At 62.2% G+C, this 57,671-nt stretch carries 38 protein-coding genes; 8 read left to right on the top strand and 30 right to left on the bottom strand.

The features are described from left to right. Positions 1-80: 80 nt before the first annotated feature. From MTBSS4_RS08675 to MTBSS4_RS08655, 5 genes are all read right to left on the bottom strand, one after another. Positions 81-2,693: a bacteriohemerythrin gene (locus MTBSS4_RS08675; protein ID WP_173983004.1), complete on the bottom strand. Its 2,613-nt coding sequence runs from the start codon at positions 2,691-2,693 to the stop codon at positions 81-83. Between the two features lie 67 nt (positions 2,694-2,760). After that, positions 2,761-6,075, bottom strand: a complete 3,315-nt coding sequence (locus MTBSS4_RS08670) for an EAL domain-containing protein (RefSeq protein ID WP_173983003.1) — start codon at positions 6,073-6,075, stop codon at positions 2,761-2,763. Beyond that, positions 6,072-7,325, bottom strand: a complete 1,254-nt coding sequence (locus MTBSS4_RS08665; RefSeq protein ID WP_173983002.1) for a diguanylate cyclase — start codon at positions 7,323-7,325, stop codon at positions 6,072-6,074. The genes MTBSS4_RS08670 and MTBSS4_RS08665 overlap by 4 nt, the downstream gene beginning before the upstream one ends. Positions 7,326-7,372: 47 nt before the next feature. Further along, positions 7,373-9,514 carry a methyl-accepting chemotaxis protein gene (locus MTBSS4_RS08660; protein WP_173983001.1) on the bottom strand — a complete coding sequence of 714 codons (2,142 nt, stop codon included), beginning with the start codon at positions 9,512-9,514 and terminating at the stop codon, positions 7,373-7,375. Between the two features lie 158 nt (positions 9,515-9,672). Continuing rightward, complete coding sequence (locus tag MTBSS4_RS08655; RefSeq protein WP_173983000.1) at positions 9,673-10,125, bottom strand: hypothetical protein; 453 nt, start codon at positions 10,123-10,125, stop codon at positions 9,673-9,675. Positions 10,126-10,881: 756 nt separating this feature from the next. Here MTBSS4_RS08655 and MTBSS4_RS08650 point away from each other — a divergent pair. Continuing rightward, positions 10,882-11,958: a replication initiation protein gene (locus MTBSS4_RS08650; RefSeq protein ID WP_173982999.1), complete on the top strand. Its 1,077-nt coding sequence runs from the start codon at positions 10,882-10,884 to the stop codon at positions 11,956-11,958. A gap of 36 nt (positions 11,959-11,994) precedes the next feature. Here the strand turns inward: MTBSS4_RS08650 and MTBSS4_RS08645 are convergent, their stop codons facing one another. The 15 genes from MTBSS4_RS08645 to MTBSS4_RS08575 all read right to left on the bottom strand — a co-directional run bounded on the left by MTBSS4_RS08645 (position 11,995) and on the right by MTBSS4_RS08575 (position 43,174). Further along, positions 11,995-12,480, bottom strand: a complete 486-nt coding sequence (locus tag MTBSS4_RS08645; RefSeq protein WP_173982998.1) for a hypothetical protein — start codon at positions 12,478-12,480, stop codon at positions 11,995-11,997. After that, entirely contained in the window at positions 12,477-13,565 is a 1,089-nt protein-coding gene (locus tag MTBSS4_RS08640; protein ID WP_173982997.1) for an ArdC family protein, read from the bottom strand. The genes MTBSS4_RS08645 and MTBSS4_RS08640 overlap by 4 nt, the downstream gene beginning before the upstream one ends. Before the next feature lie 13 nt (positions 13,566-13,578). Then, positions 13,579-15,045: a relaxase/mobilization nuclease domain-containing protein gene (locus tag MTBSS4_RS08635; RefSeq protein WP_173982996.1), complete on the bottom strand. Its 1,467-nt coding sequence runs from the start codon at positions 15,043-15,045 to the stop codon at positions 13,579-13,581. Next, entirely contained in the window at positions 15,026-15,445 is a 420-nt protein-coding gene (mobC, locus tag MTBSS4_RS08630) for a plasmid mobilization relaxosome protein MobC (RefSeq protein ID WP_173982995.1), read from the bottom strand. Before mobC ends, MTBSS4_RS08635 begins: the two co-directional genes overlap by 20 nt. Before the next feature lie 5 nt (positions 15,446-15,450). Further along, positions 15,451-15,702, bottom strand: a complete 252-nt coding sequence (locus MTBSS4_RS08625) for a hypothetical protein (RefSeq protein ID WP_173982994.1) — start codon at positions 15,700-15,702, stop codon at positions 15,451-15,453. A 599-nt stretch (positions 15,703-16,301) separates the two neighbouring features. Beyond that, positions 16,302-17,672 carry an HlyD family type I secretion periplasmic adaptor subunit gene (locus MTBSS4_RS08620; RefSeq protein WP_173982993.1) on the bottom strand — a complete coding sequence of 457 codons (1,371 nt, stop codon included), beginning with the start codon at positions 17,670-17,672 and terminating at the stop codon, positions 16,302-16,304. Further along, a complete protein-coding gene (locus tag MTBSS4_RS08615) occupies positions 17,665-19,350 on the bottom strand; it encodes an ATP-binding cassette domain-containing protein (RefSeq protein ID WP_173982992.1) in 1,686 nt (561 codons plus the stop codon). Before MTBSS4_RS08615 ends, MTBSS4_RS08620 begins: the two co-directional genes overlap by 8 nt. 9 nt (positions 19,351-19,359) lie before the next feature. Continuing rightward, complete coding sequence (locus tag MTBSS4_RS08610; RefSeq protein ID WP_173982991.1) at positions 19,360-34,782, bottom strand: Calx-beta domain-containing protein; 15,423 nt, start codon at positions 34,780-34,782, stop codon at positions 19,360-19,362. 53 nt (positions 34,783-34,835) lie between these two features. Continuing rightward, positions 34,836-36,257 carry a TolC family protein gene (locus MTBSS4_RS08605; RefSeq protein ID WP_173982990.1) on the bottom strand — a complete coding sequence of 474 codons (1,422 nt, stop codon included), beginning with the start codon at positions 36,255-36,257 and terminating at the stop codon, positions 34,836-34,838. Positions 36,258-36,501: 244 nt separating this feature from the next. After that, a complete protein-coding gene (locus MTBSS4_RS08600) occupies positions 36,502-37,479 on the bottom strand; it encodes an AraC family transcriptional regulator (RefSeq protein WP_173982989.1) in 978 nt (325 codons plus the stop codon). A gap of 198 nt (positions 37,480-37,677) precedes the next feature. Continuing rightward, positions 37,678-38,346 (bottom strand): hypothetical protein, encoded by a 669-nt coding sequence (locus tag MTBSS4_RS08595; protein ID WP_173982988.1) that lies wholly within the window; start codon positions 38,344-38,346, stop codon positions 37,678-37,680. Beyond that, positions 38,347-39,846, bottom strand: coding sequence for a hypothetical protein (locus MTBSS4_RS08590; protein ID WP_173982987.1), 1,500 nt, complete (start codon positions 39,844-39,846; stop codon positions 38,347-38,349). Positions 39,847-39,859: 13 nt separating this feature from the next. Further along, the gene (locus MTBSS4_RS08585; protein ID WP_173982986.1) at positions 39,860-41,548 is read right to left on the bottom strand and encodes a DNA cytosine methyltransferase; all 1,689 of its coding nucleotides are present in this window, start codon (positions 41,546-41,548) and stop codon (positions 39,860-39,862) included. Then, on the bottom strand, positions 41,548-42,867 hold the full coding sequence (locus tag MTBSS4_RS08580; protein WP_173982985.1) for a DUF3987 domain-containing protein: 1,320 nt from the start codon (positions 42,865-42,867) through the stop codon (positions 41,548-41,550). The genes MTBSS4_RS08585 and MTBSS4_RS08580 overlap by 1 nt, the downstream gene beginning before the upstream one ends. A 151-nt stretch (positions 42,868-43,018) precedes the next feature. Beyond that, the gene (locus tag MTBSS4_RS08575; RefSeq protein ID WP_173982984.1) at positions 43,019-43,174 is read right to left on the bottom strand and encodes a hypothetical protein; all 156 of its coding nucleotides are present in this window, start codon (positions 43,172-43,174) and stop codon (positions 43,019-43,021) included. A gap of 162 nt (positions 43,175-43,336) precedes the next feature. On the opposite strand from MTBSS4_RS08575, the gene MTBSS4_RS08570 reads away from it, so the two are divergent. After that, the gene (locus MTBSS4_RS08570; RefSeq protein WP_173982983.1) at positions 43,337-44,038 is read left to right on the top strand and encodes a hypothetical protein; all 702 of its coding nucleotides are present in this window, start codon (positions 43,337-43,339) and stop codon (positions 44,036-44,038) included. Positions 44,039-44,110: 72 nt separating this feature from the next. On the opposite strand, the gene MTBSS4_RS08565 is transcribed toward MTBSS4_RS08570, so the two are convergent. The 10 genes from MTBSS4_RS08565 to MTBSS4_RS08510 all read right to left on the bottom strand — a co-directional run bounded on the left by MTBSS4_RS08565 (position 44,111) and on the right by MTBSS4_RS08510 (position 52,308). Beyond that, positions 44,111-44,449: an AlpA family transcriptional regulator gene (locus MTBSS4_RS08565; protein WP_217425523.1), complete on the bottom strand. Its 339-nt coding sequence runs from the start codon at positions 44,447-44,449 to the stop codon at positions 44,111-44,113. A 631-nt stretch (positions 44,450-45,080) separates the two neighbouring features. Beyond that, entirely contained in the window at positions 45,081-45,425 is a 345-nt protein-coding gene (locus MTBSS4_RS08560) for a DUF2190 family protein (RefSeq protein ID WP_173982982.1), read from the bottom strand. Positions 45,426-45,429: 4 nt separating this feature from the next. After that, positions 45,430-45,636 (bottom strand): phage head-tail joining protein, encoded by a 207-nt coding sequence (locus MTBSS4_RS08555; RefSeq protein WP_173982981.1) that lies wholly within the window; start codon positions 45,634-45,636, stop codon positions 45,430-45,432. After that, on the bottom strand, positions 45,636-47,435 hold the full coding sequence (locus tag MTBSS4_RS08550; RefSeq protein WP_173982980.1) for a prohead protease/major capsid protein fusion protein: 1,800 nt from the start codon (positions 47,433-47,435) through the stop codon (positions 45,636-45,638). The genes MTBSS4_RS08555 and MTBSS4_RS08550 overlap by 1 nt, the downstream gene beginning before the upstream one ends. Further along, the gene (locus MTBSS4_RS22770) at positions 47,428-48,477 is read right to left on the bottom strand and encodes a terminase gpA endonuclease subunit (RefSeq protein ID WP_368667769.1); all 1,050 of its coding nucleotides are present in this window, start codon (positions 48,475-48,477) and stop codon (positions 47,428-47,430) included. Before MTBSS4_RS22770 ends, MTBSS4_RS08550 begins: the two co-directional genes overlap by 8 nt. Continuing rightward, entirely contained in the window at positions 48,474-48,965 is a 492-nt protein-coding gene (locus tag MTBSS4_RS08530) for a hypothetical protein (protein ID WP_173982979.1), read from the bottom strand. The genes MTBSS4_RS22770 and MTBSS4_RS08530 overlap by 4 nt, the downstream gene beginning before the upstream one ends. Further along, complete coding sequence (locus MTBSS4_RS08525) at positions 48,962-49,273, bottom strand: hypothetical protein (protein WP_173982978.1); 312 nt, start codon at positions 49,271-49,273, stop codon at positions 48,962-48,964. The genes MTBSS4_RS08530 and MTBSS4_RS08525 overlap by 4 nt, the downstream gene beginning before the upstream one ends. Next, positions 49,270-49,473: an AlpA family transcriptional regulator gene (locus MTBSS4_RS08520; RefSeq protein ID WP_173982977.1), complete on the bottom strand. Its 204-nt coding sequence runs from the start codon at positions 49,471-49,473 to the stop codon at positions 49,270-49,272. Before MTBSS4_RS08520 ends, MTBSS4_RS08525 begins: the two co-directional genes overlap by 4 nt. A gap of 212 nt (positions 49,474-49,685) precedes the next feature. Further along, positions 49,686-51,461 (bottom strand): 7-cyano-7-deazaguanine synthase, encoded by a 1,776-nt coding sequence (locus MTBSS4_RS08515; RefSeq protein WP_173982976.1) that lies wholly within the window; start codon positions 51,459-51,461, stop codon positions 49,686-49,688. 49 nt (positions 51,462-51,510) lie between these two features. Then, the gene (locus MTBSS4_RS08510) at positions 51,511-52,308 is read right to left on the bottom strand and encodes a hypothetical protein (protein ID WP_173982975.1); all 798 of its coding nucleotides are present in this window, start codon (positions 52,306-52,308) and stop codon (positions 51,511-51,513) included. A 190-nt stretch (positions 52,309-52,498) separates the two neighbouring features. Between MTBSS4_RS08510 and MTBSS4_RS08505 the strand changes: the two genes are divergently transcribed. From MTBSS4_RS08505 to MTBSS4_RS08480, 6 genes are all read left to right on the top strand, one after another. After that, entirely contained in the window at positions 52,499-53,725 is a 1,227-nt protein-coding gene (locus tag MTBSS4_RS08505) for an XRE family transcriptional regulator (RefSeq protein WP_173983026.1), read from the top strand. 14 nt (positions 53,726-53,739) lie between these two features. Further along, positions 53,740-54,261, top strand: coding sequence for a hypothetical protein (locus MTBSS4_RS08500; RefSeq protein WP_173982974.1), 522 nt, complete (start codon positions 53,740-53,742; stop codon positions 54,259-54,261). Between the two features lie 82 nt (positions 54,262-54,343). Further along, on the top strand, positions 54,344-54,571 hold the full coding sequence (locus tag MTBSS4_RS08495; RefSeq protein ID WP_173982973.1) for a DUF6429 family protein: 228 nt from the start codon (positions 54,344-54,346) through the stop codon (positions 54,569-54,571). A 30-nt stretch (positions 54,572-54,601) separates the two neighbouring features. After that, positions 54,602-55,132, top strand: a complete 531-nt coding sequence (locus MTBSS4_RS08490) for a hypothetical protein (RefSeq protein ID WP_173982972.1) — start codon at positions 54,602-54,604, stop codon at positions 55,130-55,132. Between the two features lie 369 nt (positions 55,133-55,501). Beyond that, positions 55,502-56,659, top strand: coding sequence for a site-specific integrase (locus MTBSS4_RS08485; protein ID WP_173982971.1), 1,158 nt, complete (start codon positions 55,502-55,504; stop codon positions 56,657-56,659). 93 nt (positions 56,660-56,752) lie between these two features. Next, positions 56,753-57,499 carry a hypothetical protein gene (locus MTBSS4_RS08480; protein WP_173982970.1) on the top strand — a complete coding sequence of 249 codons (747 nt, stop codon included), beginning with the start codon at positions 56,753-56,755 and terminating at the stop codon, positions 57,497-57,499. Positions 57,500-57,671 lie beyond the last annotated feature (172 nt).

The raw sequence follows: 57,671 nt of genomic DNA, 5'->3' as shown, positions 1-57,671 counted from the left end.
TCGGCAGCATGGGGAAGGCTTAAAAGTCGGGCGATGATCCTATGCAATCAAGGTCAAGGATAGGCGCGCGCGTAAAAAACTCAGAAGACCCCTCTTTCATTAAGGAAAATCGCATATTTCCGATCCTCGACGAGGATGTGATTGACGATCCACCCATGCAGGAATTCAAGCAGTTCCGGCGCATCCACACCTTCTGCTCCCATCACCCTGTCCGCCATGTCCCGCACCTGATCGATCAGAGCCTTGTGACGCCCCTGATGTTCGCCGTGATGCACATAGCCGTAATGGGCGAGCAACTCCTCTTCCTCCTGGAAATGGTACTGGGTGTAGTCGAGAAGAAACTCAAGCGATTGGATCACCTCCGCGCGACCCTGTCCGCTTTCGATGGAATCGAGAAGAGCATTGGCGGTGGCGAATAGGCGTTTGTGCTGCGTATCGATGCGTTGGATGTTGACGCTGTATTCAGGGCGCCACGCCAGCAGGGTCCTGTCCTCGGCACCCATGGCGGCGACAAGATTGCTGCGGCGTTGAAAACTTTCGAAAAGTTTCCAACGGACGTTGGGGATGCTGCCCAGCAGGCGAGCCGGAACCATGTGAACGCGGCAGGGGGCGGTCGCCGTCAAGGTTGCGATTCCAGGAGTGTCGAATACGGCGTACTCCTCGCCGAAGAAATCGCCCGGCCCCAATTCCTCGATCACCGAGGTTCCGACCATGCGCGAGAATTTCCCGTTCTCGATCAGGCCGATCATGCGCTCGCGGGTGTCCAGCAGCGCGCCCTCGGGATGCTCCCGCACTGTCATGGTGCCTGCGATGGCATTGAGGGTGCCGGTTGATACCACCGCCGCCAATAATGGTTGCCGGGACAGGAACTCCCTTCGTTCCATCAGGGCGGAGATGGTGCCGAACAATTCATGGCGGCGGACGAAGGTCGCATAGAGTTCACACGGGATTTCCAGCACCTGCACGAAGCTCATCGCCCGAACAGTCTCGGCCGACGGCAGTCCGTGCAGTCCGGTCATCTCACCCAGAAGGGCACCGGCGGACAGCACCGCGCGAAAGTCGGAATCTTCAGCCAGCACCTCGACCTGTCCCGTCAGAAGAAGATGGATGTTATCGGGGATTTCCCCCACCTTCTGAAGGATAGTTTCCGGATTGAATGTCCGAACCGGACCGTTCAGCAGCGCACCGAGGTCGTCTCCATCGACGCCGGGGAAGTAGTCGTGCAGGAAGTGGTAGGCCGCACGCCCGAGGAAATCGCGGTGGCTGCCGATCAGCACATCGGCGCTTCCGAACGAGGCGCCCGATCCGATCCGCCGCTGTTCGGGATTCAACGGCAGCGCAGTATGGGCCAAAATAATCTTCCGCGACGTATCGGCTGCGAAATCCAACGCGTTGCCATGGATCATTCCGCCGCCGATATCCACCTTCTTGACGTCCGCGGGGGCGAGATAGGCCTCGGCCACCTCGTCGAACATGACTTGGCTGAGACCGGGCTTTTCGGAATCGTCTGTGACCATGCCTTTCAGGATGCCCAGTCCGACGATGTCGGCGAAATGGGCGTAGGTCCGATAGCCGTCCGCGGCCATCGCCCGAAACTCGAAGATCGTCGTTTCCACCGGGTGGGGAGAAAAGATGGGCTTCACGTCCAGGCCGCCGACCCCGTTCCATGCCCCCATTTCAAGATCCACCACGTCGAAGAAGTCCTCGAAGTCGGTCTCCTCGATGGACAGCAGGGCCGACAGCTTCTTGGCCACCGTCGCCCGGACCATGGGGACGGCCAGGAACTTGATCTTCCGGTCGGCCTGCATGAGGGTGGTCAGACCGGCGAAATGGTCGTCGTGGGCGTGGGTCTGGAAGACGCCTTCCACCTCGTTGATGCCGATGCCCAGAGCACCGAGGGTGTGTCCAAGATTGGGGCCTGCGTCGATCAGGTAGATGCGGCCCTGGAAGACCAGCACGGATCCCATGCTGGGGCGGCGGATATCCCAGCCGTCGCCTTCCCCGGAATGAACCACGGCGAAATAATCGCGGCGGAACTGGAACGCGCCCAAAGGAAACGGGCATTCGTATTCGATGCCGTGCGGCAGATTCAGATCGACGGTCACCGTCTCGCCGTCATGTGAAATCTCGAAGATGTTGATGCCCGTCCGTCGCAGGGTGACGCCGCGGATCTCGACCGGGTCGTCATCCAGCGCCAGCCCTTCGATCAGCGCACTGGGATGCTGAATTCGTCCGAAGGCGAACCGAAGCTTCAACCGCATCATCCATTCGGCGTCATCGGACGTGATCCCGGCTTCGGTCAGTTCCTCGCGTGAGATGAGGCCGTAATTGCCGCGATAGATGTACTGCATCTGCGCCTGAACCTGATCCCGACGGCCGACCAGGATGGGGCGCATCCCGGTATTGCCGGGATGGTTGGGCAACAACATCCCCTGGCGATAGAACATCTGAAGGACAGGGAACTCTGCCAGATTCGAAAAAGCTCCGTTCTGGACCATCACGTCGGACAGCAGGATTGCGTTGGGACCGGTTTCGCAGCGGACCCCGCCAATTTCGGTGGGGCGGATCAGGCCGCGGCGCATCATGTGCTTGACCGCGTCCGCCGGACAGCCGCACAGAAGCCGCAGGTCAGCTTGGGGGACTTCCACCCAATAGACACCTTGGGTGATCTCGATGCGAACGATACCGGCCATTTGCCAATCCCCACTGTTGTCGGTTTCAGAAAACACCCCTCGGCCACGGCGGGCGGCGGGGAAGAAATTAGCGCGTCTCCATCGCGATGGCTTCAAACAAGGAACGGCACGCAATCGGCGACGAGACGAGGGCTTGGAACAACGACATCACGCCATCAGGGGGATCCGCGAAAGATGTAGCGTCAAGACTCCTGACACCCATCGTCCAGCCTGCGAACAAGCGCCTGACCAGCCTTCCTTCGCTCACCAGCGTCACATCCCTATGCCGAGGGTCCTTGCGGATCATGGCGTATAGGCGCCGGATGTCTGCCTCGCCTCCTTCCAAATACTGCACGAAGGTGCCGTCGAAATGGATGAGGTGGCCGGTAATCCCGTTCAATTGGTTAAAAGCCCGCGCTTCGGTGACGATGGAATCGATGAGGGACGGTGTCACGTCCATGGCTGGGCGGCTGGCATAGACAAGAAAGTGAAGATTGGTTTTGTCTAGTTCCTTGGCGCGACGGGAATTTGCCGCCACAGCCAGCAATTCGTCAGAAGGCATGGGGCGATGGAACAGAAAACCCTGGATGCAGTCGCAGCCGAGGGCGCGCAAGGCGTTCCTTTGGTCTTGCGTTTCCACGCCTTCGGCGACAAGGCTGAGCTTCAGGGATTTCGACATTCGGCACAGCGCCGAGACAATGGTACCGCTATCAGGATCGGTGTCGATGCCTTGAATGAATTCCTTGTCGATCTTGAGGACATCGACGTTCAGTCGCAGCAATTGCGACAGCGACGAATAGCCGGTGCCGAAATCGTCGACAGCAATGCGCATCCCCAGCGCAGCCATCTTGTCGATGATTTCGCGGTTGGCGTTGGTATCGGCCATAAGGGAGGTTTCGGTGATCTCCAGCAGCAGGCGGCGGGGATCTGCCCCGGTTTCCTCGATGATCGAGGTGAAACGCTCCACAAGCTTCGGGTCCGCCATCTGGCGCGTCGACATGTTGAACGAGACATAAGGCGCGTCGTCGCCCGCCTGTGCGTGCCATCGGCGCTCGGTGCGGCAAGCTTCCTCGAAGGTCCAATAGCCGATGTCGATAATGGAGCCGTTCATTTCGGCGACAGGGATGAAAACGGCCGGAGAAATCTCGCCGTCGGTCGAACGCCACCTCAGCAGCAACTCGGCGCCAACCACCACCGACGACCGCGTGTCCACGATGGGTTGGAACACGGTATGGAACTCGCCCTTTTCGAGGGCTGAACGCAAACCGATCGAAATGGACAAACGACGTTGGGCTTCGTCCTGGAGGCCTTCATTGAAGAAGCGCCATCCCGCACGTCCCGATTCCTTGACGGAATACATCGCGGTGTCGGCCGCGCGGATCAGGTCGTCGGCGGCGTGGGTCGATCCGTGTCCGGCAGCAATGCCGATGCTGGCGGTGACGAACATCTTGTCCGCCCCATAGAGGACCGGTTTCTTGGCGGCAGCGAGTAGTCTTTCCGCCAAGGACGACAGCATGGACGGTGAGTCCACATGTTCGCACAGGATCACAAATTCGTCGCCGGCCAGTCGGCCGACAGTGTCGCCCGGGCGCACCACATGGATGAAGCGCTGGGAAATTTCCTTGAGCAATTGGTCTCCGGCTTCGTGGCCGAATTTGTCGTTGACCGCCTTGAACCCGTCCAAGTCAATGAACAGCAGCGCAATGTTGTCGCCGCGCGTCTTCGAGCGATGCAGGGCCTTTTCGAGGCGCTCGTGGATCAGTGCACGATTGGGAAGGCCTGTAAGGGCGTCGTGTGTGGCACGGCGGGTCAGTTCCGCCTCTGCTTCCTTCACCGCCGTGAGGTCGCGCATGGTGGTGACCAACACCCAGGTTCCGTCGCTGTGGAACTTGGCGATGGACGCTTCCAGGGGGAAGAAGGTTCCGTCCTTGCGGTAGCCGGTGATTTCTCCCCGTTGGCCCATTCGCCGCTCGGTTTCGTCGCTTGCAAGGAAACGGGCCAGATGTTCTTGATGAATGCTGCGGATGTGCGGGGGAACCAAAAGATTGACCGACAAGCCGATCAACTCGTCCTCGGCATACCCAAACAACTCGCATACGGCGCGATTGGCGTCCGTGATGAAACCGTTTTGGTCGGTTGCCAGGATCGCCATATCGGCAAACGCCAGGATCTGCTTCGCCGTTCCAATTTTTCGGTAGGCGTCTGCCGCCTCGGACGCCAAGCGAGCCGCCACTTGAGGGTTGGAAGGCGATTCGGTGAAGTGCGGTCTTCCGGGAGGTGACCGATACCGTTCGGGAATCGCCGGCGGGATCGGGCCGAATGCCTTGACGACCTCGAAGGTGCCGTCTTCCCGGCAACGGGTCAGATAGGAATTGACCGTTGCATGGTGGGTCAAATGATCCATCGAAACCAAGCCTTGCGGGCTGGAAACGTGCATCGTCTCCAGTGCTTGCGCAAGCGCCTCAGGCTCCAGGCCGCCAGCCACGCGCACGGCTTCGGCGAAAGCCTTGACGCAAACATAGGTGCCTTCGCCGAAATTGGTCAGCACGCCGTTTCCGCTGGGCCACAATCCCGAGACATCCGGCAATTCGTGCAAACGCGAAAGGTAGGTCCGCGATTCCGGGGTTTCGACGGACATGAAGTAGGTGTTGCTGGAATAGAGTCCCTCTCGGGCTTTGGGGGACAGGCGACCGGCGATGATTTCGTCGAAATGTCCCATCACCACCGCCATGCGCTCTTTGATGCCCATTTCAGCGAAGCGTGACAGAAGGGTGATCTGGTCTGCCCCAGCGAAGTAAGGGACGAAGACGTCGGCACCGGATCGTGCCACCCGCTCCAGCAAGACGTCGATCTCCTCGGCGCGGACCCCGAGGGGCAGGTATTCTTCGCCGACGATCTCGCCGTTCAGGGCTGCCAGCGAACGTTTACAAGCATCGATCGAACCTCGCGGCCATTCATAATTGTTGCCGGCGAAGAACATCTTCAGCCCGTAACGCTCGGCCATGAACGGGATCATCTTGTCGATCTGCTGGTTGGGCAGGGCGGCAAAGTGAAAGAACCAGCGCGACGAAATGCTGCCTTCGTAGAAAGAGAAGTTGAGGTAGGGAATGCCCATGGGATCGGCCACCTTGGCCGCTACGTCGATGCGCGCATTCGACAGCAGGTTGCCGATGATGGCGCTGCATTTGTGCAGCTCGACAAGTCGCCGTGCAGCCGGGACCGCCGTCTGCGGCAGGCTGCCGTCGTCTTCGATGACCAACTCCAACGGTCGTCCCAGGACGCCGCCGTTTTCATTGATCTCCGCGCAAGCGATCGTCGCCGCCCAGACAATCTCTTGTCCGTACATGTCGACCAAGCCGGACAGCGGGGGCATCAGCCCCAGGCGTACAGGGGCGTTCGTCATGCGACCTCGACACGGTTTCGACCGTTCTGCTTGGCCCGATAAAGCATTTCGTCGGCGGTCTTCAGCATGGTCTCCAGCGACGTGCCGACGCCGTGACAGACTCCGAAACTTGCAGTGACCGGAATTCGACGCCCCGCATGCACGATCTCCTCGGATTCCAGGGCGGCCCGCAATTTGTCGAAGAAGGGATGCACGGCGCCGTCATCCATGTTGACGGCCAGAATGGCGAACTCTTCGCCGCCGAAGCGTGCGACCACGTCGGTCTGGCGGCACAGACTGCGCAAAAGGGCGGCGACGCGCTTCAAAACCGCGTCGCCGCCGTCATGTCCATAAGTGTCGTTGACCTTCTTGAAGAAGTCGACGTCGATCATGGCCGCGGTCAAGGCGACTTGGTCCCGTTTGGCGCTGGCGAACAAAGTTTCTCCCGCCTCGAAGAAGAACCGCCGATTATGGATGCCCGTCAGAGCGTCCTTGGTCGCCATCTCGGTCAGCCGCTCCACCATATCCAGCACGCGGACGTTCTGCATGACGCGGCAAAAGAACTCCTCGCGCAGGAACGGCTTGTTGATGAAGTCGTTGGCGCCGAACTTGATGAACTTGGCCGACAGCGCGTTGCCGCCGCCCGAGGACACGCCGATGATGGCCAAGCGGTCCTGATCATGCGTCGCCCGCATGCGCTTGACCATCTCCACCCCATCCATGCCGGGCATGTTGTAATCGGTGATGACCAGACGAATGTCCGGCGTCTCGGCAAGGACGCCCAAACCCGCCTCGCCGTTTTCAGCCTCGAACACCTGAAACTGGTAGCTTCTCAGCAGATCGGCGGTATAGCGCCGTGCCGTCCGGGAATCGTCCACCACCAGAACCTTGGTGTTTCGATTGCGGTACAGCCTTCCTACCAAATCGACCAGATAGTTGAGGCTGGAGGGCGTCTCCTTGACCACGTAGTCGATCACATGTTCGGCCAGAAGACGCTCGCGCAGATCTTCCGAAAAGACCCCGGTGAACACGATGCAGGGAATGCCCTGATCCTGAAGCCAGTTCACCGCCTCACCGTTGGGGGCGTCGGGCAAGACCAAATCCACCAGGGCGAGACCGAACCGCGAACCGCCATCCGAGACGGCGTTCATCGTCTCGGCCAAAGAAAAGGCTGAAACGACTTCGGCCCCTACGCGTTCCCGAACCGCCTTGCTGACGATGGAATTGAAGAATTTCGAATCCTCGACCACCAGAATACGGGAATCATCCATCGTCAGCGCTCCTGAATGCATGCTTGTGACCTGTTCCGCTTGGCCGATCAGGCGGCTCGGATTTCGGTCAGGAAGCTCTTCACCTCGCCTGCCAATTGCTTCGACACATCCTGCAAGCTTTGTGCTGCGCTGGTAACCTGATCCGACATCAGCTTTGTCTCTTCGGCCGCGCTTGCCACCACAGCGACGTTCTCCGCCGCTGCATGGGTTCCTTCGGCCGCCTGACCGACGGAACGGGCGATTTCCTGTGTGGCGGCTCCCTGTTCCTCAACCGCCGCCGAAATGGCCGAGGACAATTCGTTGATGTTCTCGATGGTGTCGGTGATCGCCTTGATGGCGTCCACCGCTGTCCGGGTTTCAGTTTGAATGGCTGCCACTTGCGAGCCGATTTCCTCGGTGGCTTTGGCGGTTTGGTTGGCCAGCGACTTCACTTCGTTGGCGACAACGGCGAAGCCCTTACCCGCTTCCCCGGCACGGGCTGCCTCGATGGTGGCGTTCAGCGCCAACAGGTTGGTCTGGCTGGCGATGGTATTGATCAGGGCCACCACTTCACCGATGCGACCGGCGGCTTCGGCCAAGCTCCGCATGACTTGGTCTGTCTTAGCCGCTTGGTCGACCGCTTCGGTCGATATGACGGCGGCATGGCTAACCTGACGTGAGATCTCATCTACTGACGACGACAATTCGTGGGTGGCGGCCGATACCGCTTGGACGTTCGAGGTGACTTGGGTGGTCATGGCGGTGACATTGCCGGCCTGCACCATGGTCTGGTCGGCGTTGCCCGATAGGGTTTGCGAATTGCCCAACAAGCTGTCCGACGAGATTTGGATCAGATCGACCACGCTGTTGATGCGGCTTTCCAAAGACGCGGCGATGCGTTCCATGTCGGCTTTACGTTGAGTTTGGGCTTGAGCCTCCATCTCCGCCTTCTGGATTTGCGAGTAGCCCAGGATGGCCTTCATGGCGCGCATCGATCCGTTGATCGCCTTGAACTCAAGCAAAGGTTCGTGCTCCACCCCGGCGTTGTAATTGCCCAGCGCCACGTCGCCCATGATGCTTTCCATTCGGCTCAGCGGTGCGGCGATGGATTTCAGCAGCGCCCCGCCGGCGAAGACGGACAAAGCGATGGCGGCCAGCAGCACCAAGGCCGAGGTGGTCGTGCTGACGGTGAACTCGCCGACTGCGGAATCATATTCCTGCTTGGCCATGTCCATTTGCAATTGCATCAGCGCCTTCATGGTTTTGGCGACAACTTCGTACTTGGGTTCGACCACATTGCGAATATGGGCGGTCAAAGTTGCACGGTCACCGGCTTCGGCGATCGTCAGGCCCGCGAACAGGCCGTTGACCACGAAATCCTTACGTTTGGCGACGTAGTCTTCGGCCAAGGTCATTTCGTCGGGAGCCAGATCGGTCGCCATATAGGCTTCCCATATCTTGTCGATCTTGGTCTTGGTGGCGGCGACTTCCGCCTTACGTTTGGCCACATCCGGATCGCCCGAGGCGATGTAGAGCAACTGCTCGATGTTGTGGCGCATCAATTCCGAGATTTCCGCCAATTGCCCGGCGGGCACGACACGATCTTCATACACGGTCTTCAGGTGATTGTTGGATCCGCTCAAACCGGAAAGGCTGACCCCGGCGATGGCGCAAGCCGCCAGAACCAGAACGATGAAGGCGGCGCTCAGGCGGCCCTTGATGCTGTTGCGGATTGCGGTCAATTTGGCTCCGGCCGACGTGCCGACCACTTCGCCGTTTTTGATGGCGACGTCCTTGATCTCGCCTTCGCGCAGACCGGCATACAACTGCTCGGCGGCGGCGACCTGTTCGCGGCTGGGCTTGGAGCGGATGGAAACATAACCGGCGATCTGGCCGTTTTCCATGTAGGGGGTGACGTTGGCCCGCACCCAGTAATGGTCACCGTTCTTGCAACGGTTCTTCACGAACCCTTCCCACGGCTTTCCGCTCTTGATGGTGGCCCACAAATCGGCAAAGGCCTCCTTGGGCATTTGCGGGTGGCGGACCAGGTTATGCGGCTGTCCGAGCAACTCGTCGCGGGTGTAGCCGCTGATGTCGATGAATGCCTGGTTGACAAAAGTGATGCGCCCGCCCGTATCGGTGCGGGAGACCAGCATTTCGCCGTCTTTCATCAAAACTTCTTTATTCGTGATCGGACCGTTGTCGCGCATTGATACACCCTTACTAGAAAGCCTAATGCCTTGTGCATATCTTCGAGACAGGCATTTATGAGTATTAAGTATGGGGCATATATTGGCAACACCCGTTGCCCCTGTGTTTGAAGGGAATGGAGGCCTCAAGGGCAGAAGCCCCAGGATATCCGGCGCGGTCAGCGTCGCTCCGTCGCGAGATCGGCGACGGGAATGTCGTCGACATCAAGTTCGGCTCCGCGCAGGAATAGTCGTTTGAGAGGTGGGGGATGTTGCGGAACGTCAAAAAACACCGCTTCAACCATCGTCAGCTCCGAGAATAGAGTGGCGGGCTGGAACCAAGGATCAAATGGTTGGCAGCTGCCAAAACGCCAAAATCGACAAAACCATCTCGTCGGGGGAGAAGGAGAAAGGGCCTTGCCGTAAATGCCGAAAATGGTCGGTGTCGGATCAAGGCTTCTCGGCAGGCGCCAGCTCCGCCATAACCAATCGACGCAGGTCAGGACAAGCATGGCCCTGTCCCGCTCCCTGCCGACCGGAACCATATCCCTGCGTCGGAGGGCGACGTCCACGGCCGACGAAGCATATTCGCGGACCAGGGCACGGGCCTCCGCCTCGACGTCGCCGGTCACGGGTATTCTCCTCGACAAGAACTTTCTGCCTGACGATTCCAGCTTCAAGGGCCGCGTCGAGGACGACGTCGGAGAACCCGTCCTTCACCTCGTCCGGCAGATCGATCCGCGGCCTGCCGTCGCGGTCGATCGGAAGCCGGACAGAGACGCCGTCGGCCTCTTTCTGGACCCGCACCGAATTGACCACCACGGGGACCCCGTGAAAGTCCAACTCCACGTCGGCAAGTCCCAGCAACCTGCCGGAGGATCGGGCCATGACTGAAAGGACGGTGTAACGGACGGGACAGACATGCCCGAATGGTGACACAGGCTGGCGATGGTCGAAAGACAGGTCGTGTCAAAACGCCAAAATTGCCGCAACCGCCGTGAGCGGCCCCCGATGCAGGTTCGGGTGAAAGGGCCATGCCGGAAATACCGGAATGGTCGCGCCCGGCCAAACCCGTGGGCCTTGGCCCTGCCGCCTCCGCCCGCCCAACCTTCCTTCCCCACTTTTCCTTCTCGGCCCCTGTTCATGCGGTCCGCGTGTTCCTTTGTTCTATTGTTCCCCCCGATCCTAAAACTTTCAGCCTTAGGGCAACATGGCTCCGTCAACAAATGGGCTGTCGCATGATGGCCTCTTTAACATAAAGAGAATGTTCTTTTTGTAACCAAAATGGCTGTTATGATTGGGGGTGTTCGATCCTAAAACCTCTCGGAGCGTGAATGGCAGGAAAAGGCAGGCCGCAAAAGACAGGGCGAAGCAATGGATTCCAGCAAGTGCCGAAGGACGCCAGTGTGCCTTTGCCTGCGTCCCTGTCCGATCTCCGGTGCGTTGGTATCGATGCCGCCGTGTGGAGGCATGCCTCCGACGGCAAACCCGTTCCCGAGGAGGATGACCTCGACACGACGGCGATGAGAGTCTTGGTGGCCTTGGTCTGGCACGCCTACGACGGGATCACCGAAGCAGCGGCTCGGCATCGGATTTCGGCTGCCGCGCTCAAGGCATATGCCGTGGCCGGTTCTGGGCATGACAGCTATGACGGACTGCGGCAGGCGCTTCGACTCTTGGCCTCGACGGAGTTAGGCGGCAAGGACCCGGCGAGGCTACTCGACATTCACTTGCCTGCGGGGTTCCTGCTGACTTCGGGGATGGTGGAATACAGTTTCACCGACAGGGGAAGGGCGCTTTTCGGCCTGAAGGAAGACGGCGGGCGATTCGTCCGGGCAGAATTGGCGGTGATCAAGGCGCTGAAATCGCCTTTCGCGATCCGTCTCTATCTCTTGCTGGCCCGTTACCCAGACAGGCGTGACAGTACCTTGACCGCGACCCCATCCGAGTTGTGGGATTTGCTGGGCTTCCCCGCAGGATCGGTCTACCGGCGGCAATATGCCGCCCTCAAGTCTCGGATCATCGGGCCTTGCCTGGAGACCATCGCAAAACATGCATCCATGACGGCGGAAATGATCGAGCATGTCGCCGGTACGGGCCGCAAAGTGCAGGCATTGGAATTCAGGATGGGGCGGCGTGAACGCGAGAAGCCGAAGGCGGAGAAGCCCGCGCCGAAGTCCAAACCCACGGGCTTGCCCGGCATCCTCGCGGACGTGGACACCTTCGTGGCCGCCATGCCGGAATACATCCGCCACAGGGAAGCCTCGGTGCGGCGGAATTTCGACGCCTTCATCGCAGAGGTGAAGGCAGGGAGGATCAAAGTCGACTTCTCCAGCGATGCCCACGTCATCAGCGATCTGAGCGATTTCATCGTCGATGTCGAGAGCGATGCGCTGTGCCAGGCGGAACAGGCTAGGATGAGCCAATGGGTGGACTTCGACGCCAGCGACCTCGACACGGACTGATTTCCGGCAATTTCGGCATTTCCGGCAAGGGGCTATCTATGGTCTCTTCGCCGAGAGGGTACCGTCGGCCTCGTCGGCAGGACCTCCATCGCGGTCGGCCAGCGTGCCGCCGGATGAGTTTCCCCCCGATCTCCCCGCTTCGGCCACGGGGACGGATGCCTTGGGCGGCGCCCTTTCGGCTTCGATGAGCATTCGGCCCCACGACCGCCAAGCGGGAAGGCACCGGATGATCGCGGGCAAGGGAAGAGGTTCGGTCCCCTCGGGCTGATGGCCGCGCTTTCGCTTGCTCCTGACGCGATCCCTCTCCTCAGCCCAGGCACCGGCCTTGGTCACCGACCGCAGAAATGCGGTCAGTTCAGGGTCCGCCAGGATCACCCGCTTGTCCCGCGGATGGCACCAGCCTGCCGCCTTTGCCCCACCTTCTCTCAGCAACCGTCGGACCCCTTTGGCGATCTCCATATCGCGGCGCGCGGACTGCCATTCGGCCACCGCCTCGGAGAGGGTGCCGGTCGGGTTGGTCATATCCTCGGCCCCGAATAACGGTATGCAGGCTCGCCCTCGTCGGCGACCACCACGGCGATCTCGCCGTCCTCATCGATGGCGCGGCGGACATGCTCGGGCAGGCCCTCGTAAGCGCTGGCATCCGGCTGATTTTTCGATTTTGTCGATTTGTGCGAGTCCGTCGAAGCGGCGGGCATGTCCGCCAGGTCGCGGGCGCGACGGTACTCGGGATGCAGATCCAGGATCGCGTCGGCGGCGCGCTGGGCCTGACCGGCCGCCGTGAAGATGGCCTTCTTGTCGTCCCGTAGCAGGTCCAGCCACGAATCGATGTAGCTGGCGTGCTGCTCCAGTTCCGAGCCGACGCCGAGTTCGGCGCCGAGGAAGGCGGAGGCCATCTCGGCGATCAGTTCCTCGGCGGCATAGGCGCGGGAGCCGAAACGCCCCGAGAGATTCCGGTTCAGGCGGCTCGGATGTCCAGAGGCGTGGGCCAGCTCGTGCAAGGCAGTGGTTGCCCAGCCCTCGGGTGACCGGAAAGCCTGAGCCACCGGCATCTGGATGTGATCAGTGCTCGGGCTGTAGAATGCTCGGTCGCCGCCGACTTTGATGGGCACGCCCGATGCATCGAGGATGGCTCGCACCGCCTCGGGCTCACGCCAAGGGGCCTCTTCCAACGTGGGAGCTTGGTAGGCAGGAATACCATCGACCTGCGAGGCGTGGAATACGGTGTAGGCCCTGATCACCGGCACTGTCTTGGTTTCCAACTGACCGTCGCCATCTGGCTCGCCATCCACCTCGACCTTCTTAAAGAAGTAAACTGGCGAGCCTTTCTCACCACCTCGGACTTGCCAACCGCGAGCTTTGGCCTGCTCGTAGGACACCCAGCGGGGATCGCCGGTCTCGAATGCACGGGGACTGGAGCCCAGCATCAGCACGTTGATGCCGCGGTAATGCCTGCCCGTGGCGGCGTTGATCGGCCCGAACGAACTTGCCTTGCTCGGGTCCCATGGGCGACGCCAAGGCACCGTGCCCTGTTCCAGCATTTGGACTATCCGGTTAGTGACATCCTGATAATGATCCCTTGGTGTGAAGCCTTTCCTGTCGCTCATGGTGCATCTCCTGTCAGTCGTTCGGGCCGAAATCCGCTGGCGCCTCGTCGAGGCCGAGGTCGGCAAGGTCGCGGGCGGTCATCGGCTGGTCATTGGCCTTCGGGCGAGCAGGCTTCCCAACCTGACCGCGGCGGTCTTGCCCATTGTCGCGGGCACGGTTCCCGTTTCGGGGAGGCGGCGGACGGCGGGGCGGTGCGTTGGGGTCTGGAAGACCAAGCGTCTTGCGAACGTGCTCGGGCATCGGGTCCTTCGGAGCCGACGGCGTGCCGCCGCCTTTGCCGACTTCGCAATCGAGCGAAATCTGGTCGGGGCGAAAGAGGTTGTGTTTCATGGCGATCGTTCTCGCTCTATACTGGTATTCCTCGCTTCCAAAGAAGCGGATACCCGTCCAGCCGCGATCCCGACCGGCTTGTATGATCGCAAGGATCTGCTTGTCGGTGGGCATGCCCGCCCCATCGATCACCAGCCGGTCGCCGTAATCTGTGATCCAGCCGCCGTCGAGCCAGATCCAAACAGCGTCCCACCTCTTTTCTGGCTGGTGGCCGATTTCGCGCCAATACCGTTCGATCGATTCCCAATCCGGCGGGCCGCTGTCGCCCCATGTGGGCGCGATGCCCGGCAGATCCTTCTTGCTCTTCATCCTCTTTCTCCCAGTCAGATTGTGGATACGCTTTGTTCTCGCCTTGACTTCATCGACGGTGGGCAGTTGCCGGACATCGACGTCGGCCAGCTTCCGCTGTACCTCCACGGCCTTAATCCCCAGCCGCCTGCCAATGCTGTGCGGCGTCCCCGCTTCGTCCACGACCACAATTCCGCGGCGTGCCGATGCAAGGCACAAGGACCGCTTCCGCAGTTTGACGCCGAATTCGTGGCCGTCACGGCTCGCGCTCCACGCGTCCTGAATACGGGCGGCCACGGAGGCGACGCTCACGCCCGTGCGGACACTCGCTTGCCAGTCGGAATGCGTCGCCACCGCCACCGGCCTCGGGGTGGTTTCAGGTCGCGTATGGGCGCCGACGACCCGGCGGAGGTTCCACCGATCCTCCAATGCTCGGGCACACTGCTCATGCTTTCGGTAGTTGTGGGAATCGGACGCCACTTTGAGCGTCGCCGGATCGACGCGGGACCACACGATGTGGACGTGCTCGCGTCCAGCTTTAACGTGGCGAATGACGACGCGCTGGTGGCCCGCCATCCCGAGGCGCTTGCCGAGTTCATCGACTGCCTCGCGCCACATGTCGGGCGACATGGTCCCGACCTCGGCGCGGTCCAAGTTGATCGAAGCGTGATACAGCGGCTTGCGGCAGCGGGTTCCGAGGCTGATCGCCCTCATTTCCTTCAGCGCCGCATGCAGGTCCATCGACACCGTGCCGTCGATCTCCAGCACCTCAGCGACCTCATTCTCGGCTGCGAGGAGGTGGTCGGCGAGGCGGCGGACATCGCGCCAATCGTGGCCCCTGCTACTCCCCTTGATGATCATTACGATCCCCATGCAGGGCCTGTTCGAGGGCTGCCTTCATGGCCTCAAGGTCGGCGGCGATGGCCTCCAGCTTTTCGAGTTCCGGCAGGCGGTGGTAGCGGTTATAGGCCCTTGCCAGTTGATTGACGTTGCTGCCGATTTTGCCGAGTTCACCCATGAGCTTGGCCAGCAGGCCGATATCGGCTTTTGGCATCCGGCGAGGGGGCAGTCGGCGTGGTTGGATTGGTTCCGGCACCTTGGCGTGCGCCCACTTGCATACAATTGCCCGTGCGAGATCGCCGCGTGTCCGTCGCCGCGTCAGCCTGCGTGCCGCCTCCTCCAGCTTGGCGAATTCGTCGTCCGACAGCCGGAACGCGACCACATGAAGCCTTTTTGTCGATTTTGGCATTTTGTCCGGCATCGTTCTCATGCTCCCAACGAAACCAAGTAGGGAAGGTGGGGATCGGCCATCTCGACGGCGTCGGCGACGGACCGCAGGTATTCGGCCATCTGGGGGCGGGCGACCAGGCCGCCATGGATCGCAAGCTGGGCGCCGTGCAGGACATGGGCGGAGCCGATGAGGGCGGCATCGACGGGCAGGCCGAGGGCCGCGCCGGACGCCAATTCGGCGTCGAGGCGGGAAAGCAGAAAGCGGGACCAAGCGTTGTCGGCAAGCATGGCAAAAGCTCCATCATCCAAAATGATGACGGGGTCGACGGGGGAGGATTCCCCCTCGCAAGCAGTCGTTCGCCGAAGGGCGTAAACGACATGGCTTGCTTACTGTTCGTCATCTTTGGAGATTCTGCCGGATTTCCGTAAACAATGGAGCTCTTGATGTTTTTTTGCAGAATAGGCATTTGTTGACGCCGCTTTTCAACGCAATAGTCATGCCTTGAAAATTTTCATGTTTACGCTCTCTGCTGGGTAGTTGTTGCGAGCCATTCTCTGCAACGGTTTTGTCGAGTTTTGAAGCGGAAACGTGCAACCTGAGTCAGGTTCCCTGAATTTGAGGGGCGTCGAATTATCCAATTTGCAGCATCAGTCGTCGTGGATACGCCTAAATCTTCGTTTGTCGAGAAGAACAGTTAAAGCAATCGTCATTTCCCTGTCTGCACATCCTCCCACAAGTCTAACGTGTGCGGGAAGGCCGTCCCATTGATAAATACTGCGTACCACCCAAATATTTTGCATCTGACCATATCCTTCAAAGCAGTCACCGATGAAAACACTGCTTTCACATTTATCGGAGTTTTGGCTAGGAATTCGGGTTGCTTTCATCATCGTTCGCTCAGGCCGTTGCTTAGACCGCCAATAAATGGATCAAGCACGTATTTCAGGACCGAGCGCCGGCCTGTCAGGATTGAAGTTTCAACCTCGACACCGGGGCGTAAAGGGTATCGAACTGCATCATCGACGAAGGCGTCGGCGGCTGGCGCGATTCGCACAAGGTAGAATGGTTCTTGGTCTTGTTCAGCGATGCTGTCAGGGCTGATTTGGATGACTTTACCATCCAGGGGCCTGAAGCCACGGCCTGACGAGGAAACAAGTTGCAGCCGCGCCCTTTGCCCAGGGCGCAAAAAGCCAACCTCGCCGACGGGCAGACGTGCCTCGACCATCAGCCGGTCGCCTCCGGGAACCATGCTTAACACGGTGCCTCCCGGCGCCACGACGCCCCCTTCGGTCACCACATAAAGGGTCATCACAGCACCGTTGATGGGGGCTCTGATGGTCGTGCGTGCGCGGCTGTCGGCAAACTTTCGGACACGTTCACTGAACTCAGTCAATTCGCGGCTCGTCTCGCCCAGCTCTTTTCGCAATTGTTCATTTTCGCCAAAGCGCAGCGATTGCAGCGCGACTCGTTCCTGATCCAGGGCCGCTTCAAGCCTGTTGATAGACGCTCGGGACTCGGCGATCCCGCCGCGCAGGCTTTGTTCTTCCTTGCGTAATTCCAGGTGTTCGTATTCGTTCATTAAGCCCTGGGAGAGTAGCTTCTGGTTAATGGCAAGCTGCTCTGACAAAATTTTATGCCGTCCCATCGAGTGTCCAAGACGGGTACGAATTTCCGCCAACTCGGCTTCACGTTGTTTGATCTTCAGTTCCTGTTCCGAGACGGCGCTGGTCAATCGGTCCTGCTGGGCTAGGAATAAGGCCCGGGCGCTTTTGACTTGCTCAGGATAGGCATCTTTCAGGTCCAGGGGGAATTTCAGCTCCTTGGCACCATCCAGTTGCGCCTGCAGCCGAATGGTATTGATTTTCAGCGTGCCGATTCGGGCTTCGATCTCTTGCAGATCGGCTTCGGACGCGGTGCTTTCCAATTCCACAAGGGGTTGGCCAATGCTGACGATGTCGCCTTCCTTGACATGGATCTGCCGGACGATGCCGCCCTCGAGGTGCTGAATGCGCTTGATCTGTCCTGCGGGAACGACCTTGCCCGGGGCGTTGGCGGCGATATCCAGATCGAACAGGGCGGCCCATGCGATGAAAAGAAGCATGGTCAGCGCCGCCAGCCTGACAAGGCGGCGTTCTCCTTGCACCTGTGCTAATTCCGGACTATCCGCAGCCGTCAGGTAAGCGATGGCGGCCCGGACGCGCGGATGATCGGCCCACGCCTCGATGAGGTCCTTGATGGCTTGTAATCGTTCATGCATTGGCGGAGGTCATTTCGCTCGCGGCCCCCGTAGGGGCAGTGACCAGCCGAGGCGTCGGCTTTTGGTTAAGGTCCAAAACCATTTCGGCGGCCCGGATGATGAACTCATCCTTGGTCATGACGATGACCGTGCATCCGCGACGGACCATTTCGTTCAACTGGCGTGCGATGGCCTGGCAGCCTTGCGCATCCACGCCCTCGGTCGGTTCGTCGAGGATAGCGACCTTGCCGCCGCCGACAAGACCGCGCACCAGGGCGAAGCGGCGCCGGATACCAAGTGGCAACATGGCGCCATTACCCCGGATCGCCATATCCAACCCGTCGGGCGAGGAATCCAGGTAGTCGCCGAGATCCAGGGCGTTGCAGAGCTCGAGTAACGCGGAATCTTCCATGCCCGGGGCTAGCACGGTCAAATTTTCACGTAGTGTGCCGTCAAAGAAGACGGGTTCTTGAGGCAGATAAATAAGCTGCTGACGCCACCATTCGGGCACCAGATGACGAAGGTCCATGCCATCTATCTTCAGATGCCCGCGGTCAGGCTCCAGAAGGCCGACAAGAAGTTTGGCGAAGGTTGTCTTGCCGGTGCCGTTGCTGCCCACCACAGCCATCACCCCCCCAGGTCTCAGCATGAAATCCAGCCCCTCGAAAAGGGGCAGGGGGTGGCCGGGGAAGCGGAAGGACAGATCTACAGACTGCACTTCGCCCTTCAATGTTCTGGGCACGCTGCCTTGTTGCTTTTCAGTGGGCAATTTGGCCATGGCCTCTAGTTGGGCAATGGCGTGACGGGCCTTTTCCAGAGGTTCGGCAAGCTGCGCGACTCGTCCGATGCTGGCCAGGGCGCGGGTGCCGAGGATCGACGCGCCGATCAAACTGCCCACGTTGAGGTCGCCCGCGATCACCTCGCGCGCGCCCACGGCGAACAGGCCGATGGTCAGGACGGTCGTGGCGGATTGGGTCAGTTGCTGGACGAGGTTCTGGTGGCGTTGGACAAGGCGGCGAAGGGCCGCCAGATCTTCCTGCCCGGCATCCCATTTCCGCTGCAATGCGGAATAACAGTTAAAGGCCCTAATGGTTTCCGTGCCGGAGGAAAGGAACTGCGCTAGGCCGTTCGTTCGCACCGAATGCTTCACCAATTCTCCCGCAGGTTCGGTCATGCTGCGCTGGATGGCGAAGATGAAGGCGGTCAGAGCCAGGGCCACCGCCAGCGCCAGAAGTCCGAGGGTCGGGCTGAGAAGGGACAAAACGGCAATGAACAATAGCGCAAAAGGTCCATCAAGTATGGCGGCGAGGTTGCCGCCATTGATGCCTTGCTGAATTGTCGCCAGTCCAGCCAGCGCCTCACGCCGCTGCCCCAGGGGAATTTGTTCGAACAATTGGAAGCGGGCCGTTCCGAAGGCGGAGTAGGCGAGCCCGGAATATTCTCGCTCGATGCCGCCACAGAAGAGTTGTGCAATGCGTAGACGAGCCTGACGCAACCAGAATTCCATGATCACGGCGATTGCCGCTCCGAGGGTCAGTGTCACCAATGTGGCATCCACGCCCTGGGCAAGATAGCGATTCATCACATGGATGGAATACACCGACGAAACCAATGCCAGCACATTGACAAGAATGGAGGCGAGCAAAAGCTCGCCTCCACTCCTCTGACTTGCCCACATTCGGGCGATCAGCAGCTTCACTGAAATCTCCTACAGCGAGGCATGAGGCTGAATGATTTCGTCCGTGTTGGCGGTCGCTGATCCGAAATCATTAAGGACAGCGATTTCCACCATGCCCGATCCATCGCTGCCGGCATTGGTGTCGGCATCGTAGAAAAGACGGGCCTGGCTGCCGCCGTCATTGATAAGGAAGAATGCCGCGCCGGTATGGCTGCCAGTGGTCATGGCTGCTTCCAGATTATCCAATTCACCGCTGGCGCCCGTTCCAAAACGGAAGGTGCCCGAGGCGAAATCAAGACGATAGAAATCGGAATCCGCATGGGCGGTGATGGCGGACAGGGCGTCGGCCAATGTTCCGGAAGATGCCAGCGAGGCAACATCGATAGGATTGCCGCCCGCGCCGATATTGCCGAAAGCCGAGGCCACATAGGTAATCCGGTCGGTACCGCTGACGAAATCAAGAATCGTGTCGCCGCCTTCGCTCGCCGATTCATAGTGGAACAAATCCGCCCCGGCGCCGCCGGTCAGCACATCGTACCCCTGACCGCCATACAGCAAATCGTCACCCGCCAGCCCATCAAGAACGTCGGGCGAGCTGGTTCCCATCAAACGGTCGGCGTTCGCCGAAGCCGAATCGTCGGCGGCGATAACGGCATCCGCCGTGGCATCGACGATGACGATTCCGGCCCCGCCACTTATGGTCATGCGGAAATTCTCGGCCGCTTCCACGTCGGTGTCTCCCGCCACCTGCACCGCTACCTGCTTGGAGGTTTCGCCCGAAGCGAACGTCAAGGAACCGCTTGGCAGGACGCCGCCCACGAAATCCGTGGCATCGGCGGCCGACGCTCCCAATCCGGTCAGCGCCCAGTTGACGGTCTGAATGGCTGTCGCGTCGCCGGCGCGGGTAATATCGTAGACGAATTCCGTGACGGCACCGGTACCGCCTTCCGCCTGGTTCGCCTGATTGACGGTCACCGAGAAGCCGCTGTCATCGTCGACGATTGTTCCGTCGGCGGTTCCGGTCAGGATTGAGGCCCCCGTCGCCGAAATGGTGATGCGGAACGTTTCGTCAGCCTCGGCGACGGTGTCGGCGGCCACGTCCAGCGAAATCAGGGTGCTGGCGACGCCCGCCGCCAGGACCACGCTGCCGGTCATGGCGCTGCTGAAATCGGCTGCGTTGGCGGCGTTGGCGCCAATTCCGGTGACGGCGTAATTGATCGTCACCGCGCTATCGCTGGCACCGGTGCGGAACACCTTGAAGGTAAACGGAGTAGCCGAGGAGCTGCGCCCCTCTGCCTTGTTGGCGGCCACGGCGACAATGGACAGGCCGACATCGTCGGCGAGGATGGCGCCCTGGGCGCTGCCCGATACCGCGCTGATGGTGACATTGGTGCCGGGATTGACCAGCTCGACGTTAAACGTCTCGGTGTTTTCCGCCGTCGCGTCGCCAGCCACCTGGACTGTGACGGTCTTGGTGGATTCGCCCGCCGCGAAGGTTACGGATCCGGTGGGAAGGGTCCCGCCCACGAAATCGGTGCCGTCTGCTTGTGCTTCGCCCGCGCCGACCACCTGCCAGTCAACAGTGGCGGATCGGGTGGTGTCGCCGGTCCGGGTGACCTGGAAGGTCAAGGCGGTTGTCCCGCTATTGCCCTCGGCCACGCTGGAGGCCAGTGTGTTGATGGCGATTTCGCTGTCGTCGTTGCGGATGGTTCCCGACGCGGTGGCGTTGATCACCGTGGCGCTGGACGCATTGGACAGGGTGACTGTGAAGCCTTCGTTCTGGCCTGCTGTGGCGTCGCCCGCCACATTGACCGTGATGGTCTTGGTGCTCTCGCCATCCGCGAAGTTCAGGCTTCCAGAAGGCAGCACATTGCCAGCGAAATCGGTGGCATCGGCCCAGAAGTCGCCTGATCCGGTGACGGCCCAATCCACGCTGGATGCCCCCGAGGTCAGACCCGAGCGGGTGACCGTGAAGGTGAAGGGCGTGGTGCCGCTGTCGCCTTCGGCCTTGTCTGCCGACGTGGCGGCGATGGACAACGCCGTGTCATCGTTGGTGATGGTTGTTTGGGCGCGGTCAAGAATGATATCGGCCCCAACGGCGCCGCTCAGCACGACCGAGAATGTCTCATCCTTTTCACCGACAGTGTCACCAACAACGGTCACATTGATGGTCTTGGTGGATTCACCGGCGGCGAAGGTCACGGTCCCCGACGGCAGGTAGCCGCCGAAATCCAACACGTTGGCGGCGTCGGTGCCGCTGCCCTGGACCGCCCAGGCCACGGACGACACACCCGCCGTGCTGCCGGTTCGGGTCACTGTGAAGCTGAAGGTGGTGTCGCCGCTGCCTTCCGCCTTGCTGGCCTGATCGGCCGTGATGGACAGGGCGGGATCGTCGTTGCGGACGGTTCCATTGGCCGTTGCGCCGATGATGTTGGACCCGAAGCTGGCGTCGGACAGGGTGATGCGGAAGTTTTCGTCGAATTCGCCCACGGCGTCGCCACGGACGGCAACCGTGACCAGGGCGCTGCTTTGACCATCGGCGAACGCGACCGTGCCCGAGGAGGCGACGAATTCCGCCGATGAAACGGGATGGCTTCCAATTCCGGCGACGGCCCAGTTTACGCTGGCGGTGCCGTCCAGACTGCCGGTGCGGTCGATGCGGAATGTGAAGTTGGTGATTGCCGAGCTGGCACCTTCCTGCTTGTCGGCATCCACCGCCACCACGGCCAGCGAATCATCATCATTGAGAATGGTGCCGCCCACGTTGTTGGCGGCGATTTCGGCGTTACCCGAAGGCGACGCCAAACTGAGGGTCAGAGTCTCATTCGCCTCGTGGGCACCGTCATCGGCGACGATGACGGTGATCTGCTTGACCGTTTCTCCGGCGGCAAAGGTCACCGTTCCCGACGGCAAACCGCCATTGGTGCCCAAGATGTCTTGGCTGCCCGAGAAATCGGCGGCTGAAACCGGTGATGCTCCGGTGCCGGAAACGGCCCAGTTTACCGTGGTCACTCCATCGGTCCGGCCGGTCCGGGTGACGGTGTAGACCAGCTCGCGGACCGAGGCGTTTTCCATGATTGAGGTGGTGCTGCCGGTCAGGGTCAGATCAATGTCGTTGTCGGTGATCGTGCCCGTTGCTTCGGCCGTGGTGATCACGCTGCCCGCACCGGGATTATATAGCTCGACGGTGAAGTTTTCGGCGGATTCCACGGTGGTGTCGCCGTTGAGTGCCAAAGAGACCGTCTTGCTGCTCTCGCCGTCGGCGAAGGTTATCGTGCCCGAGGTGGCGGCAAAGTCCGAGGCGTCGGTGTCGCTGCCCGCCTTGATGCGCCATCCGGTGGTGGATGTCCCCGAAAGGCTGCCCGTGCGGGTGACGGTAAAGGTCAAGGCCGACGTCCCGGAATCGCCCTCTGTGGCCGACAGCGAACTGGCAGTGATGGCCAGGGTGTCGTCGTCATTGGCGATGGTCGCGTCCACCTGGGTGGTGCCAAGGGTGTGCACCCCCGTGCCGGTGGGATTGGCGATGGAGACCCGGAAACCCTGGTCGGCTTCCAGCACATTGTCGCCCAAAACGGTGACCGTGAAATCCTTTGTGGCTTCGCCATCGGCGAAGGTTACCGTGCCCGAGGGGAACGTTCCTCCGAAATCCTCGACGGTTGCTGCGTCAGCACCTTGGCCGGCCAACGACCAATCCACGGTGCCCGCGTTCAATCCGCCATCACGGGTGACGCGGTAGGTGAAGGTCGTGCCAGTGGCGTCGCCTTCCATTTGGGTCGCCGAGGAGACCAGCGACAAGGACCAGTGGGTGTCGTCCGATCGGATGGTGCCAGACGCGCTGGCCGTGATGATGTCGGCACCTGCCGAAGCGTTGGACAACTGAACGGAGAAGGCCTCGGATGCCTCCACCGACACATCGCCCTGAACCGTGACGGTGATGATCTTTTCGGTCTCGCCCGATGCGAAGGAGACGGTGCCCGTCGTCGTGCCGGTGAAATCCGTGCCATCGGTGGTGCCGTTGACCACGGCCCAGTCCGCAGTCACCGCGCTGCTGGTGTTGCCCGAGCGGGTGACACGGAAGGTCAGGTCGGTGGTGGTGCCCGAACCTCCCTCGTACTTCACGGCATCAAGGGCACTGACACGCAGCGATGCTTCGTCGTCGGTGATGGTGGCATCGGCGGTGTTGTTGGTGAAAACCACGCCGCCAGGTCCGGTCAAGGTGAGGCGGAAACCCTCATTCGCCTCGCCCGCGGTGTCGCCCGCCACGGGCACCGAAATGGTCTTGGTTGTGTCGGATGCATTGAAGGTGATGGTGCCGGTCGTGGCGCCGAAATCGCCGGCGGAAGCGGGGTCCGCGCCTGTCCCGGCAACCGTCCAGGTCAGGGTTTGGCTTCCGCTCAAATCGCCGGAACGGGTGACGACGAAATCGAAATTCGTCGTGCCGCTGTCCCCCTCCAGCACAGCGCCGGGGGACGCCACGGCAAAGACGATGTCGTCGGTTCGGATGGTGCCGGTGGCCGTCGCTGTGCTGACGGTGATGCCGGAAGGCGGGTTGGACAAGGTCACCGTGAAGGCTTCGTCACCGTCGCCCGTCACGTCACCTTGAACATTCACGGTAACGGTGGCCGTTGCTGCTCCGGATGCGAAGGTGGCCACGCCGGACGGAAGCGCGCCGCCGCTGAAATCGGTGCCGTCCGCCTGGGCCGAGGTTACCGCCCAATTGACCGAAGCCGACGTGCCCAGGAAACCGGTGCGCGTTATGGTGAAGGTGAACGGAGTTTGGCCGGAATTGCCCTCGGCCTTGTCGGCATCCGTCGCCGCGATGGCGATCGTGGCGTCGTCATTGGTGATGGCGCCGGTGGTGCTTGCCGTAACAATTGTCGCGTTCACCGGGTTGGACAAGGTGACGGTGAAGCCTTCCTCGTTTTCCACCACGGAATCGCCGGCCACGGTCAAGGTAATGGTCTTTACCGCCTCGCCGTCGGCGAAATTGACAGTGCCCGAAGGCAGGGCGCCACCGCTGAAATCCGCACCTTCCACCGGGTCGGCACCGCTTCCGGTGACCGCCCAGTTCACACTGGCGGTTCCGGTGGTATTGCCGGTGCGGCGGACGGTAAAGGAATAGGTCGTATCGCCATGTCCCTCGGCCTGGGACGTCACCACCTGTTCAATGGCAACGGCGGCATCGTCGTTGCGGATCGTGCCGCCAGCCGTAGCGGTGGTGATGGTGTCCCCGGTGGTGCCCGCGCCGCCAGAGATGGTCACGTTATAGGCTTCGTCCCCCTCGGCCACGGCGTCATCGGTGGGGGTGACGGTGATGGTCTTGGTCAACTCGCCCGGCGCAAAGGTCACGGTTCCTGACGGCAAGGAGCCGCCGAAATCAGCTGCCACCGCACCGTCCGCCACGGCTTGAACCTGCCAGGATATGGTCTGGTTCTGCGCTGTCGAGCGGTCACGGGTGATGGTGAAAGTCTGGCCGCCCGCGCCTTCCAGCCCGTTGGCCGAGGTCGCGGCAATGCTGAAGCTTGCATCGCTGTTGGCGATGGTGGCGGTGCCGGTATTGTCCAGCACCTCGTCCACATTGGTGAAGCCGCTCAGCAAGACCGAAAACGTCTCGTCGTTCTCCAATTCATTGTCGCCGGCGACCGCGACGGTGATCGTCTTCGAGGATTCGTTGGCGCTGAAGGTCAGCGAACCGGAAGTGGCGCCGGTGAAATCCGCCGCGTCGGTGCTTTGGTGCGTCACCGCCCAATTCATGGTCGATGTGACGGTCAGATCGCCCGAACGGGTGACGGTGAACGTCACATTTTGCGACCCGCTGTCCCCTTCGGTGATCGTGCCGCCATCGGCGATGGCGATGCCGGTGTCGTCGGTGGTGATGGTGCTGTTCGCGGTGCCGCTTCCCACCAGACCCAGTGACGGGTTGGACAGTGCAACCTGGAAGGTCTCGCTGTTCTCGGCGGTGATGTCGCCGCGAACCAGGATGGTGACGGTTTTCGAGAATTCGTTGGTTCCAAAGCTGACCGTGCCGGACGGACGTCCCCCATTGTTGCCAAGGGCGTCCGAGGTGGCGAAGTCCGTCGCATCGGCCGGGTTTGCCCCGGTGCCGGTCACGCGCCATTCCACGGTCGACGCGCCGGTATAGCCGTTGGCCGCACGGGTGACGGTGTAGGTGTAGGTGGCGTATTGGCCCTGGTCGGTTTCTACCTGTGCGCCTTGGTTGGCCACGATGGCATAGGTGGTGTCATCATTGGCCAGGGTGCCGCTGATGGCCATTGTGTTGGACAGGTTGTCTGCGTTGCGACCGAAGCGGACGCTGGTGTCGGAATTGGTAAAGGTCAGGGTGAAGGATTCGTTGTTTTCGATGTCGGTATCCGAGGCGATCAAGGGCAGGGTCAGAACAGGGTTGGAACTGCCGCCCGGCACGGTCACGGTCCCAGTCATTGCCGCCCAATCGGCGTTGCTGGTGGTTCCGTTGGTCAGGGTATAGGAAAGCGTGATGTCGGTGTCGAGCCGGCCATAGCGCACCAGCGTCACCGAAAGGGACTTGGTCCCACTGTCGCCTTCGGTGATGGAAAGCGACGGAGTCGAGACGCCTTCCTGTCCCGAAAGCCACAAGCGGGTGTCGTCGTTCAAGATGGTGATGGACAGCGGGTTATCAGCGGCGTTGGACGTGTCAGGGTTGTTGTCGGTGTCGACGCCAGCCGATCCGTAATTCTCGCCATTATAAGCGGAACTCTCACCGGCATAGGTGGAAGACCACGGATATTCCGTGGTGTCGCGCGGTGACAGGATCGAGAACTGGAATTGGTCGTCGCTTTCCACATTCACGTCATTGACGAACGTGACGGTGACGGTCTTCGTTGTCTCGTTGGCACCGAACGTGACGGCGCCATAGTAATTCCCGTAGGTCAGGCTATGGTTGGATATGGAGGAGTCACCGGTCACGGAGGTCACATCTTCGCGGCGGCTGCTTTCACCGCTGTCGGAGGGATCCATGTTTTTGATTTCCCACCCCACTGTGATGGGATGGGCGATGGATCCGCCATTCGCAACCGAGCGGGTCAGGGTGAAGGTCACCGTGCTTGCCGAATCGGTTCCTTCATAGAAGGAGGTCTTGTCGGCAACGACCGTGATCAGGTTGCCGGGTTCATTGTCAAACACCCAGGCCGAGGCCGTCGAATCCAGGATGGTGGGCGTCTCAAGGTCATGCTGGGCTTCACCCTGGTTTACGTTTTGGGCATTGCTCAGGTTGATTTCGATATATTCCCGCCAGCTTTCCGGCAACGTGTCGGCCAAGATGGGAAGGGTAACGGTCTGTGAGGTCTGGCCGTTCGCGAAGGTCAAAGTGCCGCTGAGCGTCCTGCTGTTCGTATCGTAACTGGGCGTGCCGGTCGTGGACGCCACGCTAGCCAGATCCACGTCCGACGGGTCCAGCTTGTACCAGTCGGCGGGGGTGTCAATGGCCTCGTTCCCCGTCTCGCTGCCGGGGAAGACGATGCTCCAATCCACCGTGTCGGTGCCTCGGGTGTCGCCGTCCCGATTGATGGTGAAGACGACGTTCGCGGTGCCGGAAACGGGCTCGTCCACAGTCCCGTTGGACCCCACCGTGAACACCGTATCGTCGTTTACGATGTTGGCGCTGTTATACGATTCCGAGATGCTGCTTCCGCCGCTTGGGTTTTCGGCAAAGACGCGGAAATCTTCCCCTAACTCACCGATATTGTCGGTCGCGATGTTGAAGGTCACATAGGCGTTGGCTTCACCGTCGGCGAAGGTCACTGTGCCACTGGGATAGCCACCTTTGGTGCCAAGGCTGTCTTGCCCCGCAGCCCAGTCGTCTGCATTGGTCGATACTGGCGACACATACCAATCGAAGCTGGCGGTTCCCGATGTGCTGTAGAGACGGTCGAACCACCAGGTCACCGTGGTCGTGGCGCCGGAGCCGCCGTCGGCTGCGGTGTCGCCTTCGGTAATGGAGCTGAGAATTGATTGCGACCCGACACTGGCGACCGCGCCGCGGCTGCGGATGCCGGATTCGTCGCGCAGCAATTCGCCATAGACTTCACCGCCAGAATAATCCACAGACGTCGCGCCGCCAGATGCGGGGAACAAGCGGAACCACTCGTCATTTTCAACCGTATTATCGCCGGTGGTGGTCACGGTGACGGTCTTTGTCATCTCTCCGGCAACAAATGTCACGGTGGTGTAGTTACCGAACGTCAAGGAATCCGTGCCGCCGCCCTGGCGGCTGACGACTGCCGAGGAGAAGTCATTGGCGGCAGCGGGATCTTCCAAGCTGCCGCTTGGGTCGTAGGCTCCCCAGTACAGATTGAAGGTTGCTTCGCGGGTCGATCCTGTCCGGGTCAGGGTGTAGCTGTAGGTGTCCGACTCCGAGGCCTTCCCTTCGGCCTTGGAGATGGTACCACCGGTGATGGTGACACCGGTGTCATCCTCCAAAACGGTTCCGGTCGCGGACCCGGTGGCACCGATGCTGGTGCCCGCGCTCGTTCCGCTCAGACTGACGGCGAAGCTCTCGTTGGATTCGACGGAATTGTCGCCGTTGACGTTGACCGTTACGGTCTTCGAGGTCTCACCCGAGGCGAAAGTGATGGAACCCGCGCTAAGCGTGTATTCGCCGACACTCAGATCGCCCGACACGCCCACATTCACGGTGGAAATCTGGCTGGTGTTTCCCGATCGCGTGATGGTGTAGGCGTAGGCGACCGAGCCGCTGTCGCCTTCGGCATAGCTCAGGGAGGTGGACCCGGTAAAGTTCAGCTCGGCGTCGTCGTTCTGGATCGTGCCGTTGGCCGCAGATCCGCCGACCACGGTTCCGGTCGAGGAATTGGACAGGGCAACCTGGAACGTTTCGTTGTTTTCAAGAATGCTGTCCGCGGCGACTTGGATCGTGATGGTCTTGGTGGTCTCGCCCGAAGCGAAGGACACGGTGCCGCTGGGCAGTCCGCCATTGTCGCCGATGGTGTCGCCGGTGGCGAAGTCGGACGCTACCGGATCGTTGGAGCCTGTTCCGGTCAGCCGCCATTGCACCGAGCTGGATTGGGTCAAGAAGCCGCTGCGGGTGACCTCGAAGGTGAAGGGCACGGTACCGGTGTTGCCTTCGGCCTTGTCGGCCAACTGCGCGGTGACCGCCACTTGGGCGTCGTCGTTGGTGACGGTGGTGGTGGCGCTGGACGTTGCCAAGGTCGCGCCTGTCGAGGGCGAGGACAGGGAAACGGTCAGCACCTCGTCAGTCTCGACGGTGGTGTCGGCGGCAAGGTTGATGGTGATCGTTTGTGACGTCACGCCATCCGCGAAGGTCAGGGTGCCATTGGGGATCGCGTTGCCGACGAAATCGTTGGCCGACAGACCGCTTGCCGCCCAATTGACGGTCTTTGCCCCGTGGGCCGGCCCGGTGCGGGTCACGGTGAAGGTCAGGGCGTTCGTGCCGGAATGCCCCTCGGCCACCGACGCGGTGTCGGCGGCGATGGAGAAGCTGTCGTCATCGCCGATAATGGTGGTGCTGGCGGTGGCGTTGGTGATGGTGCCGATGCTGGCGCCGCTGATGGTCACCGACAGCGTTTCGTCGTTTTCCACCGTCGTGTCACCGGTCACACCAACCGAGATTGTCGCCGAACTTTGATTGGCGGCGAAGTTCAGCGTGCCGCTGGGGACGCTGCCCCCGAAATCGGCCGCGTCGATGCCGTTCCCCGCCTGTGCCGCCCAGGTCACCGTGGCCGCCTGGCTGAGATCGCCGCTGCGGGTTACCGTGAAGACCGCGTTCGACGAGCCCGAGTGTCCTTCGGTGTGGTTGGCCGAATTGGCGCTGATGGCGAAGGACGAGTCGTCGTTGGTGACGGTGGCCGACGCGGTTGCTCCGGTCACCACGCCCTTGGACGGTGAAGACAGCGTCAAGGTGAAAATCTCGTCGGTTTCCACCACGGTGTCGCCGACCACATCGACCGTCACGGTCTTGCTGGTCTCGCCCACACCAAAGGAAATCGTCCCGGACGGCAGAACGCCGCCCGACAGATCGGCCCCGGAGCCGCCATTGGGCGAAGTCAGCGCATAGGCGACCGTGCTGGCTTCGCTGGTGTCGCCGCTGCGTGTGACCGTGAAGGTCATGGTGGTGGCGCCGGAATTGCCTTCCGCCCAACTGGCTTGGTTGGCCGCAACCGAATAGGTCACGTCCTCGGTGCGAATGGTCCCGGAAGCCTCGGCGGTGATGATGGTCTGAGGTGTATTGTCGGCCAACTTGGCGTTGGACAATTGGACCCGGAACCCCTCGTCGGTCTCGACCACCGTATCGCCCGATACCTGGATGGTCAGCGTCGCCTGTGACTGGTTCGCCGCAAAGGACACGGTCCCGCTGGGGAACCCGGACGGGAAGTCACTTCCGTCGGCGCTGTCCCCCGAAGCGGCTGCCAGTACGGCATAATCCACGGTGGCGGCACTGGAGATGCTGCCCGCCCGGGTCACCGTAAAGGTGAAGCTGGTCGTGCCGCTGTTGCCTTCGGCCTTGACGGCATCAAGGGCGGCAATGGAGAAACCGACATCGTCGTTGGTGATGGTCGCGGTGACGGTCCCGGTTACCACTTCCACGTTGCCGCCGGGATCGCTCAGGGTGATCTGGACCGTTTCGTCCGCCTCGACCGCTCCGTCGCCCTTGACCACGAGTGTGATGTCCTTGGTGGTCTCACCCGCGGCAAAGGTGACCGTGCCGCTGGGAAGGCCGCCATTGTCGCCCAATGCGTCCTGACCGGTCTGGAAATCGTTGGCGTTGGCCGTGCCTCCGGTCATACGCCATTGAGCGGTGGTCGCTCCATCAGTGCGACCGGCGCGGGTGACTGTGACGACGATTTGGGCCGTTGTCGAATCCGCGCCTTCGGCCAAGCTTCCCACGCTGGCGGGAAGCGCGAGCGATGTGTCGTCGTTGATCACGGTCGTCGAGGCCGATGCCGTGGTGATGGCCGTCCCGGCGCTGGGCGACGACAATGTGACGGTGATGCCTTCATCCGCCTCCACTGCATCATCGCCTGACAGTGACAGCGAAATGGTCTGGGTGGTCACGCCGGGATTGAAGGTGACGGTGCCGCTGGGCAGCGTGCCGCCGAAATCCGCGGCGTTCACATCACCCGACAGGCTCCAGTTGGCCGTGGACGTTCCGGCGGTGTTGCCACTGCGGGTGACGGTGAACTGGATGGTGGTGCCGGAACCGTTTGCCCCTTCGTTTACCGTAGCGGCGACAGCAGAAATCGCTAGGCCGGAATCATCGCTGACGATTGTGCCATTGGCCGTGGCGGTCTGGATGTGGGCGTTGCTGCTGGCATTGGCCAGTGTCACCGTGAACGCTTCGTTGGCCTCGATATCGGTGTCGCCCTGGGCCTGGAGTTGGATGGTCTTGCTGGTTTCACCCGCCCCGAACGAAACCGTTCCCGAGGTCACGGCGAAGTCTGAGGCGTCCACCGCTCCGCCGATACTCCAATCCACCGTGGTGGCACCCGTCACGATGCCCGAGCGGGTGACAGTGAAGACATGGGTCTTCGAGCCTGAATCCCCTTCTGTCAGATTGGTCGTGGTCGCGGCTATGGCCAGGCCGGTGTCGTCGTTGCGGATCACCCCGTTGGCCGAGGCCGTGCCCAGCGTGGTGCCGGCACTGGCCCCCGACAGGGTGATGGTGAACGCTTCGTCGGCTTCGTTGGAATAGTCGCCGGCCACATTCACCGTGATGGTGCGCGACGTGACGCCGGGATCGAAGGTGACCGTTCCGCTGGTGGCCTGGAAATCCCCAGCACTGGCCGGATTGGCGCCTTGCCCCGCTACCGCCCAATTGGCGGTGGAGGTGGTCGAGGTGTCGCCCGTGCGGGTCACGGTGAAGGTCAGGGCCGCGCCGCCGCCGGTTCCACCCTCGGCCGCATCGGCACTGGAAGCGGCGATGGACAATTGGTCGTCATCGTTGGTGATGGTGACCGTGGCGCTGGAGGCGGTGGAACTGACCAGAGAACCGGCGCTGGGTGAAGACAAGGACAGGGTGAATTGTTCGGCGGCCTCGATGACGCTGTCGGTGGCGATGTTGATCGTCACCAATTTCTCGGTCTCGTTGGCCTGGAACGTGACGGTGCCGCTGGGCAGACTCCCCCCTTGGAAGTCCGCTGCGGAGGCTGCGTTAGCCCCGCTTCCCGTAACGGAATAGTTCACGGAATCCACGCCCGACGTATCGCCGCTGCGGGTGATGCGGAACGTGGTTTGGGTGACACCCGACTGACCTTCGGCAATGCTGGATGCATCGGCCGCCACGGAGAACAGCGCGTCGTCATTGAGGATGGTGCCGACCGCGTCATTTACGATGACCTGGGATCCGACGCTGGCGTTGGACAGGCGAATCACGAAGCCTTCATTCGCTTCAACCACCGCGTCGGTGGTGATGGGAAGAGTGACAAGAAGGCTTTGTTCGCCCGCTGCGAAGCTGAGGGTTCCCGAAGGCAGTACACCGGCAACGAAATCCGCCGTATCCACCCCGTCGGCGCCGGTTGCCACCACCGCCCAGTCCACCGTCGAGGCATTTTGGATGACGCCCGACCGAGTGACCGTGAAGGTCAGAACGGGATTGCCGCTGTCGCCCTCGGCCTTTACCAGATCGGTGGCCGTAACCGTCAGGCCGATCTCGTCATTGACCAACAGACCGCTGGCGGAACTGGTGACGATCGCAACACCCTGCTGCGCCGTCGAAACGACCACGGCATAGCTTTCGCTTTGCTCGTAGGTCAGGTCTCCGCTTGGGGTAAAAGATATGGTCTTCGAGGTTTCACCAACGGCAAAGCTTACCGTGCCGCTGGGCAGCGTGCCGCCGAAATCGGCAGCATTCACGGGATTGTCGCCGGTACCCTGGACCGCCCACGATACTTGAACGCTTTGTGCCAGATTGCCGCCACGGGTGATGACGAAGCTGTGGGCATTTCCGGTGGCCGCCGTAGCGCCCTCGACCTTGACCGCATCAAGGGCATGGATGGCGATGGTGGAATCGTCTTGCTGGATGGTGCCGATGGCGGTCGAGGCCAGGATCGTCGAATTACTCGACGGGCTGAGCAACGAAATCCGAAAGCCTTCCTGGCCCTCGATCTGACTGTCACCCGACACCGACACGGTCACCGTCGCGGTCGTCTCGCCGGCGGCAAAGGTGACCGTGCCACTGGGCAGAGAACCTCCGAAATCAGCGGAATTGGCCGGGGCCTCGCCATGCCCTTGCACCGCATAATTCACGGTCTGGCTGGCGGAAGTGTCTCCCGAGCGGGTGACAAGGAAGGTGTACGCCGTGGCGCCCCCGTTACCTTCGTTCTTGTCAGCGGAAATGGTCGAAATCGCAAAGGTCGAATCGTCGTTGCGAATCACTGCGGCGGCTTCACCTTGCAGGATGCGGGTGCCGGCCGGGGGATTGGCCAGAACCAAGGCGAAGGATTCGTCGCTTCCCTTTGCATTGTCGCCCACCACATTGACGGTGATGGTCTTCGAGCTCTCGCCAGCCTGAAAAGACACTGTTCCGCTGGGCAGGCCTCCATTGCTGCCCAAGCCGTCCTGCCCAGCGGCAAAATCGGAGGCATCCGCGAAGTTGGTTCCGACCTGGATCAGCCGGTAATTGATGCTGGCCGGAGCATCCACGCCAACCGATCGTGTGACGGTGAACGTAAAGGGAGTCGTCTGTCCGTTCGCGCCTTCGGCCTTGTCGGCGGAAGCGGCGGCGATGGAATATCCGCCCGTGTCATCATCGGCAAACGCCATTTGGGCGCGCCACTGGGTCCCATCCAGGGTCAGGTTGCCGTCGGGCGAATGCAGCTCGAAGACGACAGTGCTGTCGGCTTCCACCACATTGTCGCCCGGCACCGAAACGGTGACCGTCTTACTGGTTTCCCCATTGGCGAACTGGACCGTTCCAGATGGCAAGGTTCCGCCGAAATCGGCTGCGTCCAGGCCGGTTACGCGCCAGCCAACACTGGAGGCTCCGGAGCCCTCGGTGCGGTTGACCACGAAGCTTAGCACGGTGGATTGGCCCGCGGCGCCTTCGCGGGCCGAGGTGGCCGCCGCGGTTACCCAGGCAATGCCGTCATCATTGCTTACAGTGGCGTCGGCCCTGATGCCCGTCGGATTGAGAATCATTTTACCCGAAGGGGTGCCGAGAGAGAGGGTGATGACCTCGTCTTTCTCGATGGCGCGGTCCGCCGCAAGGTTCAGCGTGACGGTCTTGGAGATTTCGCCAGTGCCGAACGACGCGACGCCCTGGGGGATCGTTCCGCCAGCGAAGTCGTCCGCGGACAGGCCCGACACACTCCACGACACGCTTCCTGCGGAATAAGCGTTGCTGCGCTCAATCTGGAACGTCACCTGTCGGGGCGATCCGATTCCGCCTTCCAACACAGTTTGGCCGGGACGAACACTGACCTGGGCATCGGGATACACCGTATTGACCACGGGATTTTTCGCGACCGGATCGCCCACGTTCCCCAAAGGCTCATTTCCAGTCGGGTTGAACTTGCTGACCGATGGTTCGACGATGACTTGGCCGCCGCCCACCTGATTCAGATTCTGTCCGGTCGCTTCCGTGGCTCCCCTGACGATTTGGGCCGCATCCTTGGCCGCATTGGCAAGAATAGGGTCGGCCGCTGGAGCAAACAACGAGCCGCCCACGCCCAGTTTCTGGGTGACGAATTGCCCCACCAAGGCAGTGTTGGACAGGCCAGAATCGATACCCAATGATTGGGAGGTCTGGCGTGACCCAAGGGAAATTTGATTGTTGCCGAAGGTCGCGGGGCTCGTCACCCCGCCAAAACCCGCGCCGTCGCCAGTTGACGGAAGCTGCGTGCTGTTTGTCTGTCGCGCAGCCTCATTGCCGCGATCGGCGCCACCGCCGGTCAATTGCGGTGAGGCCTGGGGCGTCGGCTGGGTTTGGGGTGATTGCTGGGTTGGAGTGAAATCGCTCTGAGCGGCGCGAACGTCGCCTTGGGCGTCTTGCCCAATGCCCTGGGACAGGGCAGCCGACAGCGCTTCACGCGCCTTGATCGCGGTCAGTTCAGCCTCGGCATTCGTGGCACCGGTGCGCAAGGCTTCCTGACGGGCCGCGTCAGCGGCCTCGTTCAAAGCCGAATTGACGTCGGCGCCGGTCCCGCGGAGGGCCGTGAACGTTTCCTGAGCCACCTTCAATCCGGCCTGCGCAGCGTCGCTATTGGCGTCGGCGCTTTCGCCGGTGGCGGGTTCCTCTTGGCCTTGGGTCGGCTCGGCGGGGGTTTCCCCGTCTGCCGGGGAATTTTGTTCCCCGTTCCCTGCGTCATCGGTTGCTCCCTGCACGGCGGGAGCATTGGGGCCGCCATTTTCCGCCGCCTGGGCGAGCTGAGTGCCATCCACACCATTGTCAACGGCATTGCCGAATTCAGTTGCGTTGCCGCTCATTTCCAGATTCTCAGTCATTTGATTTTCCCCATCCCAGATGACGGATCGACGCGCGGACGACCGTTCAGGGTCTATCTTTCAGAAACGAATTGGCCCGGCAGAGGGCTGCTGCGCGCGGGCAATGCGTGCAACTTCGCTTCATCTTCGCGGATAGAGGAAACCTCTAGCTGACCGATGGCCTGCAAAAGGGTGTAAGAGGCGATGGATAGGTCATAGGTTGTTGAAATGTAGTCGCTTTGAGCGTTGATGAGATTGGTTTCCGCCGTCAGGACATCGAGCAGGGTACGGCGACCAACCTGTCGCTCCTGGCGCGCAATCTCCAGGAATTGAGTGGCGATATTCATCTGGTTGGAGAGGTTGGCCATGTTTTCCTTGGCCGTAAGCAGGTTGCGCCACGCGATATCGACCTGCTCCAAGACCAGATCGCGGGTGTCGTCCTCGCGGCGTCGGCTGGCCAGCAGTTCATTGGTGACGGCTTCGACGGCCGCCACGCCGCCAAGGCCCACATTCAATGGCAAGCTGACCTGAACCATTGCCTTGCGGTCATCGACCATGCCGCGAGTGCCGTCCGAATTGAAGTCGCGACTGGCTTCGCCGACAAGCTCGATTCGGGGGGCAAATTCAGAGGCGGTCGTGCTCCATTTGCGTTCCTTGATCGCGTCCGAACGCAGTTGCCCCAGGGCAATCTGAAGATTGTTCTTCAGCGCAAGCTCGTGGGCCAGCTCCCTTGAGGTGGGCAAAAGTTCCTCGGGAAATGCCACCGCATCCTTGTAGGAAAGGCGGCTGGCCTGAACGCCAAACACGGCCCTGACACGGGCCTGGGCAACTTCCAGAGCGCCCTCTGCGCGCACCCTGCGTGCACTGGCGCCGGCCAGTTGGGCCTTTGCCTGAAGCACATTCGAAGCATAGCCCTTGCCGCTTTCCACCAGGGCGTTTTCCAATTGGGTCTGTTCGCGAATATTGGCTTCGGAATCCCGGGCGAAGCGAAGGACCTGCTGAGCGCGCTGGACGCTGATGAATGCGGTCACCGCCTCAAGCAACAAGCCCTGTCCAACTGCTTCGAACGCGACTTGGTTTTGCGCAGCGACCGCGTCAGCTTCGGCAACCGACGACGAAGATTTGCCGAAATCGTAGATCAACTGGGTGAGCTGCGCGGACGAGGTCCGCGCATCATAAAAGCGGGTCGCCGCGTCGGGCTTTTGATAATTCTGATAGCCTTGGGCGAAGCTGAGGTCCAGTTGCGGCGTCCAAGCCTTGCGCCAGGTTTCCGAGGCGCGACCGTTGGCCGCATCCCAGTCGGCTTTCGCAGCCGCCAAACGCGGGCTGGAATCCATCAGATCCTTCAGGACGGCCTGCAACGGGTCGGCCTGGGCCGGTGAAGTCATCGCCAAAATGCCCGCAAGCAGCGTCACAGGGGCAGCCGCACGGCGCCATCCAAAATGATGGCGGATAGGTCCGGCGGCTTTGCGGCCTGGCACAAACAGGACGCTCAAGTAAGTCATTTCCTTGCCCCCTCTGGCAGATCACCCAATAAGGTTTTCGCCAGTTTAGCGGAGCAATGAAGGCGCTTTTAGAAGGGGGGGGTATGAGTGATTGACAAAGAGATATGATCTTTTGCGCAAGCCTGTGCGCAAGTGGCGTGCATTAATCCCTGCCGATATCCACCCTTTCGGTAAGTATGCTTTTGGTTGAATTTGTCGCTTTGTTGTCTGGGCGGCAATGCGGAATCTCCCTCAATCACTCCTTACTTCGCCAACGGCCTGGCGAAATTCCGAATCTACGGCGAAAAGCATATACAAAATTATTTGGATGTGAGTATCCAAGCATGTAAGCAACTTGCTTTACCGACAGCTCGCCACGCTCAAGCATTGATTTTGCCAAGTCCAGGCGCCACGCCACCAAGCACGAAAAAACGGTCATTCCAAATATGTCTTTGAAAATCATATTTAGGCGCCTGTGCGATATGCCAAGCTGTGTTGCGATGTTCTCAATTGGGGGCGGGTTGATCAAATCTGCCATCAAAATATCACGTGCGAGCTGTGCCTTCCGCTCATCTGCGGAAATCGTTCGCCTTACTTCGGTTGGAACGCTCTCATCCAAATCATTTAGCGCCAATGCCATAGACTCAATGATTTTTCCCCTTCGATATAATTCACCAAAGGGGCCGGAGAAGGGCGCGCACTGGATATGTTTCATGGTTTCATGTAGCGCCATCGACATTCTCGGAGTTGCGCTAAAGAAGTCTGTGTGCCCGTTGAAAATGCGATCCATTCGTGGGCCGAAACTCAGGTCACCCGCAATTTTGCGCAGTTCGCTGCATGAAACCTGCACAATAAAGGCCTTATTAAGCTCGTTGTGGCGGTTAAAAATAGCGTGATCTGCTGATGGATCAATAATGTAAAATCCGTAATTATCCTTTGTTTCAGTAAGGTTATCGGAAAGAATGGTTTTAACGTGACCGCTTTCAATCATTCTAAGCATTATGCTTGGTTCGTTAGAGAACGCTGAAACCGGATTGATATCTGCGCAGAAGGCGGTTGGCTGATAAAGTTCGCCCTGATACGAAAATGCACAGATGCCGGACCCGGCGGAAACAGGCGTAATGGCTTCCCACCCAACATCTTTTGGCAACTGCGCAGGCCAGCCTGGAGCCAGGTCATGGCTTGACATGCCATTTTCAAGCTTCCAGCTTACAATCCAAGGAAACTCGGACATTTTATTCAGGCTGCTCCCCTAAACTTGACGCTTTGCTCGCACCTATCTAGGAGCCAAAGATTATACGGCTTGTATGCCAAGTGTCCATTTATCCCAGCAGCCGCCTCAATTCCGTCTCAAGATCAGGCTCGTCGCCGAGGTCGTTCCACGCAGCGACGCTCCCGTCCGCGTCAAAGCAGTAAAGCATACCGCCGCGGATCAGGCTCGCCGTCCCTGCTCGATCAGGGTCCACGCCATGCACCGTTCGAGATCGCCGAGCAGGCCGATGGTCTGCGTTCCGGAGAGGAACATATTCGGGGTGATGGCGACGGCGAGCCAGGGCGTCCTGTCCGGGCGCCGCAACCCGGGGCAGGACGGCAGCCCCGTCTGCCGGGCAAGGTCTTCGGCCTTCGCCCAAGCCATCTCGCCCATGTCCGGGTCCCAACAGGCGACACAATGGACAAAAGGCACCTGTCCCCGGGTGAGGATGCTGGACACGGTGAAGCTGGCGGTCCCGTTAAGGGTTTCGTCGTCCTCGCCCTTGGGCCGGAAGACGTCGATCCAGAGGCCGACTTCAGGGATGTCGTGGCACCTGCCTTCGGCGATGGGGGCCAGATAGGCGACGGCCTGGTCGAGGACCTCCGTGCGGGGAGTGCGGGCCACATGGCCGGTCATGAGGGTGATGTGGGTGAGGAGATGTTTCTTCATGTCGTGAGACCTCCGCGTTGTTGATGCAAAGGTCGTAGCGCGCAATGTCGATGCCGTCCGGTGGGTAAAATCGTTGACGAGGATTTGTCGTTTCGTCGGTTTCGTCGCCTTTGATTTGTCGATTTTGTCCACGGATAGCACCGAAGGAGGCCGGGCGACCTCGCCGCCCGGCCATTCCATTCAGGCCACTTCCAGCAGCAGTTCGGCCACCGAGCGGGCCTCGTCGCGGGAGCAGCCGAGACCGGCCATGACGATCTCCTCGTCGCCGCGGCCTTCGTGGCGGGCGCGGTCCTCGGCCAGACAGGTCGCGATGGCGTCCACGGTGTCCAAGCCGCCGCGCTTGGCCGCCTCGATGCGGGCCGGCCAGTCGGCGGCATTGTCGTTGGCGGGCTTGGCCAGCAGGGGCGCCGCCACCTTGGCGACGTTGCCCATCAGGAAGTCGAGGCAGACCACCGCGATGGAATTGCCCGCGCAGGCGTACTGGTCGGAATCGGAGACGAAGCTCTCCAACTGCTCCTTGGTGTAGTGGCGGCCTTCCGCCGCATGGAAGGCGATCAGTTCCGCCGCCTTGGCGTCGCTCAGCTTGCGGGGGCGCTTGCCCTGGTACGGCACCATGCAGTGGTCGGGTTCGAACGCCTGAAGGCGCATGCATTCCATGGGGGTGAGGCGGCGCAGGAGGTAGCGGCGGCCGACACGGGCCACATGGGCCTGCGCGGCGGCCGCAAGCTGGTCGACATCCATGCCGGAGACGTCCAGCGGAACGCCTTTGGCAGTGTCCGCCTCGATGATGGTGGGGACCTGGTTGGTGCCGGAGGGGGCCGCCTTGAGGGTGGGGGACACCTCGGCGTCGAAGCCGATGCCCTTGGCCGCGCTGCCCTGACCGGCGCTGAAGGCGCCCACCACCATGTCGTACTGCTTGCCCGACGGGCCGCACAGGGACGAGGCGCGGCTGCCGTCGCCGCCCACGGCGCGAAGCTCGTCGCGGGTGTTCTGGGCGTAGAGGGTGACATCGGGCGTCACGGTGACGACGAGGTCGAGGGGACCGCCAGAGCTGTCGCGGGCGGCCAGGGTGCTGGCCACGCCGCTCTCGCCGTGGCGGCTGGTCGACTGGCGGTCGAAGAGGAGGTCACTGATGCCCACGCCCTCGGCGCCCTGCTGGGCACGCAGGGTGTTGGCGACGCCTGAAGAGAACTTGGGCGTGACGTCGCCGACCCAGTAGGTGGGGCCGTCTGCCTGGGCGGCGACGCGATGAACCTCGGCGTCGCAATAAGTGCGCAGAAGCATCTCGGCCACCAGCACGCGGTATGCCGCGTCGGCCACCTCCTTGTCGCGGTCGTAGACCTTCTTGCCAGGCTTCTTCGGCGGGTTCTTGACCGCGCGGGCCTTGTTCAGCGCCGCCACCGCGTCGGCGGCGAAGGTCTCGGCAAGGGCAGCAAGCAGGGCCGGAGGAATGGGGTTGTCGCGGCGCTTGGCGCGGGCGGCGATGCCCAGAGCGGCCGTGGCCGTGAGGTGATAGAGCGGGGGCACCGGCACCTTGTGCAGCACGCGGCTCAGGGTCGAAAGAGTTGGGCCGTTGGCCGGAGCCTCGCCCACATGGTAGCCCAACTTGGCCATCTTGGCTTTGGTGAGCATCCAAAGCTTGGTGGTGGCGGTCTCGATGGTCGGGGTGGTGTCGAACATGGTCGGGGCCTCCTCAGGCAGCGGTTTCGAAAACGATTTCACGGGGATCGATGCCGGACTCGATGGTCGCGGCGGCAAGGAAGACGCGGCGGCGGCGCTGGGGGACACCCCAATACTGGGCGTCGAGGACGCGCCAGGCGACCAAGCGGTCCGGTCCGGAAGCGAAGCCGAAATTGTCCCAGCGGCCCTTCGGGGCGACCAGAGGCTCATCCTCGCCGACCAGGGCTGCAAGCATGGTGCCGAAGGCGTTGGTTTTGTCGGACAGGGCGCCGAGGACGTTCTCCCACATGTAGAGGGGAGTGCCGAGCGTGTTGAGGATCGAAATGACGTAAGGAGTGATAAGGCCACGCTCGTCCGCAAGACCCTTACGGAGGCCCGAGAGGCTAAAAGCCTGGCATGGGGTCGAGGCGAACATCAGGTCGAAACCGGAGGGGCAGACTTCCATGGCGCGGGGGCAGAAATCCGGCGCGGTCAGATCGCCGAGATTGACCGCTTGCGGGTGGCGGGCGGCGAGGATGGCGCTCTGCACCTCGCCGATCTCGCTCATGGCGACGACGTCGATTTCAGCGCCGATGCGGCGAAGGGCCTCCGCCTGGGCCTCGATGCCGGAACACAGCGTGATGGCCTTCAGACGACGTCGGGTGGCATGGTTGGCGCCCATGGCGCGGAGCATGGCGTCCAAGCGGCTGACGGCCTCTTGGCGGCGGTTGTCGTTGGCGGGAAGGCGGACGACATTGTCGACGGGAAAGAAGTAAGGCGCCGTCGGCGTACGGGCGATGGGCGAGGACGGGCCGACCTGGGCGATCTCGATGCATTGGATGGCGGCAACAAGTGCGGAGACGGGGGCGAGCTCGGGGATCGGCGCCTCTTCCGCTTCGGCTTGGACGGTCACTTCCGTCGTTTCCGCCACGGCCTGCACGGGCTCCTCGGGGCAAGCCTCAGTCTCCTCGGCTTCCGCAGTGACATGCGGGGCGCAGGCGCATTCCGAAGACACATCCTCGTCGCCTTCGCCGCTCTCCAAAACGTATTCGGGATGGCTGTCGCCTTCGCCATCCCCAGCTTCGGGGGCGTCACCGCCAGCCAGGGCAGGAGCCATCACACCCATGGCGCCGTCGGCCAGGGGAAGGACGCGGGTCTCGGCGCCCAGCGCCCGCAGGGTGGCGGACAGGCCGTCGTCGGCCACCAGCAGGGCCACCTCGGCATCCATGCGGCAAGAGCCGTTGCGGATCACGCGGGCGTTCTCGGCGGCATCAGAATGGGAGGTCAGGTCGGCGACAACCAGGCCGACGGGGGCCGCAAGAGCGCCCGCGGCGGCGAGGTCGGCCATCCAGGAGGCGGCCTGACGGGGCGAAGCGCCCGGCAGGGCCACCGCGACACGGCCGGAGGCGCGGGCCACCTCCACCAGCGCCGGGGAGCGGTGGACCGGATCGAAGACGATCGTGTCCGCCTTTGCCGCCGAAACGGCGAAATCGACAAAATGGCGGACGGTGTCCTCGGACAAGGGGGGTGCCGCCTGCGGGGAAGCGTTGGTGTTTGCGGCCAAGCGGGGCGCCGCATCCGCAACCACCTCGGCGCGGACGGTTTCGGTATGGACGGTGACCGGGCCGCAGGTGGCTGCGGCAACGGGGGTGGGGGCAGTGACGACGGACAGGTCGGTGGGGTCGTCACCAAACATGCGGTCGAATTCGGCGAGAATATTCATCACACGGCCTCCGGCAGGTCGAAAACGGCGGGGTTGACGTCGTAGTCCTCGGGCTTGCGGCCTGCGCCGGTCTTTTCGGAGAGGCGGCGGAGCCAGCCGAAATGCATCAGCTCATCGAGGGCGGTCTGGACGGGGGCGGGATCGGTCAGGCCCGGCAGACCGGCGTGCTTGTAGATCTCGCGCTTGTTGATGCGGGTGTAGCGGCCGGCAAGGATCCAGCGGGCCAGCTTCTGCGCGTCCTCGGACGCACCGGTTTGGGTGCGGAGGCGGTAGACCTTGCGGGCCATGGGCTTCCAGTAGCGCTCGATCATGCCGATCGCGCTGACGACAGCCGGACGGGAAAGGGTGGTCGGGAAGGAACGGCCCTCGGCGGCGGCCCAGGCATAATCGAGCACCATGGCCAGACGCGCCGCGATGCCGCGCAGCTTGGCGAAATGGTAATCGAGAGCATCCTCGACTTCCTTGGCGTCATTGGCTTGGGCCCACGCCTCGAAGTCGGCACGTTCCTGACCAACCAACTCCACGGCAACCGGGGTCTCGCCCAGGGGAATGGCGCGAAGAGCGCGGAAGATCGGAGACAGATCCGGGTGGCTGTCGATTTCGTCAGGGAACGCGAAAGGGCGACGCTCCGGCTCGGTGACTAGGCAACGCGCCAAGCCGCCGTCACCAACCTTGCGGGCGACCAGCTTCTCGACATCGCAGGGATGAACGGCGCCCACGCAGCTGGCGAGGAGACGCTCGCAAGCATTGCTATTCGTGCTGATGCGGTCACGGGTCACGGAATCGGCGCAGAACGAGTCGAGGAAGAAGTCGTTCTTGCCCTGAAGGAACGGTGCGCCTTCCTTGCTCAGGATCAACTGGCCGCGGGGATTGAGCTCACCCTGCTGGACCAGCATTTCGTTGCTCATGTTGCTGGAGATCCAGCGCACATTGCGGGGAGCGCTGGGAAGGTCACCGGCTTCGTAACGCTTGAAAGCCTGGCGATACTCCTCGGCTTCGTCACGGAGGACCGGCTGAAGGGATTGGGTGACCGCACGCATGCCGGGCGACTTCGAATTGGAGGCGCGGCCGACCAGCAGGAACCAGAGGGCACAGGGCTCATCCCAGCCCCAGCTGAGACGGATCACGCGGGTGTTGCCGATCAGGGCGGCCATCACAGCCAGAGCGGTGGCGACGATGTAGTCGACGGGCGCGCAGGCGCCGTCCGCCAGCTTCTGGAAGGTGCTCGCAAGCGGACCGAGCGCCGGAAGCGGGAACTTCGGCGTTTCGATGGGATTTTGGATGGGCTTGGGCGTGGGAAAATTCTGGAATTGAGACATGACTCTCCTTTCGCCGCCGAAGCCGGCGGTCGCCTTGAATTTTCAGAATTCGGGGATTGACGGCGGGGGGAGAGCCCGATAAAGCTGGGATTGCGTAGATCGGAGCTTTCAGGCTCCCGGCGGCAAAGCTGCCTTCCCGACCGTCCTCAAATCAGCTGTTCTTGTTGGCCACCTCCGCGTTGTCGTTCGCGGGGGCGGGGACGGTCATGGCTTGGCCGAGGATGATGACGGCGAAGCGGCGGTGGCCACCAGCCTCAGTCTTTTGATTGTCGACCTGTTCGTTAAGGTCATTCGAGGAAACCTGCATTCCATTCCTCCGTCGTTACGGATCTGCGCATAATGCCAGAATCGAATGACAGCCTATCTCACCGGTGTACGTTTGTCCACTTTTTAATGATCGACGATATCGTGATACTTCCCAAAAAATATCACCTGCGCTATAATCGCGGATCGCTGGATGGAGGCTCCAATGTCGGTTGATGTCAGAACCGTCGAACTGATCGAGCGGCTCGTCGCGCTGTCGCCCAAGACCCAGAAGGAGATCGCGGAGTCCATCGGTTGGTCCCAGCCCCCCATGAACGGCGCCCTGAAGGGGCAGCGGAGTTTCCCTCCTACAAGAGTATTGCCCATCCTTGGCGCTGTCGGTGTGGGGCCGGACATAAAGCCCTTGCCCGGGACCGTATGGCGAGGCATCTGCGAGCAGTCCGAACTCGACGCAGTGATGTCGGTTCTCAGACGCTTCGTTGATCAAGATTGCGGAGCTTTCGAGGTCGTCCGGGGGCGGGCTCCGAGGCGAGGAAGGGTATCCCTGTCCGACTATAATGCGCCCGGGGTCACCATCCTCGGTTTCGTCTGCCGGAACCTGGGTGTACGGGGGGTCCTGAGCATCCATCATGACCCGGACCCCAACGAGGAATTCGACTGGCGACCTCCCCAGGTTGCCGAAATCGCAAAGGAGCTGGGGGTCACCTATCTCGGCGTGGCCACCATCCTGCGCGGCGAATTCCGTGTATGGAACAGCAAGGATGCGCTGACCGTCGAGGAATTCGATGCCGTGGCCGGACAGGTGTCCGATACTGCCGGCCCCACTTGGGACGACGTCCGGGCACGTCTGGAAGAACTGATCAAGGAAGGGGCCGATCCGGCGGTGGTCCTCCGAGCCTTGGGATAACGCTCGGCCAATTCGACAATTCGACAAAACATGACCGGCGGAGGTCAGCCCCCGCCGGTCTTTGTTCGTCACCTACTGTTCCGCCCGCGCGCGACGGGCCGCTTCGGCCTTGGTGGGCCGCCCTCGGCGCCGGGGAGGCTCCTGCCTGGGCGATACCCGCTCGCCGACCGGGGCGTGAACCGGCTTGGCGCAGGTTGACGGATCCACCCTATGGGAATCCAACCACGCCTCGACGTCGGCGCGCCGATAGAATATCCGGTTGCTGATGCTGTAGTAGGCGGGACCGCCACCGGTCTGGCGCCTGCGCACCAGGGTGGTCGCCGACACGGGGTATTCGGTCGCGACCTGTTCGGCGGTCAGGTAGTCGCGGGCGGGGGAGGGGGAAACGGTGACACGGGACTGGCTCATCATCCACCTATCGAGGCGATGGTGACCCGGTCCGCTTCCGTCAGGCGGGCAGGTTGGAGGAGGCCGTAATCCCGCGTCCCGACCCGGAGGTCTCTGGTTCAGCTTCCGTAGTCCCGGAGGCCCCTCGCGGTCCGTCATCGGGACCGTCGCCGCCGCCGCGGACGTCCTGCTTCCCATGGTGGGCGCAGGCTCTCCGTCGAAGCTTGCCGACAAAAACGCAGGCAACCTTGTTCGAGATCGACGCTAAGAAATCCGGGGCGACGGCGCAAGCCAAAAGAAAACGGAGGATCGTCGGAGGCTGTCTGGACGGGATGCCCGTTGGGACAATTTGGGACAGCAGGGGAGAGAAACGCGGGTAATCCGTGACAATCAGAGACAACGGGAGAACTCGCTCAACCCTTTGATCCTGCGACAGAAATGGCGGAAATGCTTGGCTTGACGGGATGTCTATTTTTAGGCTCATAACCTGAAGGTCGTAGGTTCAAATCCTACCCCCGCAACCAAATTAGCCCGCAAGTTCAAACACTTGCGGGCTTTTTGATTCTCGATCCGCGATGTGGCGGAAGTCATGTCAACGCCATGTCAACAAATCCCCAGGCGACCATTGGCGCGGCGTGTCAACGCTTGGCGACCGTTATGCCGCTGCCGTCACCACCCCGTCCAGCCGCACCCGCACGGTGATGGCCCCATTGCCGGCTGCGGTGATGGCGATCCCGATCGGGTACAGCCCGGTCGCGGGCGGGGCGATCACCTTGGCGGTGTCGTCCCACGCCACCCGGTCGCCCAGGGCGACCACCGTCGCCGGGGCCTTGGGCAAATCGTAGACCCCGGTGGTGGCGATCTCGACACCGGCCGCTTCCGGCGCGGTGGTGGCGGCGATGCCGAACAGACCGCCGACGATCACGCCCTGGCCGGACACCACGCCATCGGTCGGGGCCAGCACGGTGATCATGTGGCCATTCTGGATGAAGTTCTTCATGCTCTCATACTCCCTTGCTCGAATTGATCCGCACCTGGGTGACGCGGGCGTTGGTGCCGAGGCGGCGCTCCAAATCCGCCAGGGCCGAGGCCATCTCGGAATCGGAGCGGTACTCGACCTTGCGCCCGTCGTATTCCACAATGCGGGTGCCGGCGTAGCGGGCGCGCAGCAGCGCCTCCCGCCAGGCCAGCAGTTGGTCGGTGTCGGCCATCACGCCGCCCCCGCATTGGCGTACCAGCCCCGGTGATCGACGAAGCCGGCGCCGAAATCGAGGATCACCCGGATCTCAACGCCGTCCACGTCCCAGCCCGATTTGGATTCCACCTGCGGCCCTTCGCTGCCCGACAGGTAGGCGAATTCCAGGCCGTCGATTTCGGCAGGGTCGGCGGTGACGTACCACCGGCTGGCGCTGGACAGGCGGGGCTCGACCACCATGGTCAGGGAACCGGCGAAGGGGTTTACGTCGGCCGCCTTGGCCGCCGCCACCGAGGCCAGCCAGCGTTCGGCCTCGGTCTCCAGGGTCGGCGGCACCAGCAGGTATTTGGGCGTCACCCGGATGACGCGGTCCTCGATGCCCTTCTGGGTACGCAAGCTGAGCCGGGCGGCGGACAGGGTGGTGTCGGAGATGGCCGCGCCGGTTCCCGCCTTGTTGCCATGGTCGGCATGGAACAGCGGCTTGTTATCCGACAGCTTTGGCCCATTGCCGGAATTGGCCTCCACCAACTCGACCAGCAGGCGGGCCTCGGTCTCGGCGGCTCCCTGGCCCATGCGCCGGGCGAGGTCGGAGAAGGCGCCGAGGTCGTCGTTGACGATCACCTGGCGGGTGATGCCGATCTTGCGCGCCCAGGTCTCGATCTTGTACGCCTCGCGGGCCTCGGCCATGGTACCGGCCTTGATCTCGCCGTGCTCGCCCAGCTTCTCCAGCAAGGGCGCCTCGCCCAGCATGATCTTGTTGACGGCGCGGAAGTCGCGGGCCGAGGTCTGGCGACCCAACTGACGAATACCCGAGGGGGCGGCCTGATAGGCGGCGCGCAGGGTGCGGCCCACGGTGTCGCCGAGGATGATACCGAAGTCGCTGGTGGTGTGCAGCGCCCGCGTGACCATGGCGGCGGGCGACAGGCCGGTGACGGAGTGTCCGCGCAGGGACAGCAGTTCCCTGGCCATCTCGGCGCAGGTGGAATAGGCGTAGCGCCGCGCCGGTTCCGATAAGGCATGGGCCGGATTGATGCGGGCATAGAGCGCCTCGCCCATCTGGCGGGCACGGGTGTCGGGATCGTCGTGGCTGGCGATGTGCTCGACGCGCACCTGCTCGGTGCGGATCGCGGCCTTGCTGCGCTGGGCCAGTTCGGCGAAGGCGGCGCGGCGGGCCTCGTCGGCGCTGGCGTCGCGGTCGATCAGGCCATCGACGAAATCCTGGCCCAGCCCGGCAACGCGGGCGACGGAGCGGATTTCGGCATTGATGGCGGCGCGGGTCTGGACACCATCCCCTTCGGGAATGGTGGTGGCGGGTTCGGGCATTCTCTCCTCCATGCGGATATGGGCACCGGGATCGGCCGGCGTCGGGACCAGGGAAATTTCGATGGGCGTCCAGCGGGTGGCGGTCAGCACCCGCATGCCCTTGTCCAGGCTCTCGGCCCATTGCTCGACGGTGTAGCCGACCGAGATGTGGCGCAGGATGCCGCTCATCACGTCCTGCCAGACCGGCTCCACCTCGGGCCGGGCCGAGAACTGCACCAGGGCCACACCCTGGCTTCCATCGACCGAGGCAGAACGGACGGTGCCCAGCACGTCGCGCACCGCGTCCTGGCGATGGGCGTCGAGCACCGAGGCGCCGATCAGGTGGGACAGGTCCACCGCCTCGGGGGCCAGCGACAGCCGCTCCTCATAGGGGCCGGACAGGTCGCGGCGGCGGACACCGGCGCCGGTACTCCACACCACCTCGGCGGTGCGGGCCTGGGCATCGATGCTGGCCGGCGCCAATGTGCTGCGGCGGGTGATCAGATCAGCCATTGGGCGCCTCCATGGTGAGACCGAGGCGCTTCTCCCGCTCGCGGTCGGCGGCGATGGCGGCGTCCACGTCCTCGGCGTCGTAGCCGCGTTCGGCGATGCTCATGCCTCGGCTTTTCAGCCCCGCCTTGATCTGTTCGATCTCGGCCCGCGCGTCCTTCAGCGGATCGACCCAGTCCCATTTGGGCGGCAGCCAGTCGCAGGCGAGGAAGGCGGAGGGATCGCGGTCGAAGCCGGCGGCGGGAAGATGTCCGGCCAGCACGGCGAGGCGGACGAACCGCTCCCACACCGGGCGGCAGAATTGTTGCACCAGCACGGAGTTGCGAAACACCCTGAGCGCGTCATCGGAGCCCTGGGCGGCTTCCCACAGGCGGGCGATGCTCTCCCAGGATTGCCAGCCGGGCGGCGAATAGAGCGCCGAGATGTGGAAGCCGACGGTGCCGGGATCCTCGGCCACCGCCATGGCTCGCCAAACGCCTGCCGCCAGCATGAAGTCGTCGAGCTTCTCGTCGAGGATGCCGACGAACCAGACGTTCTTGGCCCTGGTATGCTGCAGGTGGGTCAGCCAGGCGATCATCTCGCGGCCATGCAGGCCGTAGGCGCCACGGCTGTCGGGGCGGCCGGTGCGATCCGAGAAGGCTTCCGGCTGGCCCTTGCACCATTGCAGGCACAGGCGCCCCGCCACCGTGATGCTGTCGATGAACACGGTGTCGTAGCGGTCCAGCGCCGCCGCCTCGCCGAAGCGGTCGCACACCGCGTCGAAATGGGCCTGGCTGTAGGGCTGGTCGTCGCGCAGCGCCGGATTGGGGCCACCGATGAACACCGCGACATCACGGCATTCCTGCCAGGTCCGCGGCCGGATGCTGTCGCCGCCCCAGCCCTCAATGGCCAGATCACCGGCCTCCAGGTCGAAGAACAGCGTCGTGGGCGGAGCCATGGTCAGCAGCAGGGTGGTCTTGCCGATCCCCGACTTGCCGAAGATCGCCCCCTTGATGCCGCGCCGCTCGGCGAGGCGCTGGTCGGCGGAAATGATGGGGAGGCTCATCGCACGCCCTCCCCGCTGCCGATCTGCAGCGCGAAGGTGGGCTTGCCGGTCCTGACCGTGCGCGCCGCTTCGAAGGCCGAGCGGATGGAGCCGGGCCAGGCGCCGTATTTGCGCTCCGACACCTTGTAGGAGATCTCGACGAACTCGGCCGGATCGTCGCCTTCGGCGCGGATGCGCTCCACCAGGGCGGCGAGACGGGACTGATCCCATTCCACCCGCTTCGGCAGATCGGCGACGATGGTGACCTGGCCGTCGGCGAAGCGGACGGTGCCGGTGTCCTTTCTGGCGACGGCGCGGGCCTGATCGGCCAGGGAGCCGTATTTCAGCGCCAGCGCACCATCCAGCCAATCCTTGACGGTCTTGGCGGCACGCAGGGCCTCGTCGGCCTCCTCCTGGAGCAGCGCCAGGGTTTCGGCGGGCAGAGCGGTCACCGCGCCGACCGGCATGGTGACGAGATCGGCCAGACGGGGACGATTGGGGATGGTCATTGCCGGCCTCCCTTCACCGTCCGGCGGGTGGCCATGATGGCGAAATAGGCCACCCGGTCCTCGGCGACGCGGCCCTGGGCCAGCAGCAGGTGGCCATTGTCGGCCAGGGTCATGGCCAGGCCGGCGACCCGGTCCAGCTGGCACCGCGCCGGTTCCGCGAACGGCGAAATCCGCGGCGCTCGGTCACAGCCGAGATGGCCTTCGTGATAGGTGATGCGCTCACCGGGCGCGGCCCGGTCGATCCAGGCGAGGAAGCCCCGCTCGTCCAGCACCGGCGTGGCGATGGCGGTTTCGACGGCGGCGATCATCGCGCACCGTCCTGGGCCGTCGTGCTGTCGCGCGACCGCTCAGCCTCGAACGCCTCGATATCTTCCAGCCGGTACACGACCCGGCCGCCCATCTTGAGGAATTTCGGGCCTTCGCCCGTCCACCGCCACCTTTCAAGGGTGCGGTGCGAAATGTTCCAGCGAGCGGCAAGCTCGATCTGGTTGAGATGCTTGATGGTCACCGTGCTCTCCATTGAAATATGGCGCCGAACCTCCCGCCCCGCTTCACGGCTCGGAATTGCGTTTATTTTCAATGGATTGCGCGAACACTTATATGGTCAGCGCCGAACTTTCTTGTGACATGCGGACATAAAAAAAGCCCCGGAAACCGGGGCTTGGGGGAACACGATGTGACGTTGAAGGATCAGGCTTGTGACATGGCCACTTTGCCGGGCTACAGATCCCCCTTGGAGACCTCCCGCAGTTCCGGGTTCAGGCGATACCCCTCCCGCTGCTTGTTCTCGATGAATTCGAGGACGATGCCCAAAGCCGCCGGCAGGGTCTCATTCACGGCCTTCTTCAGTCTGGCGATCTGCTGGCGCAGGGATTGCTCGTCGATGGACAGTGCATCGGCAAGAGCCGAGGGGGCGACATAAGCGATTTCCGCCGCCGCCTTTTTGCCTATCCGGTGATTGTCCAGCAATGCCTGCACCAGCTTGAAATTGGTGCCTTCCAGGAAGAATCCGCCCTTGAACAGGATCCGCCCGGCATCGGCGTCGACCGCGAACTCGCACACCGGCTTGCCCAAGCCGTCCATGAAGTCCTTGACCTTCTGGTCATAGCCCGATGGCGGAGGAATATCGATATGTCCTCGGCTGAAGCACATGGACAGCAGGGACCCGGCCGGCAGTTCCCCCCGCACCAGTTCATCGGCATGAGCCTGCAGCCCCCCACGGATGACGTCGAGAACGTCCTGGGCGTGGCGACGATAGAGGTCATAGATTTTATCCCTGGCCTCGTCCGCCGACAGCCCTGGGAGGAAGCGCAGCGCCGACGTGATTTGCGGATGTTCCGAAATGAATCCCACCTTGGTCAGCGACGAGAAGGTCTGGCTGAACTTGACGTAGGCGACCGCCATCCTGATGTCGCGTTCGAGGCTGCGATCCCCCAGCAGCAGATCGAGTTCGTAACCGTCGGCCGGATCGAGCTCGCCCATCCCTGCCGCCAAAACGCCGAATCTGCGGTCGATGCATTGGGAACATGCGCCGCAATGCCGCCTGTGCTTCGTCCACGTTTTCGGGCGGGTGCAACTGCTCGTCTTGGAAAGCAGGTGGCCGCAATTGTATTGGCGAATCTTCTCCGTCACCTCCCGCTTGGTCAGCCACTGATAGGGCGTCTTGACGCTGACCTCCCGATCCAGCAAGGCCGAGAAAATCGCCTCGAACCCCTGAACGACCTTGGGGTGAGTGGTCCGCGTCGCCCGGGCTCCCAGGACGTCCTTGGCGATGGGAATGTTCAGCCCGACCACGCCATTCTCATAAAACGTGAATTCGTCCTTCCCGAACATCCTGGCCACCACCAGCGCCAGGCTGGCGAACAGGAATGAGCGGGTGCGCTGGGTATATTCGGTGACCTTGGCTCCGGTATTGGTGACGTTGACCGAGACATAGAAGATGTTGCGACCGGCGCCCATCTTCTGGAGACCGTCGATCAACTCCTTCTGAACGCTGAACACCTTTGTTGCCGAGTGGTGCCCAACCAGAACCATCTTCTTGCCGTTTCCGATGACATCCTCGACCGCGCCGGCGAAGGAATCGACACCGCCGGAGAACAAGGCGATGTCGTCCGGCACGAACGTCCCATCGACGAGATTCGGGAAATACAAGGACCGTTCGGCCAGCGGCTTGGTCGCCTTCACGAAATCGAACGAGTAGGCATCGTCGGACAGAAAGCCCAATGTGTCGCGCAGGGCGGTACTGACAGCATCGCTGTCCCAGAGGTCGGGTTGCCGCAGCGGAATGGTGAAATGCAGGGACCGGCGCCACTTCCTGCCATGATCCGTCAGCTTGTCCGATCCGCGGGAAATCCTCTGGTCGGCACAATAGACATAGGCCGCAACCTCCAGGAGATCGAGGAGAACGTCGGGAATGTTGCTCAGGAGGGCCTTGTTCAGGTCCTCGATCCGCAGGTTCACATTCTTGGACGGCCCCTGGACGTCGAGCTCGATCACCTCCTCGTCTTCTGCGCCCCCAGAATGGGTCGCGCCGCCACACACGACGCTATACTGAGACATGAGCGTTTCTCCTGATCGTCAGTTCGCTTCTTATTTTCTTGAAGGCCGTGTAGGAAAAATTGGAGGCATCCTTGCGCGACAGGTCCTTTCCCTGGTGGAATCCGTGGCTCCCAAGCCAATCCTTGGCATAGGCGCGCATAATGACCGTGGTTTCCTCGCAGTGACGCCGCACAGCCCCGTCGAAAGCGACCATATCGCCGATCGAGTGGTTGATCCGGTCCGGGCCGATGTGCTTGGGCATTTCACGGTCGAGGAAATACTGGATGTTATGCTCGACCAGCCGGGAGAAAAACCGCTGCGACAGATCACCAAAGCGATCAGGGGCATCCAGGCTGGCGAGCGTCGTTCGTTCATCCTCCCGGGTCGGCGCCCACAGGGATGGAAGCCGGTCCTGGACAACGCCGTATAGCGCGGCAATTCCAGCCTGCTTGGCCATTTCCCCCAGGTCCGTCACGCCCTTCCCACCCTGGCGCTGCACGGCCTCCACGGCAGCATCAAACCCGGCCACCACGTCGATGACGCTCGGGTTGGCGGGAACGGAGATTCCCAGGGCACGTAGTTCCTGGGCAAAATTCGGTGACCGGGCTGCGTGCGGGATTTTCATGAGCAGCCAGATCGCCTCGATCAGGGCCGGATCACGAATGGCCTTCATGAGCGACTTGTCCGAGGCGTCGGCGACGGCGTCGGCAAGCTCGGCGACGGAAACATCCCCCGCCGCCACAGTGGCAACAATCTGCCGCCAATCCCTCGACGAGGGAAGACGCCCAAGCCTGACGTGGCCCATGCTTTTTGCGCCCCTTCGGTCGCACCCACAGTTGTCGCCAATCCCCACTCTTCCACCACCTAAAATACCCCCATCAATCGGACGGTCAAGGATGTTTTTGACATTTTTTGTCCGGCTGCGTACAGTAGGGAAATGAAGTGACCCACACCGGGAACACCCCATCAACCACGGTTGCGAGGCATTGACCGACATGATGAACTTGGGAGCCCGTTTGCGCGCAGCCAGGGAACGTCGCGGCATGAGCCAGCAGGCCGTCGCCGACACCCTCGGCCTTCCCCGCACCGCAGTGACCAACATGGAAACCGGCAACCGTGCGGTGTCCACCCTCGAACTGGGCCGCCTGTCGGAGATTTACGGACAGTCGGCCGCCTTCCTTCTCGGCGAGGATGAACCCGCCGCCGAGGACATTTCCGTGGTGCTCCACCGCGCCCTGCCCGAAATGGGCCAGACGCCGGAAATCGATCAGGCCGTCACCCACATTATCGACCTGTGCCGCGAGGGTGCCGGCCTCAAGCTCATGCTGAACCAGGCAACCGAACAAACGGTTCCTGATTACTCCGCCCGAATGGCCTCGTCGGGTGATGCGATTCGCCAAGGCCAGCAGGTGGCGCAGGAAGAGCGCCGACGGATGGGGTTGGGCAATTCCCCGCTGGGCAATATCGCAGGCATGATCACCGAGCAGGGCATTTGGGCCGCCGCTTCGGACCTTCCCGACAGCCTGTCGGGATTTTTCGTCAAGCACGCCTCGATCGGTCTGGCCATCCTGGTCAATGACCGCCATTGGCCGGTACGCCGACGCTTCTCCTACGCCCATGAATACGCCCATGCGCTTTTCGACCGGCAGGCTCCCGTCACCACGACGCGGCGTGAGAACTCCTCAGAATTGATCGAGAAGCGAGCGAACGCATTCGCCGCGGCCTTCCTGATGCCGGCGGAGGGAGTTTCCGAACAGTTGGCGCAACTCGACAAGGGGCGGCCGAGCCGACAGGCCCAGGTCATTTTCGACGTCGCCAACAATGCCTCCATCGAGGCGGAAATTCGCCCCCGTCCTGGTTCCCAGGCTATCACTTATCAAGATGCCGCCGCCCTGGCCCGCCACTTCGGTGTCAGCTACGAGGCGGCGGTGTGGCGCTTGAAAAGCCTGGGTCACATCGGTCAGGGGGAAACCGACGCGCTCATCGAGCAGAAGGACGTCGGCAAGCGCTACATCAAGCTGCTGGGATTTCTGGACATCCTCGACGAAGGCGAAGCGCCGCAGGCGAACGAGGTCGAATTGCGCAACCAGTTGACCCGGCTGGCGCTGGAAGCCTATCGGCAAGAAGAAATCTCCCGCGGGCGCCTGTCCGAGATCAGCCGCAAGCTGGCCATCGATCCGGCGGAGATGATCGACCTCGCCGAAGCGGCCCGCGCAGGCTGATCCGGAGCGAACGAATGCCCCCTGGGGTCATTATCATCGCGGACACCTCCGTCCTGATCAATTTTCTCCGGATCGACCGGATGGATCTGATCGGCGCGCACCCGTCGGCGTTCGTGGCGACCGAGCATGTCGCGGTGGAGATATCCGACAGCTATCCCGATCAACAGGCACGGTACCGTGCTGCGATAGCGGCGGGATACCTCTCCGAACTTCGAGTCGACGATCCGACGGAGGTCGAACTGTTCCTGAGGCTCCGCCAGACACCGCGCCTCGGCACAGGGGAATGCTCTGCCATCTCGGTCGCCCTGAACCGGGGACATCGGCTGGCCATCGACGACAATCGCGCCATCGGCCGGGCGCTCCACGAGGCCGGATTGGCGAAGCGGACTCTGGATATCGTGCGCACACAGGACGTCCTCGCCGATCTGACCCGGGCGGGCACACTGACCATTATGGAGGCCGACGCCATTCTGTCCGATTGGGCCGCCAACCACCGTTTCCGGGCGAAGGTCGCGAGCATCGCCGAACTGCTCTGACCCGAGCGCCATCCTTGCAAATCTGCCGCGCCATATCAGAATTGCAAGGTTCCGCACCCAATTGACCGGCTGCGAGGTCACCATGGACATCGACCACGACCGCATTGATGACGCCGTGCTGGCGCTGCTGTACCTCGGGCTGCATGACGGCGGCCGGACATGGAAGGGCTTCGACTGGGAGGCGATGAACCGCCTGCACGAGAAGGGACTGATCTCCGATCCCGTTGGCAAGGCCAAGTCGGTGATCTTCACCGAGGACGGCGAACGACGATCAAAGGCGCTGTTTCATGAGATGTTCTGCAAAAAATGATCAATGGCACCTCACGGGACGGAAGGAAGATTGCAGATTCTGTCCAAACTGAAGGACATGTCACCCGACGAACTCAAGGCCCTGGAACGGAATGCCCTGCGCCTTGCGGAGAGCGGGGATGGCAAGAGGAAGGCCGACGCCCAAGCGGTTCTGGACGCCGTCGCCGAAGAGAGGGGGCGGCGGGGCCTGTCGGACGGCCGGCTCGTCGTCGGCAGGCGGTACAGCCGCAAGGAGATCGGGGAGATCGTCGGCGGAAGCACGATCACCTTCATTCCGGTTGTGGACGGCGAGGCCACATGCGTGTGCCTCGACCCTGCTCTGAACCCCGAGGCACCGAACGTGGTCCTCGCCGGAGAGGGGCCGCAGCGCGTGTCCAACGCCGAGACCCTGGCGCGGCAGACCGGCAAGGTCCCCGTCTTCCTGAAGCGAGGGGATGCCGACTGGGAATACGTGGGGGACCACCGCGTCACCGGCTCATCGACTGACCGAGAGGTGGTGGCGAAGCATGCCGCGAAGGCCGGGCGCGACGAGGTAAGGCTGGTGGTGTTCTTGGCTCCCTGAAGCACCTGGGTATCCTGAACCCGTCGGTCGCGGAAGCTGCCCGCCTGCGCGGGATTTCGATTCCTGGTGAGTCCATGGTGAGTCCATGGGGATGGTTCAAACGCAAAAAGCCGCCCCAAGGGGCGGCTAATTGTTTGATATTTCTATCGAATTTTGGTTGCGGGGGCAGGATTTGAACCTGCGACCTTCAGGTTATGAGCCATGAGACACCCTATATATAGCGCCTTGATCTGTTGACATATTTTTCTGGTTCGTCCTGTAACCCCTGCATTTCCGCGCTTTTCTATTGATGTCCTCTGTAAATCGACGCAATGTCACGTCAAACGGCACCATACGGTGTGTTGACATAGTGTTGACAGGAAAAGCCCAATGTCAGAACGCATCACCGACGCCATCGCCAAACGGGTCAGCGCGGGCGACCGGCCCCAGGTCTTCTTCTGGGATGCCGACGTCAAGGGATTCGGCCTGCGCGTCACCAATCGCGGCGCCAAGTCCTTCATCCTGGATTACCGCATCGGCGGTCGCCAGCGCCGCATCACCATCGGCAGTTATCCCGACTGGTCGGTGGCCGCCGCCCGCACCGAGGCCGGCAACCTGAAGCGGGAAGTGGACCTGGGCAACGACCCCATGGGCGAGCGCCATGCCGACCGCTCCGCCCCCACCATGCGCGACCTGTGGGACCGCTACAAGCGCGATCACCTGCCGCGCAAGGCGGCCCGCTCCCAGGCCGACGAAACCATGATGTGGGAAAAGCTGGTGCTCCCCACCCTGGGCAAACACAAGGTGACGGACGTCACCCATACCGACATCGAGGCCCTGCACCGCGATATCACCACCCAGCGCGGCACGCCGGTGCGGGCCAACCGCGTCATCGAGGTGGTACGCCGCGCCTTCAATCTGGCGATCCGCTGGGAATGGGTCGAGAAGAATCCCGCCTCGGGCCAGTTGCGCAACCCGGAAGAGAAGCGCCAGCGCTACCTGTCGCCCGAGGAACTGTCCCGGCTGTCGGCGGCGCTGGCGGCCCACCACGAGCCGGTGTCGGCCGATGCCATCCGCATGCTGATGCTGACCGGCGCCCGCAAGAGCGAGGTGCTGGGGGCCACCTGGGAGATGTTCGACCTGGATGCCGGGGTGTGGACCAAGCCCAGCGCCCACACCAAGCAGCGGAAGGAACACCGGGTGCCGGTCTCGGCCAATGCACTGACGCTGCTGAAGCGGATCAGGGAAACCGCCGAAGGGCCATACGTCTTCCCCGGCAAGGGAGGCGACCAGCCGCTGACCGACGTCAAACGGTCCTGGGCGGCGGTGTGCAAGGCGGCCGACATCACCGGCGCCCGCATCCATGACCTGCGCCATTCCTTCGCCTCGCTGCTGGTCAGCGGCGGCGCGTCGCTGCCGATCATCGGCGCCATGCTGGGCCACACCCAGGTGCAGACCACCCAGCGCTACGCCCACCTCTACGACGAGCCGCTGCGGGCCGCCGCCGACCATGTCGGCAAAACCATCGACATGGCGGGCAAGAAATAGCAAACTCGCCGCAGATGGAACGAATAGAGAAACTGCATGGCCAGCCGTGTCCCTCCCCTTCAGTGGCGAACCCTACAGGACATCGTCAACCACATGATCGCCACCACTGTCATGTCGGATGGGCGAACCATGGCCGAAGTATTGGAGCACTGGCAGAACAGCCGCGACAAGGAAACGGCGCTATACCATAGAAACGCGAACAACACCGCCGAGGACCACAAGCTTTACCAAACGGTCATGGAAGGGCATGACCAGCTGCTGTCCACGGCCATGAATAAGCTTCACCGGGCCATGATCAAGGACGCGGAAGCGGGCTTGTGGTTTGCCTTTGGGCTCCGCCACCCTGACACTCCGCAGGAAGTGATCCCACCCCGGTACTGGCCCTTCCTGACTCTTGATATTGAGGGTGAGATCGTGACAGGCGAGGGCATGACCTTCCGGGCCATCCGTTGCCTGCGGGCAGAAGACATCCCCCTTGACCATCCGATCATGGAACAGATCCGCGCGGCACGGCACCCGAAGGCCGCGCCTTGCCCAGCCGCGCCAGAGGTCGCCAATGACGCCCAACCTGTCGAAGGGGAATCCATCCCCCAGCCTCCAGTGGTTCTGTACAGCGGCACCCAGGGACGCCCGTCCTCGGTCGAGACCCTGATCATGCCGGAACTGCGCCGCCGGGCTGGCGCAGGCTGCATGGAACCCAGCCTTGCCAGGGAATGCAGGTATCTTTCCGAGTGGCTGCGGAGCAATCACCCCACCGCACACCAGATAAAACCGGTCTCGCTGGAGAACAGCCTGCGCCAGCTTCACCGCGAACTGAAGAGTACCCCCACGAAACACTGACCACCCCGGCGGGGCCATTAAACACCCCATTAAAAACCCCATTAAATTATGATTTCATGGGCATTTTAATGCATCTAATTCATGGGATTGATTGGCGATATCTGGATTGCCGACGCGGCGTTGCGCCGCTTGGCATGAAAGGAATCGACCATGACGGAGACCTCCCCCACCA

Source organism: Magnetospirillum sp. SS-4, from assembly GCF_902729425.1.
Classification (GTDB): domain Bacteria; phylum Pseudomonadota; class Alphaproteobacteria; order Rhodospirillales; family Magnetospirillaceae; genus Phaeospirillum.
The sequence above is the reverse complement of the archived record's forward strand: the minus strand, read 5'-3'. Positions and strand labels throughout refer to the sequence as shown.

Coding starts and splice junctions, on each gene's coding strand:
- MTBSS4_RS08570 (WP_173982983.1), top strand. CDS start 43,337: ATGTCGGTTGATGTCAGAACCGTCGAACTGATCGAGCGGCTCGTCGCG.
- MTBSS4_RS08625 (WP_173982994.1), bottom strand. CDS start 15,702: ATGCTTGCCGACAACGCTTGGTCCCGCTTTCTGCTTTCCCGCCTCGAC.
- MTBSS4_RS08590 (WP_173982987.1), bottom strand. CDS start 39,846: ATGTTCGACACCACCCCGACCATCGAGACCGCCACCACCAAGCTTTGG.
- MTBSS4_RS08565 (WP_217425523.1), bottom strand. CDS start 44,449: ATGATGAGCCAGTCCCGTGTCACCGTTTCCCCCTCCCCCGCCCGCGAC.
- mobC (WP_173982995.1), bottom strand. CDS start 15,445: ATGCCGGACAAAATGCCAAAATCGACAAAAAGGCTTCATGTGGTCGCG.
- MTBSS4_RS08560 (WP_173982982.1), bottom strand. CDS start 45,425: ATGAAGAACTTCATCCAGAATGGCCACATGATCACCGTGCTGGCCCCG.
- MTBSS4_RS08640 (WP_173982997.1), bottom strand. CDS start 13,565: ATGAGCGACAGGAAAGGCTTCACACCAAGGGATCATTATCAGGATGTC.
- MTBSS4_RS08675 (WP_173983004.1), bottom strand. CDS start 2,693: ATGGCCGGTATCGTTCGCATCGAGATCACCCAAGGTGTCTATTGGGTG.
- MTBSS4_RS08600 (WP_173982989.1), bottom strand. CDS start 37,479: ATGTCCGAGTTTCCTTGGATTGTAAGCTGGAAGCTTGAAAATGGCATG.
- MTBSS4_RS08595 (WP_173982988.1), bottom strand. CDS start 38,346: ATGGAATGGCCGGGCGGCGAGGTCGCCCGGCCTCCTTCGGTGCTATCC.
- MTBSS4_RS08555 (WP_173982981.1), bottom strand. CDS start 45,636: ATGGCCGACACCGACCAACTGCTGGCCTGGCGGGAGGCGCTGCTGCGC.
- MTBSS4_RS08665 (WP_173983002.1), bottom strand. CDS start 7,325: ATGGATGATTCCCGTATTCTGGTGGTCGAGGATTCGAAATTCTTCAAT.
- MTBSS4_RS08580 (WP_173982985.1), bottom strand. CDS start 42,867: ATGTCTCAATTCCAGAATTTTCCCACGCCCAAGCCCATCCAAAATCCC.
- MTBSS4_RS08645 (WP_173982998.1), bottom strand. CDS start 12,480: ATGACCAACCCGACCGGCACCCTCTCCGAGGCGGTGGCCGAATGGCAG.
- MTBSS4_RS08610 (WP_173982991.1), bottom strand. CDS start 34,782: ATGACTGAGAATCTGGAAATGAGCGGCAACGCAACTGAATTCGGCAAT.
- MTBSS4_RS08485 (WP_173982971.1), top strand. CDS start 55,502: ATGTCAGAACGCATCACCGACGCCATCGCCAAACGGGTCAGCGCGGGC.
- MTBSS4_RS08550 (WP_173982980.1), bottom strand. CDS start 47,435: ATGGCTGATCTGATCACCCGCCGCAGCACATTGGCGCCGGCCAGCATC.
- MTBSS4_RS08510 (WP_173982975.1), bottom strand. CDS start 52,308: ATGGGCCACGTCAGGCTTGGGCGTCTTCCCTCGTCGAGGGATTGGCGG.
- MTBSS4_RS08495 (WP_173982973.1), top strand. CDS start 54,344: ATGGACATCGACCACGACCGCATTGATGACGCCGTGCTGGCGCTGCTG.
- MTBSS4_RS08585 (WP_173982986.1), bottom strand. CDS start 41,548: ATGAATATTCTCGCCGAATTCGACCGCATGTTTGGTGACGACCCCACC.
- MTBSS4_RS08500 (WP_173982974.1), top strand. CDS start 53,740: ATGCCCCCTGGGGTCATTATCATCGCGGACACCTCCGTCCTGATCAAT.
- MTBSS4_RS08575 (WP_173982984.1), bottom strand. CDS start 43,174: ATGCAGGTTTCCTCGAATGACCTTAACGAACAGGTCGACAATCAAAAG.
- MTBSS4_RS08525 (WP_173982978.1), bottom strand. CDS start 49,273: ATGATCGCCGCCGTCGAAACCGCCATCGCCACGCCGGTGCTGGACGAG.
- MTBSS4_RS08660 (WP_173983001.1), bottom strand. CDS start 9,514: ATGCGCGACAACGGTCCGATCACGAATAAAGAAGTTTTGATGAAAGAC.
- MTBSS4_RS08670 (WP_173983003.1), bottom strand. CDS start 6,075: ATGACGAACGCCCCTGTACGCCTGGGGCTGATGCCCCCGCTGTCCGGC.
- MTBSS4_RS08480 (WP_173982970.1), top strand. CDS start 56,753: ATGATCGCCACCACTGTCATGTCGGATGGGCGAACCATGGCCGAAGTA.
- MTBSS4_RS08530 (WP_173982979.1), bottom strand. CDS start 48,965: ATGACCATCCCCAATCGTCCCCGTCTGGCCGATCTCGTCACCATGCCG.
- MTBSS4_RS08635 (WP_173982996.1), bottom strand. CDS start 15,045: ATGATCATCAAGGGGAGTAGCAGGGGCCACGATTGGCGCGATGTCCGC.
- MTBSS4_RS08620 (WP_173982993.1), bottom strand. CDS start 17,672: ATGCATGAACGATTACAAGCCATCAAGGACCTCATCGAGGCGTGGGCC.
- MTBSS4_RS08505 (WP_173983026.1), top strand. CDS start 52,499: ATGATGAACTTGGGAGCCCGTTTGCGCGCAGCCAGGGAACGTCGCGGC.
- MTBSS4_RS22770 (WP_368667769.1), bottom strand. CDS start 48,477: ATGAGCCTCCCCATCATTTCCGCCGACCAGCGCCTCGCCGAGCGGCGC.